Source organism: Pontibacillus sp. HN14, from assembly GCF_021129245.1.
Lineage (GTDB): Bacteria > Bacillota > Bacilli > Bacillales > BH030062 > Pontibacillus.
This window is the reverse complement of the sequence record NZ_JAJOLR010000001.1, coordinates 1,036,667-1,094,337: the sequence shown is the minus strand read 5'-3', so window position 1 is coordinate 1,094,337 and position 57,671 is coordinate 1,036,667. Positions and strand designations below refer to the sequence as shown.

The window sequence follows — 57,671 nt, the reverse complement described above, 5'->3', positions numbered from 1 at the left end:
TGGAGGTGGTAAAGGGGGATCACACCTCAGAAGAAACAGCCCAAACTGCGATGGAAGTTAGTGAGCAAATGAACCGGACAGCCGTCCTTCTTCAAAAAGAGATTTCAGGATTTATTGCCAATCGAATCCTTTTCGCGATCCAAAAAGAAGCTATGAGTCTCTATGAAAATGGCTACGCTGATTTCAAAGACATTGATACGATTACAAGGAAAGCCTTAAGTCATCCACTAGGTCCTTTTGAATTGCTTGATCTATCAGGTATTGACGTTGGGTATTATGTGATGCAACAGCAATACAACGAGTCAGGGAATCCTCTGGATCAGCCTCCAAAAACCATTGTGGATAAAGTAGATGCAGGAGAACTTGGACGAAAGACCGGCAAAGGATTCTATGAATATAACGAAAATGGAAAAGTGCGTTCATAAAGGTGAGGTGGCGATATGCACCAGCATAAAGTAATCGTCCGTTTTTGTGAAACGGACTTACTTGGTCATGTGAATAACAGTAACTATTTCGTTTATTTTGAAGATGCTAGAATTCAGTTTTTTTATGATGCAGCTATCTTCAATAACGATCAGAATTATGTACTTGCTTCAGCGAAGTGTGATTTTATAAAACAAGCTTATTTTAGACAGGTTCTTGTAATTGAGACGAAGATTACGAGGATCGGTAATAGCAGTTTTACTGCCCAACAAGAAATCTATGATGACGAAACAAAAGAATTGATAGCAAGAGGGGAGACTGTCATCGTTTCTTTTAATGTCGAAACAGAGAAGAGCCATCCCCTTTCTAATTCAATTCGGGAGAAGTTAGCTCATTATATCGTCAACGATTAAGAAAGGAGGAGAACAATGCAAGAGACCCAGCCAGTAAGGAGTGGAGAAGAGCTAGAAGTGAAGAAATTGGAAGCATTTTTGAAAGAACATGTACCATCTTTCCCTCAAAGGGGATTAGAAGTTCGTCAGTTTGGTGCGGGGCATTCAAATTTAACTTATGAATTAAAAGCAGGAGAGTGGGAAGCTGTCCTGAGGCGCCCTCCTTTAGGGCCAGTAGCTCCGAAAGCTCATGATATGCATCGTGAATACACAATTTTGAAAGCGCTTAATAAAAAGTTTGATCTTGCTCCTAAACCGTTCGTTTACGGAGATGAATCTGTATTCGGGGCTCCTTTTTTCATAATGGAAAGAAAAAGGGGGATTGTTCTTGATACAGAATGGCCAGATGGGATAGAAGGTTCTCCTGAACTCGGTCAAACGATTTCAAAAGAAATGGTTGATCGTCTTGTAGAACTTCACAATCTTGACTATAAGGGTACAGAACTCGAAACAATGGGGAAGCCTGAAGGGTTCATGGAACGTCAGGTGCATGGGTGGATCAAACGGTATGACAATTCTATAACAGATGATGTGAAATCTGGGGAACGGATTAAGAAGTGGTTGGTTGAACATATACCCTCTTCTTCTGAAGCATCCGTGATTCATTACGATTACAAATTGAATAATGCCATGTTTGCTAGTCATGATTACAGCCGTATGGTAGGGCTTTTTGATTGGGAAATGACGACAGTCGGTGATCCAATGGCAGATCTCGGGGTAGCCTTAGGCTATTGGATTGAAAAAGATGACCCGGAGTCTTTAAGAAAAGGGCTCGGTAAGCCTCCTCTTACAACTGAGGATGGATTCTTCACTCGTGACGAATTTATACAGCGTTATGCTGAGAAGAGTGGACGGGATGTAACAAATGTTAACCTTTACCTCACCTTTGCTTACTTTAAATTGGCCGGCATTGTGCAGCAAATTTATTACCGTTATAAAATGGGGCAAACCGATGATCCTCGATTTGCTCACATGAATCACTTTGTTAATCACCTTATTGAACTAGCTGAAGATACAGCGAGGGTGTAAATGTGGGGCGCATACATGTGGTAATGAAGAAAGAAGATATTGATCCGTCTCGCTGGAAGGCAGACTCAGTCGCGGTTGTGTTTGACGTACTACTTGCTACTTCTACTATCACCTCAAGCTTAGCGCACGGAGCACTTGAGGTTATTCCGGTGTTAAATGAAGAGGAAGCTAAAAGGGTAGCCGAGGAAATGAAACGTGAGAATCCTATAGTAGCAGGAGAATATGGAGGAATTACGATTGATGGATTTCATCCGCCAAACCCTTTGGCGCTTAATTCTGTCGTAAAGGATCGCCCCCTTATTTTGTCTACAACGAATGGGACCGTCGCTACCCGTCGATCAGAAGGAGCTTCTTTTGTCTATTTGTGTTCTCTTTTAAATGTAGGAGCCGTAGCTGAACACCTCTACCACAATCATCAACATGGAGATCTTGTGCTTGTATGTTCAGGCTCTGCTAACGCATTTTGCCTTGAGGATTATTACGGGGCAGGGGGGCTTATTCAAGCTTTAATGAAGCTTGGAGAATGGTCTCTTTCCGATGCGGCTCGGGGTGCTTTAATGATTTATAGGAACGAAACGTATAGGGCAAAGGAAGTCTTAGCGGAGACCCGGGTGGGTGAAATGATGGCAGCTTACGGGTTGGCTAGGGACATAGAGTTTGTGGCGAATGAAGATTATTTCAAAGTCGTCCCTGTATTCTCTAAGCAGTCAGGGTCGATTAAGGAGGTAGGACAATATGAATCCAGTCGATAAGATGGTAAAAGGCGGTCAATTTCTAACAGAGAGGATCTCGCTTGAAGAAATGTTTACCCCTGAGGATTTGACGGATGAGCATAAAATGATTCAAGAAACAGCACGTAAATTCCTAAAGGGAGAAGTTTATCCTCATAGAGAAACGATCGAAAGCGGAGATTATGATCTGGTCGCTTCGCTTATGAAACAAGCAGGAGAACTGGGTTTACTTGGACATAGTATTCCAGAAGCATATGGGGGGTTAGGTCTCGATAAGATCAGCAAAGGAATAGTGGGGGAAGCCCTTGGTAGTGCGAGTGGATATTCCGTAGCTCACAGTAATCACACGTGTATAGCTTCTCTTCCAATTACGTATTTTGGGACTAAGGAACAGAAAGAAACCTACTTACCTAAGCTTGCTTCTGGTGAATTTATAGGAGCGTATTGCCTGACAGAACCAGAGGCAGGGTCAGACGCGTTATCAGCTAGGACTACTGCGGTACTGAATGAAGAAGGTACGCATTACATCCTTAATGGAACGAAGATTTATATTACGAATGCGGCTTTCGCTGATACATTTATTGTTTATGCAAAAGTTGATGGAGAGCATTTCTCAGCGTTTATTGTTGAAAGAGGTTTTTCAGGGGTATCCATCGGTCCAGAGGAACAAAAAATGGGTATTAAAGGTTCATCAACGTGTTCTGTCATCTTTGAAGATTGCCAAGTTCCTGTTAAGAATCTCCTTGGAGACGTAGGGCGTGGGCACGTTATTGCTTTAAATGTATTGAACTTAGGTCGTTTTAACCTTGGTTTTGCAACAACTGGTGCGTCTCGCGCTGTTTTAGATGCTACTTTGGCCCAGGTAACTGAGCGGAAACAGTTTAAGAGGCGCATAGCCGACTTCCCTGCCACTCAGGAGAAACTGGCTACGATGGCAAGTGAGCTGTATGCCGCTGAATCTGTTATGTACCGGACGGCTGGGCTAGTGGAGTCAGCTCTAGGGGGATATGCGGAGTCGTTTGATTATAAATCGATTGCAAAAGCAATGAATGAACATGCATTAGAGTCAGCAATCTGTAAAGTAGTTGGGTCGGAAACACTTGATTATATAGCTGATGAAGGTGTTCAGCTTCACGGGGGAGCAGGCTTTATTAAAGAGTACCCAGTCGAACAAGCATATCGTGACGCGCGAATTAACCGGATTTTTGAAGGCACCAACGAAATAAATCGTTTACTCATACCAGGGGCTTTCTTTAAAAGGGTTGCGAAAGGGGAAGTGGATGCCCGTTCATTAATAGAAAAAGCCCAGGCGAAGCTCGAAAGTGGCGTCCAAAAAGAGGAGGACATTCTCACTTCTCTAAATCAGGCTGTAGAAACGTTCCGTAACATCTTCCTAGTCTGTGCTGGAGCTGCTTATGAAGCCTACGGTGAGGCCATGAAGAATGAGCAAGAAACACTTATGAAGCTTGCCAATATTGCGATCGACCTGTACCGGGCAGAATCTAGCGTGATCAGAGCAGAAAAAGCAAGAGCCAAACAAGATCGCCATTCCACTTTGAAAGAAAAGTTAGCTCAAACATTTGTTGAGGATTGTTTAGCTAGAGTAGAAACGAATGCGAAATATTTAGGAGCTTCGTTACTAAAGGATGAAATACGCTCTCAATTTCTAATGGGGGTTTCTATAAATTTAAATGCCTTTCTTACAGATAATCGGATTGAACGAAATCGTGTTATTGCGTCTCAAATGATCGAAGCGAATATGTTCATTCGCTAATATAAAGGAGGAATTAGAGTGTTTGAAGGAAACGACCATTTATTGATTGAACAAAACGGTCCAGTTTTATCCTGTGTGTTGAATCGTCCAGATCGTTTAAATGCCTTTAGTGAAGAAATGATCCTTGGGCTTACCCAAGCTATCAAAGAAGCCGATCGTTCAGATGCAATTAAGGCGATTACGATTTCTGGTGCAGGCCGCTCTTTCTCTGCTGGTGGAGATGTAAAAGAAATGGGGCACGCCACAGCAACAGATGTATATGACCATTTAGGGTATTTAAATGAACTCATTTTAGCGATGAAGGAATGTTCAAAGCCCATTGTGTCCATCGTTCATGGATTCGCAGCAGGGGCAGGATGGAATCTAGTATTAGCGAGTGATCAAATTCTAGCAGCCAAAGATAGTAAGTTTGTTTTAAGTTTTGCCCAAGTAGGATTAGTTTCAGATGGGGGAGGCAGCTACTTTCTCACCAAAAAGCTAGGGCCTTATAAGGCGAAAGAGCTTTTGTTCCAAGCAGAACCCATATCAGCCGATCAGGCTAGTGACCTTGGACTCGTGAATCGCGTATACGAAGAAAGTGTGCTTGAAGCATCAGCAAAAGAATATGTTGCAAAACTCGCCATGGGGCCAGGACGTGCCATTAGTATGATGAAAAAGCTTGTGAACCAATCTGAAACAAGTGACCTGGCTTCCATACTCGAGCAAGAGCGTATTACACAAACTGTCATGGTGTCGACTGAGGATCACCAAGAAGGCGTTCAAGCATTTGTAGAGAAACGAAAGCCTGCGTTTACAGGCAAATAAGGAGGAAGATCTATGAAAGCTGTTCAATTTGAGTATTATGGGGGACCTGAGGTTTTAGAAATGAAAGACTTCAAGAATCCTAGTCCTGCTGAAGGAGAAGTTCTTCTTAAAGTAGAGGTGATCGGCGTAAACTACGCAGATACAGCTCGTCGTGAGGGCGCCTATGTTGTGCCTACCCCTCTCCCTTTTATTCCTGGAGCTGAAGTAGCTGGAGTTGTGGAAGAAGTTGGTGAGGGTGTACAGAATGTGACTAAAGGAGACCGTGTTGTGACGCTTATTGAAAAAGGAGGCTATGCTGAATTTGCGGTAGCAAACGCTCAGACTTTAATTCCTATTCCGAATGGCGTATCACCTGAAACAGCTGTGGCTCTCCCTCTTCAAGGGCTCACCGCTTACCATATTCTAAAGACTATGGGCCAACTCGAAGAAGGAGAAACGGTACTTGTTCATGCTGCAGCTGGAGGAGTTGGTTCCCTTGCGGTGCAATTAGCGAAGACGTTCGGAGCCGGCAAAGTCATTGCAACAGCTAGTACCAAAGAAAAGTTAGAGTTTGCCAAATCATTAGGGGCAGATGCTGCGATCAACTACACAGAAGAGAATTGGCGTGAGCAAGTAATAGAAGCAAATGGAGGCAAAGGAGTTGACGTTGCGTTAGAAATGGCTGGAGGCGAAATTTTTCATGAAACAGTGAAATGTATGCGCTCATTTGGACGAGTGGTAGTCTACGGAGTTGCGAGTGGAAATCCAGCACAAATGTACCCGTCTGGTTTAATGAATCGTAACCTATCTGTAATTGGCTTTTTCTTACCGCAAATTATGAAAAAGCCTAAACTATTCAGTTCAAGCTTACAAGAGCTCCTTGGGCTTGTTGAGAGAGATGAATTGAAGCTTACCATTGGTGGTGTTTACCCGTTAGCTGAGGCAGCCAATGTACATGAACTACTTCAGAGCCGTAAGACAAAAGGGAAATTGGTACTTGTTCCATAAAGGAAAGTAATGAATTTGTTTAAAGTGGAAAGGGGAATGACGAAATGTTAACGAATCATTATGACTATTATCCGAATCGTGTAACGAAAAGTCTGTCTGTACCACAAACGACGCTTTACCATAACTTAGAGGTAGCGGCTGCTCGTTTTCCTGAACATCCTGCCATATCTTATTATGGAAGCGAGATCTCTTATCGAACTTTTAAGGACGAAGCAAAAGCTCTTGCAGGGTATCTTCAGCATAAGCTTAACGTTGAAAAAGGAGAGCCAGTTTTAATCTTTATGCAAAACTCTCCTCAATACGCGGTAAGCTTTTACGGCATTAATCGCGCTGATGCCTTAGTCGTTCCAATTAACCCCATGCTTACGTCAGAGGAATTAGCCTTTTTTATACAAGATAGTGAAATCAAACACGCAATCGTTGGACAGGAGCTGTATGAACGGGTGCAGCCCCTTATGAAATCAACAACGCTTGAATCCATTGTTGTGGCCTCTTATCATGATTATCTGCCTGCTCAACCGATGGATGGGCTACCGCCAGAAGTACTCACCCCGCCACAGTCATTCCACCATGCGGGCACGTATTACTGGAAAGATGCTTTAGCAGCCGGGTTTGAACCTAAGCCGGCCGAGGCAGGACCTGATGATTTATGTGTGATGCCTTATACATCCGGAACCACAGGAAAACCGAAAGGATGCATGCATACCAATTCGACGGTACAAGCAAATGCGGTTTCTGCGTATAACTGGGTAAGCATAACAATGGATAGTGTCCATTTAACGACGTTGCCACTTTTCCATGTGACGGGTATGCTTCACAGTCTTCATGCACCTGTTTATGGTGGTTGTACGATGGTGATCTTGACTCGTTGGGACCGTGAGATGGCAGCGAGAATGATCGAGGAAAAGCAAGTCACTCACTGGGTAATGATCAGTACCATGCTGATTGATTTCCTTTCAAATCCGAACCTTTCTTCATACAACATCTCTACCCTTCAAGTATTAGCAGGTGGAGGAGCAGCTCTACCGGAAGCTGTTGGGAATAAGCTATACGAAATGACAGGTCTTAAGTTTATAGAAGGATATGGATTGTCTGAGACTATTTCACATACGCACTTTAATCCACCTGATCGTCCGAAGCTTCAGTGCCTTGGTGTGCCATCCTTTGATGTTGATGCGCGCATTATTGATCCTGCCACCCAACAAGAATTAGGAGTCAATGAGACAGGAGAAATCGTCGTAAACGGTCCTCAAGTTTTCGTTGGATACTATAATGAAGCGGACAATGAAGGAGCTTTCCTTGAACTGGAAGGTAAGACGTTCTTCAGGACCGGGGATATTGGACGTGTCGATGAAGAGGGGTATTTCTTTATTGTGGACCGTGTTAAACGCATGATAAATGCTTCAGGATATAAGGTATGGCCCACAGAGGTGGAATCCCTACTTTATAACCACCCCGCTATTCAGCAGGCCTGTGTCGTAGGGGTGCCTGATCCCCGTCGTGGAGAAACCGTGAAAGCTTTCGTGATCTTAAATGAAGATGCGGTGGGGCAGGTTACAGAGGATGAAATTATTGAGTGGTCAAAAGAACACATGGCTGCTTATAAATATCCGAGGTTGATAGAATTCAGAGACTCTCTTCCGACAACGAGCTCAGGTAAAATTCTTTGGAGACAACTGCAAGAAGAAGAGAAGAGTCGCGTTTAAATTTGTAAGAATAAGGGTGACGAGGGGCAAAGTCTAACAGACTTTGCCCTTTTTTTGTTGGGAGGGAGGTTCCATGGGGACGGTAACAGAAAAGGGATAATAGGATAAGCCACTCCTACATACTTATAAACTATGGATCTTTCCATTCACTCTAACACCAGGAGATTCTTTATACACAAAATGTGAGGTGAAAGTATGCCGAGAGTAAAATATACAGATTCAGATATTGCCCTAATGGCTAGGATGATGAGAGCGGAAGCGGTGGGTGAAGGCAAGCAGGGAATGCTTTATGTGGGGAATGTGATTGTAAATCGGGCGGCAGCCAATTGTTTGGACTTTAAAGATTTGAGGACGATCTCTGATGTTATTTACCAAGTTCAAGGAGGGAACTACTCGTTTGAAGCGGTCCAAAAAGGAAACCTTTTTTATAATAGGGCCAGGTCTACAGAGAAGCGATTGGCTGAAAAGAATCTAAAATTCTGGAGACAATTTCCGGCTAAGTATTCACTTTGGTATTTCAACCCTTCAGGTTCTTGTCCACCTACATGGTATGGTCAACCGTTTGCAGGTCAGTATAAAGAACATTGTTATTATGAACCGCAAGCTAACACATGTGCGAGCGTATATCGATAAAAAAGTTGAATAGATTTATTGAAAAAAGATTGACGATAAACTAATTTTGGAATATAGTAGTAAAAAATAACAAAAGCTATGAAAAGGACATGAGGATTCTGAACGGTTTTAAGAGAGGGAAGGGTGCTGAGACTTCCTAACGCAGCAGAGTGTCTTACCCCCTTCGAGCTGTATAGGTGAACTTGTATGTAATCTATACCGTAGCCGCTACGATACAGCGTTTTTTGAGTCATTACAGATGTAATGAGAACTTGGGTGGAACCACGAGCAACACACTCGTCCCTATTTAGGGATGGGTGTGTTTTTTGTTATTCGTTTTGGCAGGATCGGTTAATGAGTGTTTGGAGAGCAGTGGATCTAACTTACAATGAAGATTTTTTTCATAGTTATTTAGCGTTGAACAGGACATGAGCGATTATGACCGATTTACAGAGAGGGAGGGGTGCTGAGATCTTCCTAATGCAGGTGAATCGTCTTACCCCCTGGGAGCTTGCGTGGCTGAACTTTTAGTAAGCTTGCGCCGTAGATGCTACGATACAGCGGTCACGAAGCCGGTTTGTTTACCGGGAAGTGGGGTGGAACCACGAGTATACGCGCTCGTCCCTTTTCATAGGGATGTTGCGCGTTTTTTTAATTTTTATTGAGGAGTGAATAAAGATGAACGAAAGTATGATCTATATGATTTTTCCAGATGGAAAGGAAAAAGAGTACCCAAAAGGAAGTACGTTAGAAGATATTGCTGTCTCTATTAGCCAAAGCTTGAAAAAGAGATCAGTTGGAGGACGAGTAAATGGGGAATTGTATGATTTCAAGCGTCCTATTGAAGAAGATGCACGCATTTCGTTAGTCTCTTTAGATTCTAATGATGGATTAGAGTTAATGCGCCACACAAGTGCACATGTATTAGCACAAGCCGTTAAACGAATTTATGGGGAGGCTAGGTTTGGAGTAGGACCGGTTATTGAAAATGGGTTCTACTATGACATAAAAGTAGACCATTCCATACAGAAAGAAGATCTTCTAAAAATTGAAAAAGAAATGAAGAAGATCATAAGTGAAAACTTGGAAATAAAGAGAGAAGCTTTATCACGAGAAGAGGCGGAACGTCTCTTCTTCCATGATCCTTATAAGATGGAGCTACTACAAGCTATTCCAAGTCACGAACCTGTAACTGTTTATCGACAAGGGGAATTTGTCGACCTTTGCAGAGGTCCACATGTTCCGTCTACAAAGTGGATCAAATCCTTTTCTCTTACGAGTGTAGCGGGAGCATATTGGAGAGGTGACAGCAGCCAGGATGTGATGCAGCGTGTGTATGGAATTGCTTTTGCTTCTGCAGAAGATAAACAAGCGTACGAAAATTTCTTAGAAGAAGCAGAGAAGCGGAACCACCGTAAGTTAGGAAAAGAGCTTGATTTATTTATGTTCTCTGAAGAAGCTCCGGGCATGCCGTTTTACTTACGGAAGGGTCAAACAATAAGGAATGAATTAGAAAGATTCCTCAGAGACTTGCAGCATTCATTTGATTATGAAGAAGTCAGAACTCCAATGATGATGAATCAGCGGCTTTGGGAACAATCGGGTCACTGGGACCATTATAAAGAGAATATGTATTTCTCAGAAGTAGATGATCAGCGCTTTGCTCTAAAGCCGATGAACTGTCCGGGGCATATGTTGATCTACAAGGATCAGCTTCATTCATACAGGGATCTTCCGATTCGAATGGCGGAATTTGGTCAGGTCCACCGCCATGAATTTAGCGGAGCGCTAAATGGGATGCTTCGGGTGAGAACATTTTGTCAGGATGACGCTCATATCTTCGTAACACCGGAACAAATTGAAGATGAAATTCGTTCCTGTTTAAATTTAATTGATTATGTGTATCAGACATTTGGTTTCGATTATTCGATTGAGCTTTCAACAAGACCAGAAGATTCAATGGGAGACGATAGTCTATGGAATCAGGCCGAAAATGCATTAGAGACAGTCCTTCAGTCACTTGGATATAACTACACTGTGAATGAAGGGGACGGTGCTTTTTACGGACCGAAGATTGATGTTCATATTAAAGATGCTCTAAACAGAAGTCATCAATGCGCTACAGTCCAGCTTGATTTCCAAATGCCTGAGAAATTTGACCTTTCTTATGTAGATAAGGACGGGCAGAAGACACGACCTGTGGTTCTCCATAGGGCGGTATTTGGTTCGATAGACAGATTCTTAGGCATTTTGATTGAACACTTTGGAGGAGCTTTCCCAGACTGGCTTGCACCTGTTCAAGTAAAGGTAATTCCAGTATCGAACCAGGTTCACGGGCAGTATGCGGAGGAGCTGAGAGACCGTTTAAAACATAATGGGGTTCGGGCGGAAACCGATTTTCGGGAAGAGAAACTAGGATATAAAGTTCGTGACGTTCAGATGAAAAAAATTCCATATCTACTCGTGGTAGGTGATGATGAAGAACAGCATGGAGCGGTTCAGGTGAGGCAATATGGTCAAGAAGGGACTTATAAGAAGTCACTTGAGGAATTTGAATCAGATCTGCTGGATAGGATATCTGAAAGAGTGTTATAAATTAGAATAAATGATTTAGGCGGTTGTGTTTCTGCATCCGTCTATTTTCTGTAAGTGATTTTAGTATTATTTTCCTTAAAAAGGTTGAAAATATAATTTAATCAGCTAAACTGATAATATAATAAACTGATTATTTAGGAGGGAACACGTTGCAGATACAAGATTCTTATGGTTTTTTACTGGCTAAAGTAGAAGAGGAAATGGAAGCGTTATTTACGGAGTACTTAAGAAAATTACATATAACCGCCCCGCAGTTTGGGGTATTACAACACATTGAACAGTATCCGAATGCATCTCAAATCCAAGTTTCCGAAGCGCTATTCATTGATCGAACGACGATGGTAGCTCATGTAGATCATTTAGAAAAGATTGATTTGATTAAAAGAGTGAGAAATCCAAATGATCGACGTTCTTTTGGATTAACGGTTACGGAGTATGGAGTATCCGCGCTAAAAAAGGGAAGAAAACAATTGAATAAAACAGAAAATTCTGTTTTATCGGTGTTAGATCAAGATGAAAAAGGTCATCTTAAATCCATTTTGAAAAAGGTTTGGAATTCTATTCAAGAGGGGGAGCATGATGGAAAGAATTGATTACTTTAAGGCCAAGTTAGATGCAACCATTAGTCCTATGGGGTATCAATCGCTAGTGAACGAAACGCCTGAAAGCGTAATTCTTGTCGATGTTCGAATCGGTGCGAAAGCTCAAGAAGAGCGTATCCCAGGGTCATGGGAGATCCCGCTTAATCAATTAGAGGAAAGAATAAATGAGTTCCCGAAGGACAAAACGATTGTCCTCTATTGTTGGGATACGTGGTGTACCCTGGCTGCTAAAGCAGCAATCCCGTTATTGCATAAGGGGTATGATGCGAAGGAATTATATGGGGGTATAGCTGCCTGGAAGAAGATTGGCTTCTCTGTTCAAAAAGAAGAAGGTAATGGTGGAATGAACTGTTATTGTTAGAACTAATTTTCTAAATATATAAGTCCAAGCAGGTAGCTGAAAAAGCAACGCTTATTCTTTAAGAATAAGTGTTGCTTTTGTTTATGTTTTATACATAGATCTAATCAAGTGATAAGCAATTGTTATCTCTTACTATAGAATAGTTGTATTATTCTTACTACAACAGCTCCGATATAATTAAAGCAGAAAGGGAGGCATGTCATGATCGACTTTCACGATGAAAGCAACATGTATACGTATACTGACAGAAATGCTCACGATCAATGGTTACAACAAATGGAGGGCATTATTGACGGAAGAGTTGTTGATAAAGCTGCTGATATCGGCTGTGGTGGAGGGATTTATTCAGAAGCCTTACTAAAGTTAGGTGTGGGTAGCGTGACGGGAATAGACTATTCACATTCAATGATCAAAGGCGCTTCAGAAAAGGGAAACTATAACGAGCAGGCTTTACAATTTGTTCAGGGAAAGGCGACAGAGACCGGAGAAAATACAAATTCGTTTGACCTTGTCATAGAGAGAGCGCTGATTCACCATTTAGAAAACTTAGTCCCGGCATTCCATGAAGCCAATCGAATTCTTAAAGATGAGGGTTTGTTTGTCGTTCAGGACCGTACGCTCGATGACTGCTTCTTACAAGGGAATCAACATCATTTGCGAGGATTTTTATTTACGCTGTTTCCTCGACTTAAATCCATTGAAGAAAACAGACGTTATGAAAGTGAGTTTGTAAAGAAAGCTTTAATGCGTGCTGGATTTCACTCAATACAAGAAACAACATTGTGGGAGCAAAGAAAACGCTATGAAACGAAAGAAGAATTCTACGGTGAAGTTCGATTAAGAAAGGGTCGTTCCATCTTGTATGAACTAAGTGACGAGGAAATTGAGCAGTATATTTCCTATATAGACAAAAGGATAGACAAAGAAGCCTATATAGTAGATCAAGACCGCTGGACAATCTGGTGGGCAATAAAAAAGGGGGAGGGGGCATAGTGGAAATAAATAAAGTTGTTTTAAAAACAAAAGCGCTCCAAGGTATGAAACGCTTTTATAAGGATGTATTAGAGATGGAAGTTATAAACGAAGGTGGCCATTGCTTTGAAGTTCGTGTCGGGGAGAGCGTATTAGTGTTTACTTCAAAGAATGTAGCAGGTGCCCCTTACTATCACTTTGCTTTTAACGTTCCTTCTAATCAATTTAATGACGCGAAGCAGTGGGTTCAGTCGAGAGTTCAATTGAACACAGAAGAAGGAGAAGATGAAGCAGATTTCTCAAATCTTCCTGCTCATTCCCTCTATTTCTATGATCCGGCTGGAAATATTGTTGAATTCATTGCTAGACATTCCATATCAGAAGACAGGGAGGAACCATTCTCAGCAAAAAACCTATTAAACATTAGCGAAATAAGCCTAACGGTTCAAGATGCGCTATGGGCAGGGGAAAAGTTGAAGAGTATTGGAATACATGAACGAGATCAGGAAGCTATTAGTGGCTCATCCCTCAACTTTATGGGAAATAGAGAAGATGGGAATTCTCTCTTGCTAATTGAACCAGGCAGGCGGTGGATCTTTTCAAATAAAGAAGCAGAAATTCATCCTTTAGAAATTTTGCTGAAAACGGGTGAACGGATTATGGTTAATGACCAACATGAATTAGAAGTTAAATAAAAAGGCGTACCCAGTTGAGGGTGCGCCTTTTTGCGAATTTTTATTGAATTCAGCTAATTAATTTGGAATAATGTGTACTATGTCATTTATTGTAAACTTCCTTGAAGTTTGTTTTTGTTATTTTAGTAACTTTTCAACAATAAGAAAGGATGAATGAAGGCATCAGTTTAGGAGGGGTTGGATGAGAATTCGCAAGGCAAAAATGGGAGATGGGAGAAACGTTGCAAAAGTGCAGGTGGATACGTGGAAAACTACTTATAAAGGTGTTGTACCTGATCAGGTTCTAGAAAAGATGACTTATGATAGTCGTGAAAAACAATGGAAAGGAATTATCGAAACTCAATCCATATATGTTGCAGAAACTGCAGAAGGAGAAATAGTGGGGTTCTCAAATGGTGGGAAGGAGAGAAGTGGAAAGTATGAAGGGTATGAAGGGGAATTATATGCGATCTATATACGAGATGAGCACCAAAACAAAGGGCTTGGTAGAAAGTTGGTTCGTCCAGTGGTGGAGGATCTCTTAAAAGAAGGAATCTCTTCTATGGTGGTGCTCGTGTTAAGAGAAAATCCTGCCTGCCGCTTTTACGAATCACTTGGAGCTGTGGAGATCGCTTCAGTGCCTATCAAAGTGGGGAGCGAAGCTCTCGAAGAATTGGTTTATGGATGGAAGGAGATTGGAGATCTTCACTGAAGAGTCCATTTATATAAGGATGGTTGAAAGAAATGGGGGAAATCGTGAGTGGGATACATAAAAGAATTGAGGAAAACGGTAGGGACAAGACCTCTTCTAATGCCGGGTTCATGTGTGTTGTTATTGAATAAGGAAGGTCAGCTATTGTTGCAGTTAAGGAAAGACAATAAGTGTTGGGGACTGCCAGGAGGCTCCATGGAACTAGGTGAGACTTTAGAAGAAGTGGCTTTTAGAGAATTAAAAGAAGAAACGGGGTTACATGCCTTAAAGTGGACATTACTTAACGTGTTCTCAGGCGAAGATTTCTATTACAAACTGCCTCACGGGGATGAAGTTTATAACGTGACTGCTGCTTATATATGTTTTGAGTATAGCGGAACGTTACAAAAACAAGAAGAGGAAGTAGATGACTTGCAGTTCTTTCCGTTCACCAGCCTTCCATCTGAGCTGAATCCACCAGATATCCCGGTTATAAGGGCAGCTAAAGAAAAACTCGAAGAAGTGTAATTATCGAATCTATATTGAGAAGGTCAGGAGGATCATGACATGTAAACAAGAGATGCTACCTTTTATATAAATAAAAAGTGGAAGGTGATCATCTTGCTTCATTACTATACTATAAATAAGAATTTCTTAAAGATGTGGTCCTCTAATTTAAGTTCTGTTCTTGGACAAAGATTTAGAGAACTTGTCATTCCCATTATTGTGTTAACGTTAACCGCCTCACCGCTTATCACAGCCCTTGTTGCGCTCTCTCAACAAGCGGGTGGACTCCTATTCGCCATTCCAGCTGGAACATGGATTGAAAGTAAAGATAAAAGAAACGTCATGATCTACTCGAAAGCTATAAGCTCTGTTCTACTCCTTATCTTATCTTTTTTATTATTTCAAGGAGAGTTTACGAGTTTACTGATTGCTGTCGTGTTATTTCTTTTAGGTATTGTAGGGTTATTAAGTAGAACCGCGTTTAATTCACTTATTCCGAAAGTGTCGGGGAGAGAAAATCTTGTTAATGCTCATACAAGTTTAGAAGCAGCTGATGCGATTTCGACTTTAATAGGACCGATTGTGGCAGGATTCTTCTTAGCTCAATTTGGATCAGCGGCTACTATTTTAGTGTGTGGAGGGCTTATGCTAATTTCAATGCTCTTCATTCTGAGCGTGCAGGTAACGGGTGAAACTATAGATAACCACACCAACAAAGTGGGGAATAAAGAGAAGCTTAAAAAGTTCTGGCAGCAAGCGGTTGAGGGGTTTACTATTCTTTTTACCAACACTTCGCAAGTTGTCTGCACGATTGTTATCTGTCTGCTTAGTTTTTCTACGACATTTGTCGTGTTAACGGTCGTGATTCACGGTAAAACAGCCATGGATTTGGAGCCTGACCGTATTGGCCTGTTACTTTCTTGTGCCGGAGTAGGGAACATAGCAGGAGTGGTGTTGTTAAGGTGGGTGAAAAAGCTCAGCTGGATCCCTCTTCTTAGTATCATGCTTATCGTTTCTGGTATGGGAACGCTCCTCATTGGGATGGGTACAAACTTTTATGTAGCTTGTTTTGGTATGTTTTTATTTGACGGGGCCTTGTCGATGGCATTTGTTATACAAGCTTCTATTCATCAGGGTATTACTCCAGATCATATGCTTTCTAGAGTAAAAAGTTCAACCTATGTAATGGGAGGCATATCCGGTATACTTGGAACGTTTTTGTCAGGAGCGATTCCTGAAGCGGTCAACTCATATATTGCTTTATGGACAGGAGCTTCTGTTTTAATCGTTCCTTCTGTTCTATTACTGTTTTTAACAAGTCATAGCACCAGAGTGGATAAAGTGGAGCCACTACAAATGTAGTGAATTCTCTTGGGCTAGATATTGTATTTCATATATAAGGAGGAATCTATGGAAGATCTTGATCAACTATATAATTTCGATGAGTACGATAACCCCACTCTTTATGATAAGGAACATAGCAATTATCAACGAGATCTCCCGCTTCTTATGAAATGGGCAAAGAGGCAAGGGGGGCCTGTGATGGACCTGGCATGTGGAACTGGGCGTGCTACGATTCCTTTGGCGCGTGAGGGCTATCCTATCACTGGAGTAGATGTGCATCAGGGTATGCTGGATGTAGCAAAACAAAAGACCACTTCAGAAGATAAAATTACCTGGATTCTTGGAGATTGTTCAAAATTAAACCTTTCTATCAAAGTGGACTTTATCTTTACAGTGGGAAATTCTTTTCAGCACTTTCTCACAAATGGTGCTCAGGATGGATTGCTAGACTCCGTTCGCCGTCATCTAAATGAAGGTGGTGTGTTTATCTTTGGAACCCGTTTCCCAAATGCCTACGAGCTATTGAATGAACCAGAAGAGGAATTTGAGTATTCATACGAAAATGAAGCAAGTGGGCAGATGGTTGATGTGTATCACTTGAGCAGGTATGACGCATTAGAGCAGGTCCAATACAACACCACCAAGAGGAAATATAGAAATCAACAGGGTAAGATTGTGAAGGAAGATCATGCTCACATAACACTACGATTTGTCTTTCCAAGAGAAATGAAGAGACTGCTTGAGCGTCATGGACTTACTATCCTTCATACGTACGGGAATTGGGAAGAAGATCCTCTAACTGCTACTAGTCATGAGATGATTTATGTGTGTCAAAAGTAAGATACTAGAGAGGGAACGAGGCTATGAATCTATCAGAGCATAACCAGAAAGCGTGGGACAAAAAAGTAGAAGACGGATCAAGATATACATTAGCAGCAGACGCGTAAACGGTTCAAAAGAGCAGAGATGGGCGTTTGGAGATCTGTGTCAAATATGAAACATAAGATGTCTCTCGGAGATTATGTCTTCTGAGGGGCATCTTTTTTTCGGATTTTGTTGAGGGTTAATAAGCAGATTCTATAGATGTAGTTCTGTATTGAAATATTTTACATTTTTAAAACGACCAGTATTATAATTCTTTTTCTGTTGGGATAAACGCTTTTAAACCTAAACCTAAATGGTTAGATGGTTTACCGCTGCATTAATAAATATTTTAGCGAAGTCATGAAATAAGTGTTTTGTAAGCGATGACAAACATATACATGTACCATTGAAAGGGGGAAAGACATTATGAGAAGTGCGTCCAAGTATCTGATTCTTTCATTAGTATTAGCTTTCGTTAGTATGGTAGGGGCTTATTTTGTACAGACATCTGGAAACGATGTTGAAGTAAAAGATTTACGCTTTGAAACCCCATCCGGACATTTATTGAGTGCTCTTTTATTTAAACCTAAAGGTGTGTCTGAAGAGGACAAAGCGCCTGGAATTGTAACAAGTCACGGCTGGTACAATAATCGTGAAATGCAAGACTTGAACAATGTGGAACTTGCGAGACGTGGCTATGTTGTGATTTCTATTGATATGTATGGGCATGGCAACTCGGATCCTGTTGAGCCTTCAGAATGGCAAAAACGAGGTACAGGAATGTATGATGCCGTAGAATTATTGGCTGATCTTCCTTATGTAGACCATGAGAGGATTGGGGTGACAGGCCACTCAAATGGCGCAAGAGCTGCGAACTGGTCTGTTCTTGAGGACAATAAAAAGCCTGAGGAAGAGCGTTTAATTTCATCTGTCCTTCTTGTTGCGAACGATGCCATGTATACAAATGATCCTGGGGAACCTCTTTATTGGTCCATGCGTAATGGTGATCAAGAATATGCAAATATGTATGGGACCCGAGATGTTGGAATCGTTGCTGCAAAATATGATGAATTCTTTTTCCGTAGCTTAACAGAAAACGGAACAGTTACTCCGCCAAGAGATTACATCGATACAGATTATGCTCAGTCTTTCCTTCACTTTGGGGTGGACCCAAGCGAGATTAAGGAGGACCGGGAGAGCTATAAAATTTATAAGGAGGGCGTAAACGGAGAAGAAGCGATGAGGGTTATTTATAATCCGAATCAAATCCATCCTTGGAATCATTTCTCAAGTAGTGTCGTAACAAGTCTACTAGACTATTTTGACGAATCGATTGGGGCCCCTGAATCAATTGATTCATCAAATCAGATTTGGCAGTGGAAAGTACTCTTTAACTTCCTCGGATTAGTCGCTTTCTTCATATTTGTTGTAAGCTTTACAAAAGTTCTGCTGAATACAAGTACGTTTTCATCCTTGAAGGCAACGGAGTCAGCTGTAGCTAGCGCAGCGCCAAGAGGGGTAGGTAAAGCATGGTTCTGGGGTGGACTCCTTGTCAGTGCTATTGTATCTGGATGGTCTTACTTAGCATTGTTTACCTGGAGCGCAACAAATCGTCCGGACTTTTTCCCCCAAGCTCCTGTTTACTATATTGGCGTTTGGTCAGCTGTAATGGGCGTGGTCACGATTGTAATATTGTTCCTATCTTATATGTTTTTCTCTAAGAAAGAAGGCCTTGATCTTCGGGCGACAGGAGTTTGGATCAGCTTAAGAAGCTTGTGGAAGACAATCCTACTTGCTCTTCTAGTAACGGTAAGTGCTTTTGGATTAGTCTTTGTAGCGGATTACTTCTTTACAACGGATTTTCGGATTTGGGTTCTTACCATTAAGGCTTTTACGCCAGATAAATTATTAATAGCACTAAAGTACTTGCCATTCTTCTTGCTTTTCTATGTGGCTAATTCAATTTCAGTTAACTGCTTTAACTACGTAGCAACCGGGAAGAAAGAGTGGATCAACACAGCTTTGATGGCGCTTTTCAACGGATTGAGTGCGATTGTTATAGTAGCCATTCAGTACACTCATTTCTTTATAGAAGGTGACGTATTCTTTACGAACATCTCAAACATCGCGGGGATCTGGTTGTTCCCAATTATTGTCGTCATCCCGTTGGCTGCAATCATCACACGCAAACTATACAGGGTGACCAAAAACCCTTATCTTGGAGGGATTATTTACGCAATAATCGTCACGGTTATGATGGTTTCCAACACATTGACTCAATTATAAGTGTTATCAAACGCGTACCAGAGGGATTGACCTTTGGTGCGCCTTTTTTAGTTTTATTAATATCGTTAGTGGAATTAGGTACATAGATTAGAAAGGAGTGGAAATTATGGATAGATCTATACCAATGATTACACTAAATGATGGGCTAAAAGTGCCAGCTATTGGATTTGGTACGTATAAATTGAATGGAAATACAGGTGTTCGTGCGATTCAAAGCGCCATCGAAACAGGATACCGGCTTATTGATACTGCTTATAATTACGAAAATGAAGGGACAGTAGGAGAAGCGATTCGCCGTAGTTCTGTTCCAAGGGAAGACCTGATTGTGACCTCTAAGTTACCAGGACGCTATCATAATTATGATCAAGCTGTTACAGCCATTCAGGAATCATTATATCGGGCCGGGCTGGAGTATTACGACTTATACTTAATTCATTGGCCGAATCCGAGTCAAGATGAGTATGTGGAGGCTTGGAGGGCGTTATTGGATGCGCAAAAATGGGGATTAATCCGATCAATTGGTGTTTGTAACTTCCTTCCTGAACATTTAGACAGACTAGAGAATGAAACAGGCGTAAAGCCAAGTATTAACCAAGTAGAGCTTCATCCGTTTTTCAATCAAGAGACTCAGCGTACGTACGATCATGAAAAAGGAATTCAAACTCAGTCTTGGAGTCCGTTAGCAAGAGCGAGTGAAGTGCTGCAGGATGAGGAATTGCAGCAGATTGCATCTGCCTATAATAAAAGTGTGTCACAGGTCATTTTACGTTGGCACTATCAGATCGGTTCAATTCCAATTCCGAAATCATCTTCTTATAAGCGCCAGCTTGAGAATATCTCTATCTTTGACTTTACATTACATGAAACTGAAGTAGACAAGATCAATGCGCTTCATCAAGACCATGGGCGATTAAACGATCAAGATCCAGCGACTTATGAGGAATATTAACAAAAAAAGGACAGGGGCTCCCTGTCCTTTTTGTTTATTCTTTTTTTAACATTTCGGGTATTTCTGTCAGATCGATCCCCCAAGCAATAGGTAGCCAGAAGTAAACAGCAAGGGTTACAAGTACAATGCCTGTTAAATTAAGGGCGAATCCTGCCTTAGCCATATCTGGAATCCTTAAATAATTAGACCCAAATACAACCGCATTCGGTGGGGTCGCTACAGGAAGCATAAAGGCTGATGAAGAAGCAACACCTGCTGCAATCATAACTGCATAAGGGTGCACTCCGAGTGCCACAGAAAGAGAAGCCATAATCGGATACATCATATTGGCAGTAGCTGTGTTAGACGTAATTTCTGTTAGGAATATAACCATGGCGGAAACGACCAGCAGGACGACGAAAATATGGATGCCTTGTAACACGGTGAGTCGATTACCGATCCATTCTGATAAGCCTGACTCCGTAAATCCTGTTGCGATGGCAAGTCCTCCACCAAACAGCAAAAGGATTCCCCATGGTAATTTTACAGCTGTGTCCCAGTCAAGAAGTCGATCCCCTTTTGTCGTTCTTGAAGGAATCACAAATAGGATAAAGGAGGCCGTTAAAGCGATCATGGCGTCTCCGATATTCTCATTGACATAGGGTTGAAGTAGGAATGAGCGAGTGACCCAAGAGAAAGCTGCAAGGGTGAAGATAATTAAAATTATTTTCTCCTCGAAAGAAGCGTTTCCAAGGTCGTCTTTCTCGTTCTTGATTACTTCACGTCCACCAGGTAGTTGACTGATTTTAGGAGGATAAGCTACTTTCACCAGGTAGAACCAAGCGATAAAGATAAAGATCCATGCAATGGGTACGCCAAACAACATCCAACGGGCAAAGGAAATTTCTATTCCATATAAGTTGCTAATTGCCCCTGCAAAAGCTGTATTTGGTGGTGTGCCAATGAGTGTGGAAATCCCTCCAATTGAGGCCGAATAGGCTATTCCAAGCATGAGAGCTTTCCCGAATTCAAAGTTTTCCTTTGAGGTATCGATCGAGTCGTCGTCTTTCAGTTGTTCAGAAACTTGATAAATAATAGCAAGACCAATTGGAACCATCATCATCGCTGTCGCTGTATTAGAAATCCACATCGATAAGAATCCAGTTGCTACCATAAACCCGAGTATGATGCGTCTTGTATTTGTTCCAATGGCTAAGATAATCGTCAGTGCTATGCGTTTATGTAAGTTCCACTTCTCCATAGCAAGGGCGATCATAAATCCTCCCATAAATAAAAAGATGGTGTCATCACCATAAGAGGATGCGGTTTGATCCATATCAAGACCACCTGTTAAAGGAAATAAAACGATAGGGATCAGGGAAGTGACAGGGATCGGGACCGCTTCTGTCATCCACCAAATAGCCACCCATAATGTACTGGCTAAAACAGCTTTCCCTTCATAGGATAACCCTTCAGGTTGAAAAAAGATAAGAGTTAGGGCAAAGAGTAAAGGGCCTATTATAAGTCCAATTAATTGAGCTTTCTTATAACTTCTTTTTCCACCGCCACCGCCCGATGATTGTTCTTTTTGGTTCGATTGATTCCTCTCAGTGGCAGTGCTCTCGTTCGGCTTAGTGAAGAAACGAAGCAAATCCTTTGCTTGATCATGCTTTTCCCAAAGCCATGTCCATCCTTGTGTCATCATGGAATCTCTCCTCAAAACATAATGTTCGTAAGTGAATTCCCTTTCAACGTTTTTCCAAAACTAAGAAATTTGATTATTCGCAAACATTGGATGGTTAGGGGGGAGATGTAAACAGGGAGGTTTAGATTCGACAATGTCGCTTGGTTCGTATAAAGTTAGTAGCACAGAGTGGAATGATTTTACATTAAGGGAGTGTTCGAATTGAAATTAGCTTTCCTATGTCATCCTACGAAAGATATGAATCAATCTCTATCCTATTACAAAGAGGTACTTGGTTTAGAGGAAGCCTGGCGGGAAGGAGATCATACAGTAGCATTAAGGTTCACGGAGAATGAAGAAGTTCAGCTTATGGTTGAAGATGATGAAGGTTTGGTTCCTTCAGGTGGGGTATTCGTTATTGAAGATGTAAACCAGTTCTATGAAGAAAATCAGCATAAGCTTAGCTTTATCAAGGAGCCATGTGATATTCCACCAGGAAGATATGCAATCTTCCAGGACCCAGATGGGAACCCATTTCGCATTATAGACATGACAAAGAATAAGAATATCTCAGGGAATTTGGTGTAAACCAAGGAGATAAATTAAAATGAAACGTTCAACTTTGACTTAAGAGGTCAAAGTTCTTTTTTTGTTTCGATGGAGCTATTCTCTAAGTTATACGATTTTCGCATATAGATTGTAAGAGCAATCCTTTTCATATCGTCTAATGTATATTGGAGGCAAGAAAACTCCTTTTCTAAAGGTTTGGTCATATGTGTTAAAATGGATTTGTTGTATTTTTCTGTTAATTACATTTGCGTTACATAGAAAAGATTCAAAACCAAAGGATGGAGGAATTACATGACCATTGGGGAAGCATATCTACGAATCGCAGAGGACCGATTTCGGCGTGTGAAAGGATTAGGTGACGGAACCTTTCGTCAATTGTCAGAACGTGATTTCTATGAAAGGACAAGCCAGCATGGAAATAGTATTGCAATCATTGTTCAGCATCTTAGTGGGAATATGGTGTCAAGGTGGACAGATGTAATGACTAGCGATGGAGAGAAATCTTTCCGGAATCGTGATCAGGAATTTGAACCGGCTGACCTACCGATGGATTTAATACTCGAGCAATGGGAGAAGGGCTGGGAGACATTATTTAATGCTTTAAGAAACCTAACAGAAGAAGATTTACTAAAGACCATCTATATTAGAAGTGAAGGCCATATGGTACTTGAGGCGATTGAACGACAAATGGCTCACTATGCTTATCATGTGGGACAAATCGTTTACTTGGGAAAGGAAATTAAAGGGGGGCGATGGGAGAGTTTGAGTATACCCAAAGGAAGTTCAGATCAATATGCTGAAGAAATGAAAAGAATTCATGGAAAAAACGGCGGTTAGCTTATAAGGAGGCAGACAATGAACTGGGCAGTATTAAAAGACGGGAAGACGAACACTGGTTTTCTGGCGAGCATCATATTAGGGGTGATTGCCGTGATTCTGGCCTCTAGGGATATGGAATGGTGGGTATTATTTATGATTCTAGGTCAAATGATGACAGTTTTAACAGTCGCTAGAGCGGATCGCTTAACCAGAATGTTGATTCAAGATTAGATTTGCTTTTGCTACTCAGTCACGAAAATTGATACAGAGAGAGGAAAATGGAGGATGAATAACGTTCTGATGGATGAAGGAAGCGGGGGGGATTCTCACATTCGGTTGGCAAACGTGACAGATGCTTTAAGTCTTTCGGAGGTAAGATTTAAAATTGACGGAGAGACAGAATTCCTAGATCGTGTTCAGGGAGAGGATCATCTGGGTGAGAAGGATTTTAAGCATTTGATTCAATCGGATAAGTTAAACCCTGTTAATCTGTTCTTGGTAGCTGAACTCGAAGAAGAAATTGTAGGTTTTTCAAGATGCGAAGGTCACTCTCTTTTAAGGAAGAAGCATCAAGTGGAATTCGGAGTGGCGGTATTAAAGCGTCATTGGGGATGTGGAATCGGAAAGGCATTATTGAAAGAATCTGTCCGATGGGCTGATCATAATGGCATTTTAAAAATGACCCTTCAGGTTGTAGCAAGCACTGAAAAAGCTATTCATTTGTATAAACAACAAGGCTTTGAAATAGAAGGTGTATTAAAGAAGGATAAATATCTTTCGGATGGATTGTTTTATGATACGGTTCTAATGGGGCGTCTGAAGAAGGACGAATGCGAGATATGATCCTTATTTACTTAGTGATCTTTGTTCTTGTGTGCTATGGGTTTATCTTTTCACTAATTCGCGTAATCAAAGAGGATGAAAGCCATCATCAATATACATTACATAAACACTTGACTGTTCTTTACTTCATCGTCTGGTCAGCTCTGATCATGTTCGTGAATTAATATCTGGTTGAATGATTGCAAGGTAAACTATTAGAAGTGGTGCAACAATTGGATGCTCCCGAGTGAACCATTTATAAGTGATGGCGTAAGGAATGCCAAATAGACCTTCCTAATGATTTGGGAAGGTCTATTTTTTATATAGACATGGCTAAGCTTAAACAAACCTTGTGAGTATAGTTATTCTCCTGAACGTTTTTGAAAAGAAAGTCTTCTTCTTTTCTTCCCTTGTTCCATTTCTTTTTTGTATTGATCTGTAAGGATGAGTAACCCTTCTTGGTTTATTAGAGTAACCCCGCAACGCTCGGCTGTTTTAATAGCTTTAGGGGAGAACCTACGATTCGTGAGCACCACTTTCCGGTCGATATCCCAATCCTTCACATCCCGCAGCATCTCATTAATTGTTTCAACTTTAACCCTCTCGTTACTGTAGGCTAACTTTAGGCGGATTGCAGTCTTCACTTTTTTCTTCTTAATAAGAACATAGGAAGCGCCCTCCCTTTTTGAAGGTGGAATCTGTGTAGAATAGCCAAGACCTTCATAGAGTTTAACGATAAAGGTCATAAATTCCTCTTCAGTCATTTGATCTATTTCATTATTGGCGAGCATTTTGTGGTTACTGTTTAGGTTTTTAAAGGAGAGCAGGCTACTATATTTATGAACCATAACCAAACCTAAAGCTAAAGTAAAGACTCCATATACTTCAAAAGATTCACTTGCCCCGATGGTAATGAGAGTCACGAATAGATAAATCCCTAGCCTTAGTTTCTCCATAAGAGACCAGGTTCGAATTCGTTTTGATCGTTTGTAGGTGAGATGAAGCGTTAAGGCTTTAGCTATGTACATATTCATACCGAGAAGCAAGCCACTTAACACCCACCTCGTTTGTACATCTTCTTGACTAATACTCACACTTAGCAATAGAGCTATGAAGGTAAAGCAACTAATGATAAGTCTGGATTGGATTGCTGGACTTAAAACCGATCCTTTCGATGAACGTTCTCTCATTTAATCACCCTTATACACGTTATAAGGCTATCTTTTCCATTTATAGGTGAGTTATAAGGGGATATTAGCCAAATTTATTACAATCCTCTATCATTATTTTACGGTTATATGAATTTGTAGTTGGTGTGGGTTATATCCATTATGATGGGGGAACGAGGAGAGAGTACTTTCTAAGAATGTGAGGGGATCCATCATGAGCTTGTTTGGTTACATTAAGAAATATGGTTCCATGTCAAGAAGACAGCGAAAAACAGAATTAAACTCTACTCTTTGGTTTATGCCGCTATGGTATATTGCAGGCGCAATATTATTATCGATTTTTACTTTCTACCTGGATTATATATTGGATGTTGGTTCTTATTTGCCAGTAGGGCTCGGTTTTAGTGGGACAACTCTTCAAGTACTTTTGAGTGCACTTGTTGGTGGTGTCTTAACACTAAGTGCTTTTACAATTAACTCTTTGCTCGTTGCTTTAACAACATTTAGCGGCCAGTTCTCATCCAAGATGCTAGTTAACTTTGTTAGTGACAAGATGACTCAACATGTATTAGGGATTTTTAATGGAAGTTTTATTTATGTACTCCTTAACTTCTTGTATGTCACGCATGAGAAAGAAGAATATATATTTGCAACGCCCATTTTATCTATTTTGACGGCTGTGATTGCAGCGTTAACCTTCGTTTACTTTATTAATCACACGACCACTTGGATGCAGGTTCATAATATTAGTTTTAATATGAATGCGAAATCAAAATCCGTGCAAGACTCTCTTATTCGGGAGGAAGAACCGTTTATACTCGAATATGAGAAAGGTCTTGTACAAAAGTTACCAGACGAACAAGGACAGGTTCAACTCGCTCCAAAAACCGGTTACGTTCAATTAGCTGATATTAAGAGAATTGTGCAAGAAGCTGAGAAAGATGGAGTGACGGTTAAGCTTGAAGCTGGAATAGGGGAGTTTGTACTTAGTGAAGCTCCCTTATTAACAATTTGGGCAAATGGGAACCCTGTTGATGGAATGAAATATTTAGATCTAATTGAAATCGGAGAGAAGCAAACAGAAATTCAAGATCTTGAATACGGTGTGAATAAACTTGCTGAAGTTGCCATTAAAGCGATTGGAAATAATGATCCATTAACAGTTTCCAACACACTCCATCAGATTACGGACTTATTAAAAAGCATAGGGAAGCGATCAAATTTTTCCCCTTATCTTGGAGATGGGGAAGGGAAACTTCGTTTTATACTGGATCAAAAAGACTTTAGTTTTTATCTTCATAAGGGATTTGCACACGTACGTGAATACGCGAATAACAATACAACCATACTGGCAGAGATTTTACGTATGACAGCTCTTCTAGCCAAGGTGCTTCCTGAGAAACTTCACAAAGACTTGTGGGAATTTTCTTATGAAACGGTATTAGGCCTGAATGATTGTCAATTGCATAGGCAAGATTGTTATACCCTTCTTGATCCATTGTATAAGATTGCCAGAGACACAAAGGAAGTCGATGCTTTCCAGAGTGTGAAAGAAAACCTCTTGTGCACCATTCGTGTAGACCCACAATTTGGATAGTCGAGAAAAGACTCTTATTCCTATAAGGAATAAGAGTCTTTTTGTGGTTCTAAAAGAACTTCATCCATATTTATGGTAAAATGAGCCATAGCTTTTGCGTGCGTTTTTTGTTAAAAACCTTGTTTTATCAAGAAAATCCATAATTACATACATTACACATTGTAAGAGAAAGGTATGAGTTTTTGAGGAAATACATAGGAGCATTATCACTAGTACTTTTATTAGGGTGTCAAAGAGAAGCCGCTACACTTAATACGGAGCATTTAACGGTTTATGAGAATGGAATACAGTCAGATGAAGAGCAACCAACGATGTATAAAGCAAACTCTGTTGAAGAGGCATTGAAGGCTCTGCCGTTTACGTTAACGGTTCCAGATGATCTACCAGAAGCATACGGATCGTTTAGCGAGCCCCTAATTAGTGATTTCAATGACCCTGAAGATCAGAAAGATATTGGAATCTCTATTACTGCTTCTACAAATGATCGGAATGAGAAAACATTATCGTTGTTCTCTTCAGACTTTGAACTTGTGGATTTTAACCATTTGATAAAACAAGCTGAAGAAGTGAAGCTTTCCGGTGGTGATACGGTTTATTATAGTCCGTCTGCCTTTCCTGATGAGGCCTTTCAAACCTCTAGTATTTACTGGATGAAAGAGGGGGTTCTGCATGAACTATCTCATACAGGTCACGGGGATTCCCCAGAACAAATTAAAGAACTGCTCCTAGATTTAGTCACGCAAATGCAAGAAGGTGGGGAAAGCGAATGATCTTAAAGTGGATTGAGTGTATCGTTCCGTTTCAAAAAAGAAATGCTTTCTCACAAGCACAGGCTAAGTGGGGACAACTTAAACGGATAGACGGATTCATTGGGCAAATTGGCGGTTGGGAGAAAACGGATGCTCGGAAAGCGTTTATTCTTGCTTTTTGGACAGATCTTGCTTCCTATCAATCGTTTATGAATAACGAACATGAACGCTTTGTTCAAGAGAATCAGCAGGAATCTACCTATGATTTCATCTCCGTATCTCTATATTCAAATGAAGACCAAGTGAATGTCAGGCCTTTCTTAGAAAGAGGGGAGATGGTTTGTTACAGTGGAGAATATATGGATAAAGCTTTGAAATTTAATTCTTTACTCGCCCATGATTCAAGCATATATATAAGCGCTGTAGAAGAGTGCAATAAATGTAAAGATATAATCGAATTAGAGAAGGAATGGAGAGTCACACAAAGTCAGAAGGAGGGCTGATATAGTGAGTAGAATATGGAAAGGTGTAGGGATAAGCATCTCGATCATGGTTATTGCTTACTTCTCGGTGACCTTGTTTGTTCAATCCAAACTACAAACGGTAAAAGCGGAGGTCTTAGAGGAAAACCCGGAAATCACCTCCGTTGAAAGTATTAACCGTCTGGGTCACTGGGGAGAATTCTTCACAGAATATGTACTGGTAGTAAACAAAGAGGGAGATAAGCAGTACAGGGTCTGGACATTCGGCGATGGTGAAATTAAAGATGAAATCGAAATCAATGATTGAGAGAGGAAGAAAAAAGATGACTGAAGAGGGAGGACCCTGTGGATCAGAGCATCCCCCGCAAAAAAAATTTTAAGGAACCAGATCAAAGGTTGCTGCAACACGAACGGTTTTGAATCGATCATGATCTTTATCCTCTTGATCAAAAGATTTCACAACCCTATAGGTCCCTTCTGTTAATGTATAATCGAGACCAGTTAAATGAACTTCCTCTTCATACGTATTACCTGGGCTAATCGAAAGGCCAATATCGTTAAAAGCTCCATTATCAAATGGAACCTCATACCATGTACCGTCTATTTTTTTCTGAATGGTGTAATGGGTACCGAATAAGAGTGGAACATCCCCTGTATTTCTGACTGTCAGCTTAACGATTTCTGTGGTGATAGGGTATTGAAACTTCTCGGCAGTCATCCCTACTGTAATTTCATCTTCGCTCACTTGTTCTGAGATCTCTTGTTCATTTGCTTTCTTAGTAAGTTCATTCTGCTCTTCATCGATTGTAATGGAAAGCATATCTCCGAATTTATTATAGAGTTGTGCCTGCTCATCCTCTGTTAGATGATCGATCACTAGGTTAATTTGATTATTCGAGATGTCTGATGCAACATGGAAATTATTCCTTTTATCTTTTGCGAATTCTTTTACATCATCATAAACAACGGACATTTTACTGTGCAAGGTGTTAGTCGTATACGAGACCGTTTCAAAACGAATCCATTTATCTTCTATGGTATCTTTTAAAGCTTCTCTAAACTCTTGGGCTTTTGCGCTGTCTTCAAGTAGTCCAACCACATATTGTTCTTTCTCCCGGTCGAGATAGAAAGTGCCATAATCATTTCGGTTCTCCTCTTCTCCAAATACGTCATTCTCCACTTGCTTGATTCTTTTTGACACATCCGTTTGGAGGGTTTTTAAGGTATCATTTTCAAAATAATCATCTTGGATGGTGGAGTTCGATTGTGAAGAGTCGGTATCCTTGGTTTCTGTCTCTGTTACCTTTTCCCCGATTCCGCAACCGCTCATGGTTCCTATAAAGATGGAAGCGATGAACAGGAATTGTTTTACGTTCATTCAAATGTCTCCTTTTTTAGGTCTTACCTCATTTGTCGACAACAATCATTGGAAGTTACAAAAAATATAGTCATAATTATTAGGCGTTTATCATCCATTTAATAGGGGAACGAAACTAGATAAACAGAGGTGATGATATGAATAATCTTGTTAGAAATGATGCCAACCTCCAATGGGAAGATGTTGAAGTAATTAATAACTATCTGGCCAATCTTTTTGTTGTAAGAGGGAAGCTCGATACGTTTACTTCTAGTGATCATATGGGGGATCATTATGAAGAATTAAAAGATTATGTATCAGATGAAATGGAGTTGTTAACAGAAAGGTTAAAGCGAAACGGCGGGGATCCTGTAGGTACTTCAGAAACGGTATTCCAACGTTCAACGATTGATGTAAATGCCTCACAGCTATGGGAAGATATACGTACACTCGCTAATGATCTTAGGGCCAAGAAGCTAGATCTATTAAGTGATGCCATTAGCGTCTATGACTCTTATAGTGAACGATTGCGAACTTTAGAAGCATAAGAAAAATCCCACAAGAAATGTGGGATTTTTCTTTTGCTTTATTTTTCTTGTAAATGAAAACCAATATATTCAAGCGCACCTTCAAGGTTATGCACGGTCTTGGCTTTAAGGTCTTGAATGTGTTGACTACTAATATTATGTAGGGCCGCTTCAGGTGTTATGCCCGTAATAATTGTTTCTGCTCCAATTAACTGAAGAGATTGGACAAGCTTAACTAGTAAATTTGGAAACAGATCGTCTATAATGACCAGTCCTGATAGATCAATAATAATGTAATCAATTTGCTTCTCGGAAGTGTGCTGGAGGACACTTTCCATAATTTTATTTGCTCGTTGGTCATCGATTACGCCCTGTAGCGTCAGAATTGATACCCCATTTGTAATAGGGAGGATCGGAACACTTAAGAAACCCATGTTAAACTTGGTCTTATCAAGCTCAATGATATGGGAGAGAAGATCAGCCATAGATTTTAGGTATTCTACATCTTCTTCACTAAATTCCCTTTCTTCACGGTCCATCACACAAAGTGTTCCAAAGATCGTACCTTCCGTATCCGTAAGGGTAACACCTAAATATCCCTTAATACCAAGCTCTGGTGTAACGTCTAGATTACGAGTTATCTCATAATGGTTTACATCCGCGGTATGCATCTCATTGTTTACATTGTTAAATATATGTCTGCAATAACTCCCACCGTATTCAACTGAGTATCCCTCTGGAATAATTTCTTCGTCTTTGTTCAGGGAACTAAGAACAGTCATTTCTTTCTCCCCGCGCTTCGCTACATAAGCTGTATTCACGTTTAAGCGGGTCACGATCATATCGAACATCTTCTTAGAGGCGGTTTTCAAAGATTGGAAGTCCGTTGAATTCAAGTTGTATTCATTTGCCATTTGTTGGCGTCCTCCTCTGTGTGATCAAAAATCGAATCACCTATCTTCTAATTGTAAGGGTTTCAGTTATGGAAAGTAAAATGAAGAATGCTGGTCTGTAAAAACAATTTGCGGTGGATAATAATTATCCATTCCTTAAAATTTTGAAGCGCCCAAGCCAAATGCCTGATTAAAGGAGGATGTTGCTCACAACTAGGAAATAGAAGAATATGAGGTAGGGATATATTTTAACCGTTTTTGATTTAAAAGCAGAAGGGTGAAGGCCGTCATACAAAAACTTGAGGGAATGATACTCCAACCTGGGCCTATCGTATCTAAAGCCAGACCATAAATAATCATTCCAAGAGGAGATAACCCTTGTGCCATCATCTCCAAAATGCCAAATACTCTTCCCTTCACCTCATCTTCTATAACATTCTGCAATAGAACGCCTAGGGGTGTATTCACAAAAGTGAGCGTTATGCCATATATGAGACCGATGACCATGTAAAAGCTCACATTTCCTCCATAACTCAAAGGTATGAAAAGTGGTAATGTAGTCATAACCATGATAAAGCTCGCTACTACAATCCCCCACTTCGTTAGGAGCAAAGGAGACCGAAATGATTTACGAATTGAAAAGTAAATAGAAGTGACTAACATCCCCGCTGCAAACGTCCCTTCGATTATTCCAAAATGTGCAGATTGAATCCTAAGTTTTTCGACAGCAATAAATGGAAGTCCTACCACCAAAGACACGGCAAAAAAATTAACGACTAAACCAGTACAGAATAACCTTAAGAGATTCTCGTTACTCTTTACATATCGCAAACCCTCTAACAGCGACTGACGAAATGGAGAAGGCTTGGAGAAAGGTTGTTTTCTGTAAAGAGTAAAATTCATTGTAGCCTCTAGCAGAATCGCGATGATATAGCTTGAAATGTGGATCAGCAGGAAGACTTTCATAGAGAAGAGTCCAAACAATGCACCACCTACAATTGGTCCTCCTATTGTAGATAAGGAAATAGAAGCCTGTTGAAAGGCCATGGCTTTTTGAAGTTTTTCCTGGTTAAATAGTTGAGTAATTGAAGAAGTAAGCGTGATACTTGTGAAGGTAGAGCAGATCGATAATAGAGCTGTAGTGGTGTAAATAGCAGAGACATAGAGTTCCTGAATAAAGGAAAAGCCCAGTAAACTAAGGACAATAACAGAGGCTCCTCCTTGAGAGATAAGAACAATTTTCTTCTTCGATTTGCGATCTGCAAGAGTTCCGGCAAAGGGTGCAAGAATCGCTCGCGGGAGAGTATTACAGAGTAAATTGATCGCAAATCCCGTAGCTGAACCTGTAACGTTTAGAATATACAAGCTCATTCCAAAGCCATACACACTGCTTCCAAATGAAGAAATGAGCTTACTCATTGCAAACGTCCATAAATGGTATGTAGCTTTCCTGTGCTTATCCAAAATTGAAACCTCCTTCAAAAGTTTAATCAAATTAAACAAATCGTAACATGGTAAGCACTTCCATACAAGCGTTAAGTTTAATATAATTAAACAATAAGGGGAGGGGATATAGATGACTTCACTGGGAGCTCGAATTAAAACACTTAGAAAAAAGAAAAAGTTAACTTTGCAAGGGCTGTCTGGAGATTACATGACGAAAGGAATGCTAAGCTTAATTGAGAATGATAAAGCAAAGCCTTCGATGCAAAGTCTTCATTATATTGCAGACCAATTAGATGTATCCGTGAATGAACTACTTGAACAAGTTAGTGTAACGGAAGTTCGTGAGCTTTTAATTACTATTGAAACGCTTATTAAAGATGGTGAGAATGAGGAAATTATTGAAAAAATGTCTCCTCTGAAGACGGAGCAACTACCAATCTCATATGAGTCCGCAAAAGTGTTGGAAATCTACGGTAAGAGTTTATATGCAGTAGGAGAACAAGGTTGGGAAGTGACTTTACACCAGGCGGATCATTTGTATATAACACTAACTCTTTTTAAAGAATCGGTTCAGGTTACACTTTTTGAGGCGTGGAGCAAAATAGAACTACAACAGTATGAGGAAGCACTGCATTTAATAAGAGAAAAGCGATCAGTCATACAATCGAAAGGAGCAGAACTTGAAACGTTAACATCGCTTAAGTACCTTACGTTTGAAACCATCTTACTTTTTGCTATTGGTCACAATGAAGAAGCCTTGCACGTATTGCATAGGGCGATCGCCCATTCAAGAAAAAGCAAGACGTTTTATCAAGTTGAAGAGTTATACCGACTGGCTTGTTATTATTCGATTATGACGCGAGATGAAGGTGCTGTCACATTTTATTTGGATAAGCTCGATTTGTATAGCAAGTTTGTAGACAGTAATGAAACCAAAGCCTTGGTATTGCTGCTACAAGCTCATTATTATAATGAGGTAAAAGGAGATTATAAAGAAGCAGTGCGATCCACGGAGACCTTTAAACTGCTATCTGGTGGTGAAGTGGATTCGTATTATGCAATGGAAAAAGGGAAAGCTCTATATCATATGGGAGATATAAAAGGTGCATGGCAACTACTGAATCAATTCAACATTATTCCTGAATGGGTGCACCCCTTTGATCGTTCTCTGATTTACCATGTCAAAGCATATCAAGCTCGTTGTTTGATGGAATTAGGAGAATGGGAAAAGGGAAAGGTGTATGCAAAAGATGCATATGAAGGAATACGAGGGCTCCCGGAAACACCTTATCAACAATTTGTGTACGAAACTTTTAAACAGTCCCAATAAAAAATGGTCAATAAATCTGTTATGTGGTTAAATAGAAACGAGGAAACAGAAGGAGGATCCACCTTGAAGAAAAAATTAGTCACGACTATTATAGTCAGCATCATCGTGATTACAGGATTATCGTTTTATCTGAATACGAAAATCGCTCATCACGAAACGTTGCATGATGTGAAAGTTATCGAGAAGCATGACCTGGAAAAGGAAAAATCCCATGAGTACATAATAAAGGTTGAGGGCATGGATAAAGAATTAAGATTTGAAGATAAAATGACCTGGAACCTTGTAGAAGTTGGCCAAACTTATGATATTGAATATGAATATTCAAAGGCCCACCCACCAGCAGTAACAGCCATCGGAGATCTTGAAGGTCATGGTGGAGGGCACTAAGGTTTTTATTTCAGTTATGGAAGAGAAAGTTGTACCTCTTTCATAACTGAATTTTTTTGTCATTTTTTAACTGAATAATTTGAATATTTATGGTACAATAGCATGAATTGAAGCGAATGCATGTTCGTAAAAAGGAGTAGTCTATAGTGCTAAAAAAATGGATTGTCATCTATGTATTGCTGACGAATGGTGTGTTTTTCCTTAGTATTTGGAGTAATTTATCAAATTGGATTGCTTCCATCCTCCTTGTTGTTCTAACCATTAGTTTTATTATATTAGTTGAAATAGCTAGCAAAAAAGGAAAGCTCAACGATATTGAATGATTAAAGGAGTGGAATGAGAGTGGATTTTTGTATAAAGAGGGATATTTTCATAAAAGCAATAGATGATGCTAATAAAGTCATTCGTTCCAACACTTTAAATCCTTTGTTATCTGGGATTAAGCTTGAAGCAAACGAAAAGGAATTAACGTTAACAGGTAGTAACGGGGAAATCTATATTATGCGCAAGGTCTCAACACAAATTGAAGAAGAGCTCACTATTATGCAGGGAGGGAGTGTCGTTGTATCGGCAAAATCGCTTCATCAATTAATAAAAAAACTCCCTTTAGAAATACATATTCAGGTTGATCAAAACAATCGAATCACGATCAGATCAGGGGAGGTTAAAAGCCATATAAGCGGATTTGACTCTTCTTTGTTTCCGAGCATTCCTGCTGAAATTGCGCAAGAAGCCATCACTTTGGAAGGTAAAGATTTGCTCCAAATGGTAAAACAGACAACTTTTGCAGCTTCTAATCATGAGAATCGCCCTGTCTTGACTTCAGTCCATTTATCTTTTCAAAAAGAAAGCATCCGGGCGGTCGCTACCGATTCCCATCGTTTAGCCCTTAGAGAGTTTTCATACAAGAATCATTTGCAATGTTCTTGTAATGTTCCAAAAACAGCTTTTTCCCTCCTAGCTAAGGTACTGAGCCATGAAACTTCCCCAGTAAAAATCTCCATACATGATCGCTCAATTGTATTTGAAGCAGGTGACTTGTTGGTCTATTCAAAGTTAATTGAAGGACATTATCCAAATGTAGATCAGTTCATCCCTAAAAATGCACCTACTATACTCTCTGTTAATAAGCTTCAACTTCAGGAAGGGATTGAGAGGGCATGTCTATTTGCGAATGAATGGAAGAACCACAACATTCACCTTGAAGTCAGAAAAGGGGATCTTCATATATCCTCATCATCTTCTGATTTAGGAGGGATCGAAGAAAAACAAACTCTCCTGAGCGTAGATGGGGAAAAGGAATGTTCCGTAACTCTTGATGGAACTTTCTTAATAGAGGCGTTAAAAGCAGTTGAAGAAGAAAAAATTCGAATAGGAATCTCTGGGTCAATGCGTCCTATTTTTATACGTCCTCTTGATCATGAACAAGTTTGTCACGTTCTATCTCCAGTGCGGTCTCACTGAGATAAGAGGAGACCTGTACTTTTAGATTTTTAAAAGAAAGGTAATAACATCCTTTTTAACTAACAGAAAGGAGAAGGAGACCATAAATGGTCTCCTTCTCCTTAAGAAACTTAGGATTTATCCTTCTTTAACCGAGCTGTATAGGACATGGCTCTGTGGAGAGGAGCTTCTTCATTAAATTCTCCTGTGGTATAATCCATTGCCCCGCCTGGTATAGAATGATCCAAGAAGAGTGTACTCTCCTTTAGCAGAAGTTCAAGGTCAGCTGGAGAATAACATCGGAGAGACTGGGTCACCGCTTGGCTTTCGTCTCGACTTGACCACCACGTATCAATCATCCTGCAGTGATACGGATCGAAATCGTATAGCCTCATAATCTCATCAAAGCTCATTTCTATTCCAGCTGTGTTTGCCCAGTACCAGGGTGTATAGCAGTCGATCAGTGCTTGGCCATCCTCGTTTAACCAAATCCCAATAAGCTGGAGGAGTTTGGTTTGATCGGTATCTGTTCCGATTCCGAATCCGTCCCAGTAACAAATGCAATCGAATGTCTCTTTAATTGTAGTTTCATAGAAGTCCCCTTCATAAATGTGAAGTGTATCCTCCACATTATGATCTCTTGCCAGGGTCCTCATTTTTTCTATTGCTTTCGGCGCTAGTTCAATAACCGTAACCTCATACCCTCGTTTAGCGGCAGCGACTGCAAACTGTCCTGTGCCTGCTCCGAGCTCCAGGATCTTTTCAGGTTTGGATTCTATTAATTCTTCCATTTTATCAACCAAATCATCCCTAAGCGTCAGAATCATAGGGTTATTGGTTAAGAGTTCATATTGCTTATTGTAAAATTCTTTAACCCATTCCATGTGTAAGCCCTCCCTTTATGTCGTTTCCTCATTACTTGAGAACTTCACAAAGATCAATAGTAAAAGAGCACAGTCATCCTCCTAATTATCCGACAATTCTATTTCTATTGTAGGGTAAGATTTGATTGTTCACAACAAAAATTTCCAAACGTATTCTACATGAACCTGAAGGACAAGCATAGGATGAAAGAAAGAGTTCCTTTAAAGAGGAGGAGCATATATATGTCTACCAAACTGGCTGCCTCTTTCTACGCAACTTTATCCATCACATTTTGGGGTATATCTTTTGTCTCAACTAAAGCAGTTTTAGATAAGCTTGATCCTTATACCGTACTCGTCATTCGATTTGGATTCGGGGCTTTGTTTTTATTAAGCGTACTTGTATTCATGAGATATCCAATGAAATTAGCCCTTATTCACGTTCCAGCCCTGATTGTACTTGGAATACTTGGAGTCTTTGTCCATCAAATTATTCAGGCAACAGCACTTTTAACCATTGATGCGTCTCATGCGGGATGGATTATATCGTTTTCCCCTGTGTTTACCGTTTTCTTGTCGATGATCTTTCTTCATGAAAAAGTGACGCTCTCAAGGGCTATAGGTATAGGGGTGGCTATAGCTGGTGTCATCTTAATTACGACCTCGAGAAGTGGCCAGGGGATCTCATTTGCTATGAACATAGGCTATCTTCTTATGCTCCTTAGCACCCTGAATTGGGCGGTTTATGGAATTCTTTTAAAACGATTACACATTCCGTTGCCTTCGATTGTCATTACTTTTTATATGAGTGCGCTCTCTTTCATCCTCACCGTCCCTATCCTCATAAAGGGGCGAGGATGGGAGGATTTAGCGCTGTTAAGTCCGGGGGAATGGGGTCACCTCATATTCCTTGGTGTGTTTGTTTCGGGTATCGCCTACTGGTACTGGGGGAAGGCGCACGAAGTATTAGAGGCTTCTCAGGCAAGTGCTTTTATGTACTTAGAGCCACTGGCTACATTAATTGCTGCAGTTTTACTGCTTAACGAGAGAATCTTCCTTCAAAGTATCGCCGGAGGAATCATTATTATTGTGGGAGTCATTTTCGTAAATGGACAGGTTTGGAACCTTAGGAACATTCTAAAGAAAAGGAGGGTGTAATATGGAGTGGAAAGAACGAATGGAAACTCTTCTTAAACCGTTAACTTCTCCGTCTAAAGAAGAGTTAAGGAGGGTGCTTCAGGAATTGAACACAACAGTAAAAGACGTAGAAGCAGAACTTGGCGATCCTGATGGGAAACCCTATTATAGGAAGCTTTTGTTTCATAATAAAGAGGTGGAACTTCTTGTTATGAATTGGTCTGATTTAGAATGTTCTCCTCATAATCATGGAAATTCTTATGGGTGGATTCATGTCCTTAATGGAAAAACAGAACATACGGTTTATGAGGTGCAGGACGGGAAGGTCCCACGGGCTATATTTGAAGAACAAAGGGGGGCAGGGGAATTTTTGTATGCTCCTGTTAAAGGAGTTCATAGAATGAAAGATGATCAAAAGAGTGGTTTAATTACCTTACATCTCTATGCTCCTCCTATTAAGGATATGGTGGTGTATGATCTTAAGGCTTGCGCAGCATGTGTGGTCTCAGAAGATTGTGGCGCTTGGTGGCCAGAGGAAACTCGGCAACGTGTGAAAGAGTTAAAGCTCAAGGCTTGAGGATTTTTTCCTCAAGCCTTTTTGTATGGGTCTCTATGGTTATCCTGTACAGATCATAATGATGTTTTCATCAGCATCTTTAATGGTAAAGAAGGAGATATCTTCAAAGCGTTGGATATCTGAATGGACACTGTATTCAAGCTCTTTTACAAATTGGAAGGATGAGTCAATATCCTCAGTATGAAAGTTAAATAAGGGGTGAGCTGAAGGCTTAACTGTTTGCTTTTTTCCTGGAGGTCCTGCATCAAGTAGGACACCCGTTGTGTGGTTGATCTTCATGTTATAGACGGGTTCTTTTACTTCCTCAGGATTATACTCCTGGCCTAGTAAATGACAGTACCATTTGGCTGCGGCCTGTAGATCACTTACTGGTATAAAAATAGTGTTCACTCTATTATGAATAGGGCTTTTTGTGATTTTCATTTTTACTCTCCTTTTATTTTTGCTTGCTTTACTGTTTTCTGGAAAATGGAAAGAATTCCTTTGTGAATTTTACAGTGAGCTCTCGTATGAGGTGATTGAAGGAAAGATGGATTTGATTGAAGAAAGAATATGGAGGTATGAAGAATAGAGTGGTCTAATTGAAGAAAGAGCTCTCAGACTGTATAAAAAGAGGTTAGAATGCAGAAACCAAGTATAGGTATGTAGGAAAGATGTATCTATATGTATAAAATGTCCTGGCAACTGTAGAAAAAGCCACCGAACTGCACAATTGAAAGAAGAAATGAAGAAAGAGAAACCCGCAACTACATTCCTCCGTTCATCAAAAAAGAACTGAGCTAAAAGCTCAGTTCTTCTCACCAAATTCATGAAACAATTCAATTCCAGCAATTGATACACCGGCTACGAAACAAGCAACTGCAATGGTCCAGTGAAAGAAGAAGAAAGAACAGAGCATAGAGAGGAATGTCCAAAGAAACCAAAGGAGCCAAGTTTTATTGCGCATTCACTTCTATGTCTCCTTCATACATTTCACTAAATACTTTAGCAAAAGCTTTTACGGTGTTTCTAATTTCCTCATTGTTGTTTGCGTAACCACCAATCTCTATAAGTAAAGCTTTTTCAGAAAGATCCTGATTGTAAAGACCATTTCCTTGTGCTTTGCTCTTTTGAAATACGCCTCGACTAATGCTTGGATACTCGGTGTTTAGTTTTTTATTTAGCTCTGTAACGTATTGTAAGTTTTCTTCATAGAACTTATTTTCTTTTCCTACGATGAAGAAGAGTCTGGCATATGGCTCTCCGTTTATAGTAGTGGTCGTGATTTCTTTATCAACTGAATCACGGTGGATGTCGAGAATGTATTCTACATTATCGTTTTTTGCAAGGGCAGCTGTAGCAATTTCCCGTGAAGCTTTGTAGGAATCTGGATAAGACCAGTTCTTTTCTTTCAATTCTGTTGCGACATTGTCTTTAACGTGCTGTGTCTGAATATTGTATTTGAGCAACTCTTCTTTTAACATTGTTCCTACATTTACTATATTTTTTGTCTCATCGTGGCTAACCGCCTCGTTAGGTTTCGTTGCTCCGCTTAGGTTGGGAAGAAAGGCTTCCCATGTATGTGTATGATAAATCAAAACGGATGCTTCTTCTGGAACTTTCTCTTCTGCGGGTTTCTCCTTTTTGTCTTCAGCACTTGAGAAAAAATCTTCTGGTGGAGGTGATTCATAAGGAAGTGTAGTGTAATCGGTTCCCTCACCAGCGACTAAGATCTCGGTGTGATAAGCATCTAATCCGGGAATCTCACGCCCGAGAAGACTTCTGGCATCTCCTAAGCGTATATCTGTTAATGCATCAACGACAAATCGTGACGTGGAAAGGTCCGGGACTTCATCTTCATATTCTTGTAATAAGGGTGGCATCTCTCTCCCCATAACGGCCAGTAAAACTTCAGTACTATTAAAGGACTTTAATGCATTTTCAATGGTTTGAGACGATAGAAACGTTTTACTATATGAGGTAGCCGTCATAAGTCCAATTAACATAAATAGAAACCCATAGATTACTAGATATCGACTAATAAATGTTACCTTTGCTCGTATGGAAGCTCTTGAAATTTGTAGCAAACCAGACCCCCTCCCTCACTCTAACTCTATGTAGGAGATGCGAAGAATATTAAATAAAAATATCTTTTCTAGTAAACGAACGAGAAAAATGAGAGAACAAAAACGGATATCATGTATCTTTTCGCTTTAGTGATGTGAAGAGGTAAAGGGTGTCTGACACGCATCTGTTTGGTAGAGTGCTAAAGAAAAAAGTATTGGGGTTTTTATGCTCATAATGAATAAATGTTTACGTAGAATGGAAGATTGGAGGGGGTTAAACTTGCTTTTATTCTAGAGCCTTGTATACCATTAAGATAGCAGATGGGTAGGGAAACAATAGGGGAGTGAGCTTGATGAAGGTACGTTTTATTCCAATGAAGCAAGAAACGTTTGAAGAGTATTACCAGACATCTGTAAGAGAATACGCTAATGAACATGTTGAGGCAGGTAATTGGACTGCTTCAGAAGCCATGATTAATGCACAGGAGCAGTTTGAGAGTCTCTTACCAGATGGCTTGAATACGAGGGATCATGATCTTTTTGCGGTGGTCAATGAGGAAGGGAAAGAGATTGGAATGATCTGGCTTCATCGACAGCACCGGCCAGAAGAAACGCACATTTTTATCTACGATATAAAGCTCCATAATGAAGAACAGGGAAAAGGTTATGGAACAGCTGCAATGAGAGCTTTAGAAAGGTATGCAGAATCCTTAAATATCGTACAAATCGGGCTTCATGTTTTTGCTCATAATAAGCGAGCTTTACATCTTTATAAGAAAATGGGATTTGAAACTACAGATTTAGTGATGAAAAAACGATTGTCTTTCGAATAGCATAGGCTGCTTAAGAAGATTGTACTTCTTAAGCAGCCTTTTCTACGTGATCTTGATTTAGCACGTCTTAAAAAGATAAACGTTCACCATCGTTTGGTATAATGACTTGGCTTGTTAGCTGATTTTCCTCCAGAAAACTGTGTAACGTTTTTCTGGATAATAAGCAATGATTTAGTGATTCCATATGCACGACAATGATGTTTGAGTTGGGTGCAGCTTGATGAGTATTGTAAATATCTTCTGCGGTCATCGTAATGGGTCCGCCTTCAAGGAATTGAGCAGCTCCACTATTTACAATAATTAAATCCGGAGAGTGAGCGGTAAGGGCTTTTTCTACATCCTCACACCACACTGTATCCCCTGCAATGTAGAGAGACTGCTCTTCCTGATGCTTAAAGACCATTCCAGATACTGGGCCAGTCATCTTAGTAATGTCCCCTCTGCCATGTTGACCATTTGTTTGGTTAATCGTTACATCGCCTATGTGAACTTGTTTTTCAAAAGAGTGAACATTTGAAAAGCCCTCTTGTTTTACGGTCTTTAAATCTTCTTGGTTTTGAACAAATATTTTAATGTCTGTTGGCAATATTTCTTTCGCTTTCTCATCGAAATGATCTGGATGAAGATGAGTAATAAATACAGCATCTACCTCTAAGTATTCACTCGCTTTATCTGGTAGTGGTACAAGTGGGTTAGATAATTCCTGATTGGGTGTGTTTGGAAAAGCAGGCATAGAACCCTGGTCAGCGAAGAATGGATCAATTAAAAAGCTATGTCCTCCATACTCTAGTAAAAGGGTTGCATTTCTTATATGATGGATATTCATGTGAATCTCCTCCTTTTTAGGTGTACACGTATAGGATAATATAAATGGAGTCTAGCTTACATAGATGAAATCAAGAATTTTGCGCCATGAACTTGAAATTTGAAAGGAGTGAGAGATGGTGGATGCCACGGATTATAAAATTGTACATGAGCTTAATCAGAATGCTCGGTTAAGTATGAAAGAGCTAGGTGAAAAAGTTCATTTGACAGGGCAGGCTGCTTCTTCACGAGTGTTAAAGTTAGAAGAAGCGGGGATTATTTCAGGTTATCAGGTTTGCGTGAATGAAGAGAAGATGGGGAATCCTGTGCATGTCTTTATAAATATTTACACAAGAGGGCCTTATCATAGATCTTATTTTTCAATTTTGGACCAATATCAGTATTTTGTAAGGAATAATTACAAAATTAGTGGAGATGGATGTTATTTATTAGAATGCCGTTTTCCATCAAACGAAGACCTTGATGAATTTATTACCAATCTTAGTGAGCATGTTGAATACAAACTTTCCATTGTTTTGAAAAATACACTTAAATAGAAGGACGACTTTTTGAAGTCGTCCTTCTATTTATTGTTCTTCTTTTGGCTTTTCATTTGCTTCTGGCATGATTTCATCAGCAAATTCAGCAAACGCAGCACCATTTGGGCGTGAATCTGCACGTTTCATATAATCTTGAATTTTACCAGCATATTTCTTCATTGGTTCATCATGGCTATGGTGCTCATCCTCGCGACCACGTGTAATGCCATAGAAGGCCGCACTCACCATTGTAGCCGCTACGCCCAGAACGGACATGACCATAGGGGTACGACTTTTTTTCTTTTTTCGAAACATGCCCATCCACATGGGTTGTTTTTTTGTATTGAACATGGACAACCATCGATTGTTTCTCATTAAAACATCCTCTCTGAAGAGTGTCTTCGTTCTTAGTGTCTCTAGAAATAGGTCGTTTATGAGAAGAATAACAACGTCGCCATCGACAAAATCTACCTATAACTATGTTATAGTTGCAATCACAATGGAAGTGAGGTGTGCATTATGCAAAATAAGTCATTACATAATAAAGCGAATCGTTTAAACCATGAAAAATCCCCCTACCTTCTTCAACATGCTTATAACCCTGTTGATTGGTATCCTTGGGGCGAGGAAGCCTTTCAGAAAGCAAAGAGGGAAGGAAAGCCGATATTTCTTTCCATTGGATATTCAACTTGTCATTGGTGTCATGTAATGGAAAGGGAATCCTTTGAAGATCAAGAAGTGGCCCAAATGATAAATGAGCGGTTTGTAGCCATTAAAGTGGACCGGGAGGAGCGTCCTGATCTCGATTCCGTTTATATGACCATTTGCCATATGATGAACGGCATGGGGGGATGGCCGCTAAGTGTGTTTATGACCCCTGAACAAGTTCCTTTTTATTCAGGGACGTATTTCCCGAAAGAAAGTCGGTATGGAATGCCGGGCTTGAAAGATGTCATCATTCAACTTTATCAAAACTTTAAGCAGCAACCTGATAAAGTGAAAAATATTGAAAAGAATGTTCAACATGCCCTTGATCAGGCCTTTCATATAACACCTTCAACAGAACTTTCTGAAGAGGTGCTCGATCACACTTATAGCACCTTATTTAAGCAATTTGATCGCACTTATGGCGGTTTTGGAAACGCCCCTAAATTCCCAAGACCCCATACACTTACATTTTTACTTAGGTATTATGATTACTCTGGTCAAGAAGAAGCGCTAAATATGGTCACTAAAACACTCGATGGGCTTGCTGCTGGGGGGATTTACGATCATGTAGGATTTGGCTTTTCACGGTATAGCGTGGATGAGAAATATCTTGTTCCTCATTTTGAGAAAATGTTATATGACCAGGCTTTACTTGGGATTGCTTATACAGAAGCATACCAGGTGACGAAGGAACCTCGTTTTAAGAAAACAGCTGATGAAATAATGTCTTATGTATTAAGGGACCTGACCCATCCTGAAGGAGGGTTTTACTCTGCCGAAGATGCTGATTCTGAAGGGGAGGAAGGCAAATTTTATGTATGGACCCCGGATGAGATTAAGGGAGTGCTCGGGAATTCATTAGGAGAACAGTTCTGTGAGATCTACAATATTACCGATCATGGAAATTTTGAAGGGAAGAGTATTCCGAACGTAATCGGTATTGATTTACAACAATATGCCTCCTCTTACAATAGTACTGAAAAAGAACTTGCTGAAGCCCTCGATCATTCTAGAGCAAAATTGTTTGAAGCGCGAAAGAAACGTATTCATCCCTTTAAGGATGATAAAGTGATTACATCTTGGAATGGGATGATGATTGCCGCATTAGCTAAAGCTTCTCGGGTATTTGAGAATGATACGTATATAAACGCGGCGAAACATGGACTTGAGTTTATCGAAACCCATCTGATCGTAGATGATCGGCTTATGGTCCGCTACAGAGACGGGGAGGTCAAACACCTTGGTTTAATTGATGATTATGCCTACATGTTGTGGGCTTACCTTGAAATGTATGAAGCTACTTACGATCTTGAGTATATCCAAAAGGCTAATCACCTGAGTGAGAACATGTTTAAGCTGTTTCTTGATGAAGAAGGTGGAGGGTTTTATTTATACGGCCACGATCATGAACAATTGATCGCCAGACCTAAAGAAGCAGCAGATGGCGCCGTTCCATCTGGTAATAGCGTGGCTGCTCTCCAGCTTTTACGATTGGCCCGCTTAACGGGAGATCATCAGAAAGAAGAGGTGGTAGAGAAAATGCTTCATGCTTTCTCAGACGACCTAGCTAAGTATTCGGACGGCCATGTTTACTTGATGCAAACGTACTTACTTACAAAAAGTAACATGAAAGAAGTTGTGATCTTACAAGGAATGAATAACGGAATGAAACCATTACTGGACTCTTTAAGAAATGACTTCTATCCGTCTAATACCACACTTGTTGCAGTAAGTCCTGAAGAACTTAAAGAGGTTGCCCCTTTTGCAGGTGACTACACATATTTGAATAATCAATCGACTGCGTATATTTGTGAGAATTTCAGCTGCCATACCCCAACGACAAGGGTGGATAAAGCATTTCGATATTTAAAGGTGTGAGGAGAACATCACACCTTTATCTCTGTTGGAAAAACTGAAACCCAAAGAACCGTTCATTCGTCTATATTGAATAAGAGGTGAGTTATTTGGGATTTTTATTGTTTATTATTGTTGTCCTAGCTATGGTAACCTCCAGTTTCCGAACGAAAAATCGAGACACGTATGGGGACAGTGATGCGAGTGGCGGAGACTCTTCTGGCTTTGGTTTGTTTGGAGATGGTGGTGACGGTGGAGGAGGCGGTGAGTAACGCTTCTTTCACAACGAGAGTACCTATAAAAGAAAAGAGCATTTGGCTATAGAAGCCAAATGCTCTTTTTGTGTCTCTTAGCTTATAAAAACATACCTGCTCCAGCAAGTAGTGATGTTAGCAACATCGTTACGATCATTAAATAGACTACAACTTTCTGGCGTTTTTCCCTCTTAGATGGTTTACGCTTTTGAGGCGCTTCTGTTTGTTTATTTTGAGCTGTTTTAGATGCCATCGTATTGACCTCCTTCATCCCCGATACTAGTCCTATTTTAACCCGAATCCGTGAATGGAACAAGTCTCCTTTTTTATAATACCAAAGCCCTTCTCTTCGTATTGTTGAACATTACTCTTATAGTGAATAATGATTCATTTTATAACCAGTTTCATGATACAATAAAATTGTCGAAAAATTGAAAGGGTTTTCTTGTTCTTTATCGAATACGTTCAAAATGATGCGTATTTTATCTAAAAGGGGGAGTTCGGATGGGGTCAACCTATAATGAGCAAAAACAAAAATGGGAGGAACAATCCAAGAAAGCAATCGAACGATTTCCAGAGAGGAAGGAACCGTTCGAAACGAGTTCCCATATTGAAATTGATCGTCTTTATTCACCAAATGAAATCAATGAAGATTATATTAATGATATAGGGTTTCCCGGGCAATATCCATTTACACGGGGGATCCAACCTACAATGTATCGAAGTAGATACTGGACCATGCGTCAATATGCAGGCTTTGGTTCCGCGGAGGAAACAAATAAACGGTTCCGTTATTTGCTCGATCAAGGGCAAACGGGACTTTCTGTAGCTTTCGATCTACCAACGCAAATTGGATATGACTCTGATGATCCTATGGCCGAAGGAGAAGTCGGGAAGGTCGGGGTAGCCATTGATAGTCTAGCTGATATGGAAACGTTGTTTAACGAGATTCCTCTTGAGCAAGTAAGCACATCCATGACCATTAACGCCCCTGCTTCTGTATTACTTTGTATGTATATCGCTGTTGGGGAAAAACAAGGTGTACCGAAGGAGAAATTAACAGGTACGATTCAGAACGATATTTTAAAAGAGTATATTGCGAGAGGAACGTACATTTTTCCTCCTAAGCCATCTATGAGAATCATTACGGACATCTTTGGTTATTGTCATGAGCATGTCCCTAAGTTCAATACGATTAGTATATCGGGCTATCATATCAGAGAAGCAGGATCTACTGCCGTACAGGAAGTGGCATTCACTCTTGCAAATGGATTGGCTTATGTAGATGCAGCCATTGAATCAGGTCTTAAAGTCGATCAATTCGCACCACGTCTAGCCTTCTTTTTTAACGCACATAATCAATTTTTTGAAGAAGCGGCTAAATTCAGGGCGGCTCGCAGAGTGTGGGCAAAAATTATGAAAGAACATTATAAAGCGGAAGATCCAAAAAGTTGGAAGCTTAGGTTCCACACCCAAACAGGGGGGTCTACTCTTACAGCACAGCAGCCTGATAACAATATTGTCCGTGTAGCGTTGCAAGCTTTATCAGCTGTAATGGGCGGGACGCAAAGTTTACACACAAACTCTCGCGATGAAGCTTTGGCACTACCGACCGAAGAGTCTGCACGCATAGCCCTAAGAACCCAACAAATTATTGCGAATGAAAGTGGCGTTGCAGATACTGTTGATCCTTTAGCTGGTTCTTATTATGTTGAGAAGTTAACGGATCAAATTGAAGAACAAGTCAATCAATACCTGGATCAGATTCGTGAGATCGGTGGAGCTGTTCAAGCTGTCGAAGAGGGCTACATGCAACGGGAAATTCACCACGCTGCTTATGAAACACAGAAGAGAATTGAAAGTGGAGAAGATGTGATCGTCGGGATGAATCAGTATAAGATTGACGAAGAAGTTAATCCAGAGTTATTAAAAGTTGACGAATATTTAGAGAAAGCTCAGGTACAGAAGACAGGTAACATTCGTATTCATCGAGACCAGGAACGTGTCGAGCAAGCGCTCAATCGGATTAAGCAAGCAGCCCAAGATCAAAACGATAATTTAATGCCGCATATTCTTGAAGCCGTAAAAGCATACGCTACTGTTGGTGAGATTTGTCACACCCTTCGAAGAGAATTCGGAGAATATGTTGCGCGCTAATTAGAAGAGGGGGAACGGTTATGGATAGAAAAATACGTGTACTTATAGCGAAACCAGGACTTGATGGGCATGATCGTGGAGCGCTTGTCATTTCGCAAGCTCTTCGTGACCATGGTATGGAGGTCATTTATACTGGGCTGCGCCAATCGCCTGATCAGATTGCTCAAGCAGCTATTCAAGAAGATGTCGATATTGTGGGATTATCCTCATTATCAGGCGCGCACCGGTCACTGTTTCCAAAAATTGTGGAAACATTAAAAAAATACAATGCAGAGGATATCCCTGTTTTTGGTGGCGGTGTTATTCCAGCTGAAGATATTCCGTTCTTAGAGGAAAAAGGGATTAAGAAGATCTTTACACCTGGTAGTTCGACAGATGAGGTAGCGAAATACATTCAACGGCTTGTTGATCCTGAACAATCCGCAGAGGTTAAACCGCCAGAGAAGATTGCTCACATTGGAATCGCTGTACAGAACATTGAACAAACTCTTCCGTTTTACACAGATACCCTTGGTCTTACTCTTACACATGTTGAAACAGTTGAGAGTGAAGGCGTTAAAGTTGCCTTCTTACCAATTGGGGAGACTCAAATCGAATTGTTAGAGCCGTTAAGTGATGATTCTTCAATTGCTCAGTTTATTAAGAAGAAAGGAGAAGGAATCCATCATATTGCATTTGAGGTATCGGATATAGGCGATCGGTTAAAACAATATAGGGCTGATGGCGTTCCTTTACTCAATGAGGTGCCAAAGAAAGGGGCACACAATGCTGATGTCGCTTTTTTACACCCGAAAGCATCTAACGGTGTTTTATATGAGTTATGTCAGCATGGAGGTGACCAAACGTAATGGATATTTATAATAAGATTAATGAACTCTATGATAGAAGAAGAACCATAGAAATGGGCGGTGGAGATGAACGTATACAAAAACAACGAGATAAGGGAAAGATGACAGCTAGAGAACGAATTGACTATCTCCTTGATGAAGGAACGTTCGTGGAACTCAACCCATTTATTGAGCACCGGGGCACAGAGTTTGGAATGGCAGGGAAAGAAGCACCTGGTGAAGGGGTCGTTACCGGTTTTGGGAAGATTAAAGGCAATGATGTGTACTTATTTGCCCAGGATTTTACGGTCTTCGGTGGGGCATTAGGTGAAATGCACGCAAAAAAAATTGCTGCGGCCATGGATCTTGCTGTCAAAAATGGTGTCCCCTTTATCGGTTTAAACGACTCAGGTGGCGCTCGAATTCAAGAAGGAGTCACTTCTCTTGATGGTTATGGGCAAGTCTTTTATCGAAATTCGATCTATTCAGGAGTGATTCCACAAATTTCTGTTATTATGGGACCTTGCGCAGGGGGAGCGGTTTATTCTCCTGCGATTACAGATTTCGTTATTATGGTTGAGGAAACGTCCCAAATGTTTATAACAGGACCTAAAGTAATCGAAACCGTAACAGGTGAGCAAATCTCTTCTGAGGACCTAGGTGGAGCGCATGTACATAATAGTAAAAGCGGAAATGCTCATTTGAAAGCAAAGACAGAAGAAGAAGCGTTAGATCAGGTCCGTTCTTTAATTGATTACCTACCTGCTAATAATGAAGAGAAACCTCGTCAAATAGAAATGGATGAGGAGGATCATTACAGACCAGACCTCACAGACTTAATCCCGTTTGATCCCATTCGTCCCTATGATGTAAGGACCATTATTGATCAGGTAACGGATGAAAACTCCTTCTTTGAAATTCATCCAGACTTTGCGAAGAACGTTGTGGTTGGATTCGCTCGCATTAAAGGGAAAACGGTGGGACTCGTTTGCAACCAGCCTAAAGTGATGGCTGGTGGTCTGGATATTGATTCTTCTGATAAAGCTTCCCGTTTTATTCGCTTTTGTGATTCATTTAATATTCCACTCATTACATTTGAAGACGTAACTGGGTTTTTCCCGGGTGTTAAACAAGAGCATGGTGGAATTATCAGACACGGAGCTAAAATCTTATATGCTTATTCAGAAGCGACTGTTCCAAAGATAACAGTCATTACTCGAAAAGCATATGGCGGGGCTTATGTGGCGTTAAATAGTAAATCAATTGGAGCAGACCTTGTCTACGCGTGGCCGAATGCTGAAATTGCGGTGATGGGGCCAGAGGGAGCAGCAAATATTATTTTTGCCAGAGACATAAAGGGGAGTGAAAATCCTGAAGCGACTCGTCAGGAGAAAATCAATGAATACCGTGAAAGATTTGCCAATCCTTATGTAGCTGCAGGTCTTGGTATGGTCGATGATGTTATTGATCCTAGAGAGACAAGAATCTCTCTTATTCAGGCACTAGATATGCTTAAAAATAAAAAAGAAGAACGACCAAAGAAAAAGCACGGAAATATTCCTTTATAAGAAACATCGTTTGACACTTGAGATGGCTTTCGCTAACGTACTAATAGAGAGTCATCTCTTTTTTTACATATTGAAGGAGGCAGCATATATGCTTACTGTAAATCGTGACCGATTAATTGAAGAATTTCTTGAGTTGGTTCAAATTGACTCAGAAACGGGAGACGAAGCAAAGATAAACGAAGTATTGAAAAAGAAATTTACAGACCTTGGTGTCGAGGTTTTTGAAGACAATGCCAAGGAAGTGACAGGGCATGGCGCTGGGAATCTTATCTGTACCCTGAAAGGAAGTAAGGGGGGTGTGGATCCAATTTACTTTACTTCTCATATGGATACAGTTGTACCTGGTAATGGCGTGAAACCTACTATTCAGGATGGCTATGTGGTTACAGATGGCACAACGATCCTTGGGGCGGATGATAAGACTGGATTAGCTGCTATTTTTGAAGCGATCCGTACCCTTCAAGAGAATAATGTAGAGCATGGGGATATTCAGTTTATCATTACAGTTGGTGAAGAATCAGGTTTAGTCGGAGCTAAAGCGCTGAATCCTGAACATTTAACTGCTAAATATGGCTATGCTCTTGATAGTGATGGGAAAGTTGGGAATATCGTAGTGGCAGCACCTACACAAGCTAAGCTGAATGCAGTGGTTAAAGGGAAGACTGCACACGCAGGTGTCGCTCCTGAAAAAGGAATTTCAGCGATTACACTAGCGGCTCGTGCCATCTCAAAAATGCCGCTTGGACGCATTGATGAAGAGACGACGGCAAATATCGGCCGTTTTGAAGGTGGTCAGAAGACGAATATTGTTTGTGATCACGTAGAAATCCTAGCTGAAGCTCGTTCACTTGTTCCGGAAAAAATGGAAGCTCAAGTGGAAAAGATGCGAAAAGCCCTTGAAGAGACTGCTGAAGAAATGGGCGGAAGTGTAGATATTGAAACCCAAGTTATGTACCCAGGCTTCAAACATAGTGAAGGGGAAGAAGTCGTTGAAGTAGCCAGACGTGCTGCGAAGGCGATCGGTCGTTCTACTGATCTTCTTACTAGCGGTGGAGGTAGTGATGCAAATATTATTGCAGGTCACGGAATTCCGACGGTGAACCTTTGTGTAGGATACGAAGAGATCCACACAACGAATGAACGTATGCCTCTTGATGAACTAGAGAAAACAGCTGAACTCGTGGCAGCAATTGTACAAGAAACAGCTCAAAAATAAGTCAAAAGCCTTCCGCCTGTTATGTCAGGTGGAAGGCTTTTTTACATATTTCTTCTGTGGATCGTAGACACTATGGACTGATGGATACAGGAGGGATAAACGTGCAACAACAAAACGATTCAACTACGAATCAAAAGAACATGGCCCCATCGACTAACCATGGAGGTCATGAGCTTTTTGATGCTCACGAAGTTATTGCATCTGTTATAAGTTTAATGGATCAATACCAAATGTATGAACAGCACATACAAGACCAGAAGTTAAAGGATATTTTAAATCGTCAGTACGCTTTTATTGAAACGATGTATAATACGATTGTAGAGAGCTTTAGCACGGGAAATAAACCGTCTGTTTCTACCCAAGTATACAAGATGGAAGAAGATCATACGACCGTTTATGGATTAAATCAGGGAGAGCCAAAAAAGCCCAATCAATCTGTACAAGAACTATCTGATAAAGGGTTATCTGCTTACATGTTAGGACAAACGAAGTCTCTAGCTACGCTGTTTTCGATGACGGCTTTAGAGATGACAAATCCCGTATTAAGACGCGTCATAGCAGATAGCGTTCCAAACTTAATTGAAATGTCGTATGAAATCTTTCTTTATCAGAACAAACATGGGTATTATCAAGTTCCACAATTAAATCCTCAGGACATGAACCAGATGCTTCAAAGTTATGTTCAGACCAATCAAAAGCCTATGCAATAATTTGGAAAAAGAGTCACCTTAAAAGGTGACTCTTTTTTTTGTGTCCCTTATGTTTAAAACAACTTAAAAATATTTAAGCCGTCTAATCCCATGAGTGCTCTTAAAAGTTACAAAAAGGTACCTATACTACATGAAAGTACGTACTTTTTTCTTATATTTTTACGATGCATAATAGCAATTGTTGCAACGGCAGTGAAGGAAACAGACAAGCCGTAAGCAATAGTCTTATGTATGAAACAGCTTATAGTTACTTTTTAGTACCTACCGTACTTTAAAGTGCGTACTTCCGCAAAGATGAAGTACATTGCATAATGTAATGTACGCAAGTTGGATAGGTAATGGCGCCTTATCTATTCAGTGATTATTAACGATAGTTCAAAGGAGGATCTCTTTAATGAGTTCTAACACACAACATTCAAATCAAGCTCAAAATAAAGGAGGCACACTGGCGCTACTTGCGCTAGCGATTAGTGCCTTTGGTATTGGAACAACGGAGTTTGTTCCAGTTGGACTTCTTTCATCGATTGCTGATGATTTATCTATATCGATTACGTTGGCAGGTCTTTTGATTTCTGGATATGCAATTGGAGTATCTATTGGGGCACCGGTTCTTACAGCATTAACATCCAAGATGAATCGAAAAACGCTTCTGATGTCTTTGATGGTTCTGTTTATAGTAGGTAACTCTGTAGCGGCGTTATCAACTAGTTTTACAGTCTTATTTATAGCTCGCTTTATTACGGCGTTCTCACATGGCATATTCTTCTCGATTGGCGCAACAATTGCTGCTGATTTAGTTCCGCAGCATAAGCGTGCCAGTGCAATAGCATTTATGTTTACAGGCTTAACAGTTGCGACCGTAACAGGTGTTCCACTTGGGACATTTATTGGACAAGCCTTTGGTTGGAGAGCAACCTTCTGGGGAGTCGCACTACTAGGTCTTATTGGTGTTATTTCCAGTGCGATATTGGTCCCTAAAGATCTTAAAGAAGCACCACCAGCGAAATTTAGTGAACAGCTTAAGATTTTAACAAATGGTAAATTAATCTTAGCTTTTGTCATTACAGGTCTAGGGTATGGAGGTACGTTCGTAGCCTTTACGTATCTTTCTCCGATATTAGAAGATATTACAGGATTTAGCGCCCGTTGGGTAAGTATTATCTTAGTTGGATATGGTGTGGCCGTTGCGATTGGTAACACCATCGGTGGAAAAGCTTCAAACAAAAATCCACTAAAAGCTCTGTTTTGGATGTTTGTATTCCAAGCTATTATTCTATTTATCTTAACGGTAACAGCGCCATTTAAAGTACTTGGTTTAATTACTATCTTCTTTATGGGTCTGTTTGCATTCATGAACGTTCCTGCTTTGCAAATCCTTGTTGTGAACCTGGCTGAAAAATATGTTCCATCTGCTGTTAACGTAGCATCAGCTTTAAATATTGCAGCTTTTAACGTCGGGATTGCGATTGGATCGTTTGTTGGGGGAATAATTGTAGACTCTATTGGACTTGAGCACACACCTTGGGTAGGTGCTGTCATGGTAGTTGGCGCTATATTATTAACAGCGGTTCTTCGTTCGATGGAACGTAAAGAAGACTAATCTGACTCAGAAAGGGCACTCCGAGTTAGATAACTAGATAAATCACCCGAACGCAGCACCCTGGTTCACCAAAGAACCAGGGTGTATTATATTGCATTCTATTCCATTTTAAGGATAAAATAGGGCGGGGAGGTGAGGATGAATTGGCTCAAGAAGGAACCCGTCTTCCTTTTCGTGACGTCGTTTTATATTTTATTAGTTTAGGGATTTTAATTTGGGTTTTGAACTCACTCACGTTGATGAATGCTTTATGGTTTGGAGTTCCTATCCTTGTAATAAGCTCTATCATTACGTATATCCGTTCTAATAAAGTCCAATCTAATGTACACCGGTATTTGCAGGAAAAAGGGGTAACCAAAGGGATTGTTTTTCCGATAATAATGATCCTCCAGGTCTCATGTTTTCTTGTATCCATCTCGCTAGAAAGTGGCCCCTTTATTGTTAATGGTCAGACAGGTTTCGATGACTACATGGTGAGGGAGTTCAATAGAAGGTTAGCTTTATCACTTATACTATTTTTATTTGGTATTCGAACGGTGATAGCAGGTTGGCTTGAGAAAAGTAAATCTTCTATTTGGATTGGTGTAAGTGTTATCTTCCTTTATTTTGGTATAGTTTACAAGATGGGGATAAGTTATGGAGTATGGTAAGAGTGTTAGAGAGTGCCTTGAAAAGGTGCTCTCTTTTTTGATTTTAGCAACCGTCATCTCCCGTTTAATGCTATAAAACATTAGCTAGAGGTGTCTTTGGAACGAGGAGACCCCGGACTGAACGAAGTAAAGGACAGCATGCCCGCGGAAATTCAGGAATAAATATCTAAAGGAGGGCTAAAGACCATGTCTAATGGTACATGCGTTCGTATTTAAAATAGACTTTTTACCTATTGAAATGTGACAACCTCTAATGCTATAGATTCAATTACGTTAAAAATGATTGAAAATTCTTACAATAATAGTATGATAAGGATAATACTATAGAGAAGGGTGATGATATGGATCAGGTTTATTCACTAGTCGAGCTATGGCACATTTTTAAATTGGCGATTTTAGTAAGCTTGGTGGGGGCATTGATTGGTCATTATAAACGAAATGCGTGTATTTTACTTCCGATTGTAAGTATTGATTTTAAGTTCAAGGGGTTTGAAGAGTGGAGCCAATCTTCTTATCGGGGAACAATGAGAGCGTTGATGCTGATTGTCACGATTGTGAACGCGTTTATTAGTTTCTTATTGTTTTTAATTGGAATCCGGTATGGAGATAACAAGAACACCGATCCGATTTTATTCGAACTTGGCGTCATTGGTGACCTCATTATAGGGGTTGGGGCTGGCATTATAGCCAAAAGCACTGTTACGCTAACGGGTACAGAAAATCAGCTATCTATTATTGTAACATCGTTACTTGCAGGGTATGCTGGGTTATCGTACATTCAAAAGTACCAAAAAGAATCTCTTGAAAATGCCTGTATTGATTATGAAAACAAATTAGCCTGTTCAGAAGAGGACAGAAGTCCGCACTTGTACCATAAGAATAACTCTTCCGATGAAATTGCGGCAACAAAGGAACCATAAATACTCCACGGAAAGAGGTTTGTTATGAAAGTCCGATTAACTCAAGAAGAGAGAGAGCAACTGGAATCATATTTGAATGTGCTGCAAAATCCTTTTGAATCCATTGCAAAGCGCAGGCTTGCGAAAAGTAAGTTTGATATGGTTTATAATCGAGCAGCGGCAAGAACCGCCAACTCCATGGGTTCTTGCATAAATAAAGAAAATCAGACTGCTTGCTCAAACGAAGGGGAAGAAAATCCTTCCAACCTGTAGAGAGATAATCAAACTCCCTATAGTTGGAAGGGTTTTTTTCTGTGTAATGAGCCAGGTCGTGTCAGACACCCTTTACTAAGGTAAAGGGTGTCTGACACGAAAGGGTTTTGAGTTGGACGGGAGGCGTAGGGTTGGTAGATGTGTTACAATAGATTATAGAACGAATGTTCGTTAGTGAGGAGGTGTGTTGATTTGTCGAAGTGGTATCCGAAGAATGGACGTGTGATTTTCCATGTTGATATGAACAGTTTCTATGCTTCTGTTGAGATGGCTTACAATCCAGAATTGAAAGGTAAACCTCTCGCGATTGCGGGAAACCCTGAGGAACGAAAGGGAATAGTTGTAACCGCCAGTTATGAAGCGCGGGCAAAGGGTGTAAAGACCACTATGCCTCTGTGGCAAGCAAGGCGTCTTTGTCCCGATATGATTGTGATGCGTCCTAATTTTGACCGTTATCGAAAGGCTTCTAGAGAGATGTTCTCCATTCTTTCTCAAGTCACACATCTTGTTCAGCCTGTTTCAATTGATGAGGGGTATATGGATATTACCGATTGCGAAGATCAGGGTACTCCTTTAGATATTGCAAATTGGATCCAAAAGACCATTATGGAGCAGCTCGAACTCCCTAGTTCTATAGGGATTGCGCCGAATAAATTTCTTGCTAAGATGGCTTCAGATATGAAAAAGCCAATGGGAATTACGGTACTTAGAAAGCGTGATATACCAACGAAATTGTGGCCGTTGCCTGTTAGAGAAATGTATGGGGTAGGAGAGAAAACCGCTGAGAAATTAATCAATAGCCATATTCATACGATAGAAGATCTTGCAAAAGCAGACGTGTATGCTTTAAAAGGGAAGCTTGGGATTAATGGGGAGCGTCTACAAAATCGTGCAAACGGAATAGACGATCGACTTGTGGATCCTGATGCGGTTAGCGAGTTCAAAAGTATTGGGAATTCCCAGACATTGCCTCATGATACGACCGATGATATCGAAATTACAAAACTCCTTCGTCAATTATCACAGAAAGTTGCCGATCGTATGGAGAATAAAGAGGTTGTTTCAAGAAATATTCAGCTAATGATTCGGTATCACGACCGGAGAACCATTACAAGAAGCAAACAATTACCTGAATATATCAGTAAAGTGGAAGAGATTTATCAATACGCCGTAAAACTTTGGGAAGACCACTGGAACGGGACGCCTATCCGACTTATGGGTGTTACTGCACAGGACCTAAGTGAAAAGCAGGACGCAACGCTACAGCTTGACTTGTTTACGTATGAAAAGGAAGCTAAAAACGAAAAATTGTATTCCGCCATTGGAGAATTAACGGACAAATACGGGTCCAATCCATTTAAGAAATTAAAGGCTAAGCCAAAAGCGACCCCAACCACCAGTTTTCAAAAAGACTTTCTGGACGATTTTAAAAAACACCAATCATCTGATTCGGAAACAAACTAGACAGACGCTAGTTTGTTTTTTTATGACTGTGGAGCACTAAAGCGTGCCAGACACCCTTTACTTTGTTAAAGGGTGTCTGGCACGCTTTAGTGCTTTAGATATATAGAGATCTGGAGTTTTGAATTTATTTTATATATTCGGTTCAAAAAACGTTGTCTTCTTACATATATTGAGGTAAGATGAAGCTAGAAATGAAATGATTTTATAATTATATTTCAAATTATTAAATGGAGATGAGCGTATGAGTATCGTACTATCAAATGTGAACAAGATATATCAAAGCGGTGAAGTGACTGTTCATGCGTTAAAGAATGTTTCTATTGAAATCCCTGATCAAGAAATTGTCGCGATTTTGGGCCCTTCAGGTTCAGGTAAGTCTACACTGCTTAATGTCATTGGAGGGATTGATCGTCATGATGAGGGAGAGATAACGGTTCATCACTATGAATTGTCCAAATTGAAAGATAAGGAATTAACAGAATATAGAAGGCAATCTCTTGGATTTATCTTTCAACAATATAATCTTATGCCGACACTCACCGTTTCTGAAAATGTTGAAGTAGGAAGTGAGTTAAGCCAGAATCCTCTTAACATGAAAGAGATTTTGGAGAAAGTTGGAATGTGGGATAAAAAGGACAAATTCCCTTACCAGTTAAGTGGAGGGGAACAGCAACGTGTTGCCATTGCACGTGCCCTGATCAAAAATCCTCAAGTCTTACTATGTGATGAGCCAACTGGGGCATTAGATGAAGAAACAGGTAAGAAAATCTTATCCCTTTTGAAATATGTAAATGAAACGTATGGTACAACAGTATGTATCATTACACACAATAATGGCATTGGTGAAATGGCCCATAAAGTCATCCGAATGAAAAGCGGTGAAATAATGGAGCATTTTTATAATGAGCAGCCCGTTGATCCAGAGAAGGTGAAGTGGGTATGATCCTCAGAAAAAGTATACTTCGTCAGTTTAAAGAGAAGAAGTTTCAGTTTATAGGCGTAACGATTCTTCTGATTGTGTCCATTATGCTTTATGTTTCTATGTCGATGGGAATCTCGACTTTGGATAATCGGAA

The 57,671-nt window shown here is 40.3% G+C and carries 63 protein-coding genes and 1 other annotated feature (2 of these 64 running past the window's edge); of the genes, 51 read left to right on the top strand and 12 right to left on the bottom strand.

The window, feature by feature from the left end:
• From LQ226_RS05630 to LQ226_RS05535, 20 genes are all read left to right on the top strand, one after another.
• A protein-coding gene (locus LQ226_RS05630) for a 3-hydroxyacyl-CoA dehydrogenase family protein (protein ID WP_231416875.1) crosses the window boundary here: on the top strand, positions 1–425 show its 3' end. The gene continues 454 nt to the left of window position 1, outside the view; 425 of the gene's 879 nt are visible here — the last part of the coding sequence; its start codon lies beyond the left edge, outside the window; the stop codon is at positions 423–425.
• 15 nt (positions 426–440) lie between these two features.
• Positions 441–836 (top strand): acyl-CoA thioesterase, encoded by a 396-nt coding sequence (locus tag LQ226_RS05625; protein WP_231416874.1) that lies wholly within the window; start codon positions 441–443, stop codon positions 834–836.
• A 15-nt stretch (positions 837–851) separates the two neighbouring features.
• Complete coding sequence (locus LQ226_RS05620) at positions 852–1,904, top strand: phosphotransferase family protein (RefSeq protein ID WP_231416873.1); 1,053 nt, start codon at positions 852–854, stop codon at positions 1,902–1,904.
• Between the two features lie 2 nt (positions 1,905–1,906).
• The gene (locus tag LQ226_RS05615; RefSeq protein ID WP_231416872.1) at positions 1,907–2,656 is read left to right on the top strand and encodes a 2-phosphosulfolactate phosphatase; all 750 of its coding nucleotides are present in this window, start codon (positions 1,907–1,909) and stop codon (positions 2,654–2,656) included.
• On the top strand, positions 2,640–4,409 hold the full coding sequence (locus LQ226_RS05610) for an acyl-CoA dehydrogenase family protein (protein WP_231416871.1): 1,770 nt from the start codon (positions 2,640–2,642) through the stop codon (positions 4,407–4,409). Before LQ226_RS05615 ends, LQ226_RS05610 begins: the two co-directional genes overlap by 17 nt.
• A gap of 18 nt (positions 4,410–4,427) precedes the next feature.
• Complete coding sequence (locus LQ226_RS05605) at positions 4,428–5,213, top strand: enoyl-CoA hydratase/isomerase family protein (protein WP_231416870.1); 786 nt, start codon at positions 4,428–4,430, stop codon at positions 5,211–5,213.
• Between the two features lie 12 nt (positions 5,214–5,225).
• Positions 5,226–6,200, top strand: coding sequence for a quinone oxidoreductase family protein (locus LQ226_RS05600; RefSeq protein ID WP_231416869.1), 975 nt, complete (start codon positions 5,226–5,228; stop codon positions 6,198–6,200).
• Between the two features lie 44 nt (positions 6,201–6,244).
• Positions 6,245–7,906, top strand: a complete 1,662-nt coding sequence (locus LQ226_RS05595; RefSeq protein ID WP_231416868.1) for a long-chain fatty acid--CoA ligase — start codon at positions 6,245–6,247, stop codon at positions 7,904–7,906.
• Between the two features lie 195 nt (positions 7,907–8,101).
• The gene (locus LQ226_RS05590; protein ID WP_231416867.1) at positions 8,102–8,539 is read left to right on the top strand and encodes a cell wall hydrolase; all 438 of its coding nucleotides are present in this window, start codon (positions 8,102–8,104) and stop codon (positions 8,537–8,539) included.
• Positions 8,540–8,608: 69 nt separating this feature from the next.
• Positions 8,609–8,826: a binding site (T-box leader), on the top strand.
• Positions 8,827–9,196: 370 nt separating this feature from the next.
• Complete coding sequence (gene thrS / locus LQ226_RS05585) at positions 9,197–11,113, top strand: threonine--tRNA ligase (protein ID WP_231416866.1); 1,917 nt, start codon at positions 9,197–9,199, stop codon at positions 11,111–11,113.
• Between the two features lie 149 nt (positions 11,114–11,262).
• A complete protein-coding gene (locus LQ226_RS05580) occupies positions 11,263–11,706 on the top strand; it encodes a MarR family winged helix-turn-helix transcriptional regulator (protein WP_231416865.1) in 444 nt (147 codons plus the stop codon).
• On the top strand, positions 11,690–12,076 hold the full coding sequence (locus LQ226_RS05575) for a rhodanese-like domain-containing protein (protein ID WP_231416864.1): 387 nt from the start codon (positions 11,690–11,692) through the stop codon (positions 12,074–12,076). The genes LQ226_RS05580 and LQ226_RS05575 overlap by 17 nt, the downstream gene beginning before the upstream one ends.
• A 201-nt stretch (positions 12,077–12,277) precedes the next feature.
• Positions 12,278–13,069 (top strand): class I SAM-dependent methyltransferase, encoded by a 792-nt coding sequence (locus tag LQ226_RS05570; protein WP_231416863.1) that lies wholly within the window; start codon positions 12,278–12,280, stop codon positions 13,067–13,069.
• Entirely contained in the window at positions 13,069–13,743 is a 675-nt protein-coding gene (locus LQ226_RS05565; RefSeq protein ID WP_231416862.1) for a hypothetical protein, read from the top strand. Before LQ226_RS05570 ends, LQ226_RS05565 begins: the two co-directional genes overlap by 1 nt.
• A 181-nt stretch (positions 13,744–13,924) precedes the next feature.
• Positions 13,925–14,434 carry a GNAT family N-acetyltransferase gene (locus tag LQ226_RS05560; protein ID WP_231416861.1) on the top strand — a complete coding sequence of 170 codons (510 nt, stop codon included), beginning with the start codon at positions 13,925–13,927 and terminating at the stop codon, positions 14,432–14,434.
• A 48-nt stretch (positions 14,435–14,482) separates the two neighbouring features.
• Positions 14,483–14,941 carry an NUDIX hydrolase gene (locus LQ226_RS05555; protein ID WP_231416860.1) on the top strand — a complete coding sequence of 153 codons (459 nt, stop codon included), beginning with the start codon at positions 14,483–14,485 and terminating at the stop codon, positions 14,939–14,941.
• A gap of 84 nt (positions 14,942–15,025) precedes the next feature.
• Positions 15,026–16,282 (top strand): MFS transporter, encoded by a 1,257-nt coding sequence (locus LQ226_RS05550; protein WP_231416859.1) that lies wholly within the window; start codon positions 15,026–15,028, stop codon positions 16,280–16,282.
• Between the two features lie 48 nt (positions 16,283–16,330).
• Complete coding sequence (locus LQ226_RS05545) at positions 16,331–17,104, top strand: class I SAM-dependent methyltransferase (protein ID WP_231416858.1); 774 nt, start codon at positions 16,331–16,333, stop codon at positions 17,102–17,104.
• Positions 17,105–17,554: 450 nt separating this feature from the next.
• A complete protein-coding gene (locus LQ226_RS05540; protein ID WP_231416857.1) occupies positions 17,555–19,414 on the top strand; it encodes an alpha/beta hydrolase family protein in 1,860 nt (619 codons plus the stop codon).
• Positions 19,415–19,520: 106 nt separating this feature from the next.
• Positions 19,521–20,363: an aldo/keto reductase gene (locus tag LQ226_RS05535; protein WP_231416856.1), complete on the top strand. Its 843-nt coding sequence runs from the start codon at positions 19,521–19,523 to the stop codon at positions 20,361–20,363.
• 34 nt (positions 20,364–20,397) lie between these two features.
• Here the strand turns inward: LQ226_RS05535 and LQ226_RS05530 are convergent, their stop codons facing one another.
• Entirely contained in the window at positions 20,398–22,047 is a 1,650-nt protein-coding gene (locus tag LQ226_RS05530) for an SLC13 family permease (protein ID WP_231416855.1), read from the bottom strand.
• 201 nt (positions 22,048–22,248) lie between these two features.
• On the opposite strand from LQ226_RS05530, the gene LQ226_RS05525 reads away from it, so the two are divergent.
• The 4 genes from LQ226_RS05525 (at position 22,249) to LQ226_RS05510 (ending at position 24,258) form a co-directional block, all read left to right on the top strand.
• Positions 22,249–22,614, top strand: a complete 366-nt coding sequence (locus LQ226_RS05525) for a VOC family protein (RefSeq protein ID WP_231416854.1) — start codon at positions 22,249–22,251, stop codon at positions 22,612–22,614.
• 273 nt (positions 22,615–22,887) lie between these two features.
• Positions 22,888–23,433 (top strand): DUF1572 family protein, encoded by a 546-nt coding sequence (locus tag LQ226_RS05520; RefSeq protein ID WP_231416853.1) that lies wholly within the window; start codon positions 22,888–22,890, stop codon positions 23,431–23,433.
• An 18-nt stretch (positions 23,434–23,451) separates the two neighbouring features.
• On the top strand, positions 23,452–23,646 hold the full coding sequence (locus LQ226_RS05515) for a hypothetical protein (RefSeq protein ID WP_231416852.1): 195 nt from the start codon (positions 23,452–23,454) through the stop codon (positions 23,644–23,646).
• A gap of 54 nt (positions 23,647–23,700) precedes the next feature.
• Positions 23,701–24,258, top strand: a complete 558-nt coding sequence (locus LQ226_RS05510) for a GNAT family N-acetyltransferase (RefSeq protein WP_370635441.1) — start codon at positions 23,701–23,703, stop codon at positions 24,256–24,258.
• A gap of 341 nt (positions 24,259–24,599) precedes the next feature.
• Here LQ226_RS05510 and LQ226_RS05505 read toward each other — a convergent pair whose 3' ends face one another.
• Positions 24,600–25,427: a restriction endonuclease gene (locus tag LQ226_RS05505; protein WP_231416851.1), complete on the bottom strand. Its 828-nt coding sequence runs from the start codon at positions 25,425–25,427 to the stop codon at positions 24,600–24,602.
• 193 nt (positions 25,428–25,620) lie between these two features.
• Between LQ226_RS05505 and LQ226_RS05500 the strand changes: the two genes are divergently transcribed.
• The 4 genes from LQ226_RS05500 (at position 25,621) to LQ226_RS05485 (ending at position 28,541) form a co-directional block, all read left to right on the top strand.
• Entirely contained in the window at positions 25,621–27,003 is a 1,383-nt protein-coding gene (locus LQ226_RS05500; protein ID WP_231416850.1) for a DUF2254 domain-containing protein, read from the top strand.
• A gap of 182 nt (positions 27,004–27,185) precedes the next feature.
• Positions 27,186–27,773, top strand: coding sequence for a hypothetical protein (locus tag LQ226_RS05495; RefSeq protein WP_231416849.1), 588 nt, complete (start codon positions 27,186–27,188; stop codon positions 27,771–27,773).
• Positions 27,770–28,255, top strand: coding sequence for a YdbC family protein (locus LQ226_RS05490; RefSeq protein WP_231416848.1), 486 nt, complete (start codon positions 27,770–27,772; stop codon positions 28,253–28,255). The genes LQ226_RS05495 and LQ226_RS05490 overlap by 4 nt, the downstream gene beginning before the upstream one ends.
• Before the next feature lie 4 nt (positions 28,256–28,259).
• Positions 28,260–28,541, top strand: a complete 282-nt coding sequence (locus LQ226_RS05485; RefSeq protein WP_231416847.1) for a hypothetical protein — start codon at positions 28,260–28,262, stop codon at positions 28,539–28,541.
• 69 nt (positions 28,542–28,610) lie between these two features.
• Here LQ226_RS05485 and LQ226_RS05480 read toward each other — a convergent pair whose 3' ends face one another.
• A complete protein-coding gene (locus LQ226_RS05480) occupies positions 28,611–29,612 on the bottom strand; it encodes an immunoglobulin-like domain-containing protein (protein WP_231416846.1) in 1,002 nt (333 codons plus the stop codon).
• Positions 29,613–29,749: 137 nt separating this feature from the next.
• Here LQ226_RS05480 and LQ226_RS05475 point away from each other — a divergent pair, with 137 nt between their 5' ends.
• A complete protein-coding gene (locus LQ226_RS05475; protein ID WP_231416845.1) occupies positions 29,750–30,139 on the top strand; it encodes a ferritin family protein in 390 nt (129 codons plus the stop codon).
• A gap of 38 nt (positions 30,140–30,177) precedes the next feature.
• On the opposite strand, the gene LQ226_RS05470 is transcribed toward LQ226_RS05475, so the two are convergent.
• Together LQ226_RS05470 and LQ226_RS05465 are read right to left on the bottom strand one after the other, a co-directional pair.
• Entirely contained in the window at positions 30,178–31,032 is an 855-nt protein-coding gene (locus LQ226_RS05470) for an STAS domain-containing protein (protein WP_231416844.1), read from the bottom strand.
• 192 nt (positions 31,033–31,224) lie between these two features.
• Complete coding sequence (locus LQ226_RS05465; RefSeq protein ID WP_231416843.1) at positions 31,225–32,475, bottom strand: MFS transporter; 1,251 nt, start codon at positions 32,473–32,475, stop codon at positions 31,225–31,227.
• A gap of 112 nt (positions 32,476–32,587) precedes the next feature.
• On the opposite strand from LQ226_RS05465, the gene LQ226_RS05460 reads away from it, so the two are divergent.
• From LQ226_RS05460 to dnaN, 4 genes are all read left to right on the top strand, one after another.
• Positions 32,588–33,787, top strand: coding sequence for a helix-turn-helix domain-containing protein (locus tag LQ226_RS05460; RefSeq protein ID WP_231416842.1), 1,200 nt, complete (start codon positions 32,588–32,590; stop codon positions 33,785–33,787).
• Positions 33,788–33,850: 63 nt separating this feature from the next.
• Complete coding sequence (locus tag LQ226_RS05455; RefSeq protein WP_231416841.1) at positions 33,851–34,174, top strand: hypothetical protein; 324 nt, start codon at positions 33,851–33,853, stop codon at positions 34,172–34,174.
• Positions 34,175–34,320: 146 nt separating this feature from the next.
• On the top strand, positions 34,321–34,497 hold the full coding sequence (locus tag LQ226_RS05450) for a hypothetical protein (protein WP_231416840.1): 177 nt from the start codon (positions 34,321–34,323) through the stop codon (positions 34,495–34,497).
• Between the two features lie 19 nt (positions 34,498–34,516).
• Positions 34,517–35,638, top strand: coding sequence for a DNA polymerase III subunit beta (gene dnaN, locus LQ226_RS05445; RefSeq protein ID WP_231416839.1), 1,122 nt, complete (start codon positions 34,517–34,519; stop codon positions 35,636–35,638).
• A gap of 110 nt (positions 35,639–35,748) precedes the next feature.
• On the opposite strand, the gene LQ226_RS05440 is transcribed toward dnaN, so the two are convergent.
• Positions 35,749–36,501 carry a class I SAM-dependent methyltransferase gene (locus LQ226_RS05440; protein ID WP_231416838.1) on the bottom strand — a complete coding sequence of 251 codons (753 nt, stop codon included), beginning with the start codon at positions 36,499–36,501 and terminating at the stop codon, positions 35,749–35,751.
• A gap of 222 nt (positions 36,502–36,723) precedes the next feature.
• Here LQ226_RS05440 and LQ226_RS05435 point away from each other — a divergent pair, with 222 nt between their 5' ends.
• Both LQ226_RS05435 and LQ226_RS05430 read left to right on the top strand, forming a co-directional pair.
• Positions 36,724–37,638, top strand: coding sequence for a DMT family transporter (locus tag LQ226_RS05435; protein WP_231416837.1), 915 nt, complete (start codon positions 36,724–36,726; stop codon positions 37,636–37,638).
• Between the two features lies 1 nt (position 37,639).
• Positions 37,640–38,194: a cysteine dioxygenase gene (locus LQ226_RS05430; protein ID WP_231416836.1), complete on the top strand. Its 555-nt coding sequence runs from the start codon at positions 37,640–37,642 to the stop codon at positions 38,192–38,194.
• A 39-nt stretch (positions 38,195–38,233) separates the two neighbouring features.
• On the opposite strand, the gene LQ226_RS05425 is transcribed toward LQ226_RS05430, so the two are convergent.
• The 3 genes from LQ226_RS05425 to spoIIP form a co-directional block, all read right to left on the bottom strand.
• Positions 38,234–38,617, bottom strand: a complete 384-nt coding sequence (locus LQ226_RS05425; protein WP_231416835.1) for a VOC family protein — start codon at positions 38,615–38,617, stop codon at positions 38,234–38,236.
• A gap of 364 nt (positions 38,618–38,981) precedes the next feature.
• The gene (locus tag LQ226_RS05420; RefSeq protein WP_231416834.1) at positions 38,982–39,140 is read right to left on the bottom strand and encodes a hypothetical protein; all 159 of its coding nucleotides are present in this window, start codon (positions 39,138–39,140) and stop codon (positions 38,982–38,984) included.
• The gene (spoIIP, locus tag LQ226_RS05415) at positions 39,130–40,260 is read right to left on the bottom strand and encodes a stage II sporulation protein P (RefSeq protein ID WP_231416833.1); all 1,131 of its coding nucleotides are present in this window, start codon (positions 40,258–40,260) and stop codon (positions 39,130–39,132) included. Before spoIIP ends, LQ226_RS05420 begins: the two co-directional genes overlap by 11 nt.
• Before the next feature lie 332 nt (positions 40,261–40,592).
• On the opposite strand from spoIIP, the gene LQ226_RS05410 reads away from it, so the two are divergent.
• On the top strand, positions 40,593–41,072 hold the full coding sequence (locus LQ226_RS05410; protein ID WP_231416832.1) for a GNAT family N-acetyltransferase: 480 nt from the start codon (positions 40,593–40,595) through the stop codon (positions 41,070–41,072).
• A 67-nt stretch (positions 41,073–41,139) separates the two neighbouring features.
• Here LQ226_RS05410 and LQ226_RS05405 read toward each other — a convergent pair whose 3' ends face one another.
• Positions 41,140–41,898, bottom strand: coding sequence for an MBL fold metallo-hydrolase (locus tag LQ226_RS05405; protein WP_231416831.1), 759 nt, complete (start codon positions 41,896–41,898; stop codon positions 41,140–41,142).
• Between the two features lie 115 nt (positions 41,899–42,013).
• On the opposite strand from LQ226_RS05405, the gene LQ226_RS05400 reads away from it, so the two are divergent.
• A complete protein-coding gene (locus LQ226_RS05400; RefSeq protein WP_231416830.1) occupies positions 42,014–42,433 on the top strand; it encodes an Lrp/AsnC family transcriptional regulator in 420 nt (139 codons plus the stop codon).
• A 30-nt stretch (positions 42,434–42,463) separates the two neighbouring features.
• Here LQ226_RS05400 and LQ226_RS05395 read toward each other — a convergent pair whose 3' ends face one another.
• Positions 42,464–42,766: a hypothetical protein gene (locus tag LQ226_RS05395; protein WP_231416829.1), complete on the bottom strand. Its 303-nt coding sequence runs from the start codon at positions 42,764–42,766 to the stop codon at positions 42,464–42,466.
• 168 nt (positions 42,767–42,934) lie between these two features.
• Here LQ226_RS05395 and LQ226_RS05390 point away from each other — a divergent pair, with 168 nt between their 5' ends.
• Complete coding sequence (locus LQ226_RS05390) at positions 42,935–45,001, top strand: thioredoxin domain-containing protein (protein WP_231416828.1); 2,067 nt, start codon at positions 42,935–42,937, stop codon at positions 44,999–45,001.
• 86 nt (positions 45,002–45,087) lie between these two features.
• A complete protein-coding gene (locus tag LQ226_RS05385) occupies positions 45,088–45,249 on the top strand; it encodes a hypothetical protein (protein WP_231416827.1) in 162 nt (53 codons plus the stop codon).
• Positions 45,250–45,331: 82 nt separating this feature from the next.
• Here LQ226_RS05385 and prli42 read toward each other — a convergent pair whose 3' ends face one another.
• Positions 45,332–45,484 (bottom strand): stressosome-associated protein Prli42, encoded by a 153-nt coding sequence (gene prli42 / locus LQ226_RS05380; RefSeq protein ID WP_231416826.1) that lies wholly within the window; start codon positions 45,482–45,484, stop codon positions 45,332–45,334.
• A 251-nt stretch (positions 45,485–45,735) separates the two neighbouring features.
• Between prli42 and LQ226_RS05375 the strand changes: the two genes are divergently transcribed.
• The 12 genes from LQ226_RS05375 to LQ226_RS05320 form a co-directional block, all read left to right on the top strand.
• Positions 45,736–47,388, top strand: a complete 1,653-nt coding sequence (locus tag LQ226_RS05375) for an acyl-CoA mutase large subunit family protein (RefSeq protein WP_231416825.1) — start codon at positions 45,736–45,738, stop codon at positions 47,386–47,388.
• Positions 47,389–47,408: 20 nt separating this feature from the next.
• The gene (gene mce, locus LQ226_RS05370) at positions 47,409–48,236 is read left to right on the top strand and encodes a methylmalonyl-CoA epimerase (protein ID WP_231416824.1); all 828 of its coding nucleotides are present in this window, start codon (positions 47,409–47,411) and stop codon (positions 48,234–48,236) included.
• Complete coding sequence (locus LQ226_RS05365) at positions 48,236–49,783, top strand: acyl-CoA carboxylase subunit beta (RefSeq protein ID WP_231416823.1); 1,548 nt, start codon at positions 48,236–48,238, stop codon at positions 49,781–49,783. The genes mce and LQ226_RS05365 overlap by 1 nt, the downstream gene beginning before the upstream one ends.
• 88 nt (positions 49,784–49,871) lie before the next feature.
• Positions 49,872–50,999, top strand: coding sequence for a M20/M25/M40 family metallo-hydrolase (locus LQ226_RS05360; protein ID WP_231416822.1), 1,128 nt, complete (start codon positions 49,872–49,874; stop codon positions 50,997–50,999).
• 140 nt (positions 51,000–51,139) lie between these two features.
• On the top strand, positions 51,140–51,709 hold the full coding sequence (locus tag LQ226_RS05355) for a spore coat protein (protein ID WP_231417578.1): 570 nt from the start codon (positions 51,140–51,142) through the stop codon (positions 51,707–51,709).
• A 394-nt stretch (positions 51,710–52,103) separates the two neighbouring features.
• On the top strand, positions 52,104–53,309 hold the full coding sequence (locus LQ226_RS05350; protein WP_231416821.1) for an MFS transporter: 1,206 nt from the start codon (positions 52,104–52,106) through the stop codon (positions 53,307–53,309).
• A 143-nt stretch (positions 53,310–53,452) separates the two neighbouring features.
• Entirely contained in the window at positions 53,453–53,959 is a 507-nt protein-coding gene (locus tag LQ226_RS05345) for a hypothetical protein (RefSeq protein ID WP_231416820.1), read from the top strand.
• 341 nt (positions 53,960–54,300) lie between these two features.
• Positions 54,301–54,879 (top strand): hypothetical protein, encoded by a 579-nt coding sequence (locus tag LQ226_RS05340; protein ID WP_231416819.1) that lies wholly within the window; start codon positions 54,301–54,303, stop codon positions 54,877–54,879.
• Positions 54,880–54,903: 24 nt separating this feature from the next.
• Positions 54,904–55,131 (top strand): hypothetical protein, encoded by a 228-nt coding sequence (locus LQ226_RS05335; protein WP_231416818.1) that lies wholly within the window; start codon positions 54,904–54,906, stop codon positions 55,129–55,131.
• A 192-nt stretch (positions 55,132–55,323) separates the two neighbouring features.
• Positions 55,324–56,595 carry a DNA polymerase IV gene (locus LQ226_RS05330; RefSeq protein WP_255687490.1) on the top strand — a complete coding sequence of 424 codons (1,272 nt, stop codon included), beginning with the start codon at positions 55,324–55,326 and terminating at the stop codon, positions 56,593–56,595.
• 241 nt (positions 56,596–56,836) lie between these two features.
• Positions 56,837–57,538, top strand: coding sequence for an ABC transporter ATP-binding protein (locus LQ226_RS05325; protein WP_231416817.1), 702 nt, complete (start codon positions 56,837–56,839; stop codon positions 57,536–57,538).
• Positions 57,535–57,671, top strand: partial view of an ABC transporter permease gene (locus LQ226_RS05320; RefSeq protein WP_231416816.1) — the beginning only. Its footprint extends 2,140 nt past the window's final position; 137 of the gene's 2,277 nt are visible here — the first part of the coding sequence; its start codon is at positions 57,535–57,537; the stop codon falls past the right edge of the window. Before LQ226_RS05325 ends, LQ226_RS05320 begins: the two co-directional genes overlap by 4 nt.

Excerpts from the sequence above, each read along its gene's own strand:
- LQ226_RS05625 (WP_231416874.1), top strand. The coding sequence starts at position 441 with ATGCACCAGCATAAAGTAATCGTCCGTTTTTGTGAAACGGACTTACTT.
- LQ226_RS05620 (WP_231416873.1), top strand. The coding sequence starts at position 852 with ATGCAAGAGACCCAGCCAGTAAGGAGTGGAGAAGAGCTAGAAGTGAAG.
- LQ226_RS05610 (WP_231416871.1), top strand. The coding sequence starts at position 2,640 with ATGAATCCAGTCGATAAGATGGTAAAAGGCGGTCAATTTCTAACAGAG.
- LQ226_RS05600 (WP_231416869.1), top strand. The coding sequence starts at position 5,226 with ATGAAAGCTGTTCAATTTGAGTATTATGGGGGACCTGAGGTTTTAGAA.
- LQ226_RS05595 (WP_231416868.1), top strand. The coding sequence starts at position 6,245 with ATGTTAACGAATCATTATGACTATTATCCGAATCGTGTAACGAAAAGT.
- LQ226_RS05590 (WP_231416867.1), top strand. The coding sequence starts at position 8,102 with ATGCCGAGAGTAAAATATACAGATTCAGATATTGCCCTAATGGCTAGG.
- thrS (WP_231416866.1), top strand. The coding sequence starts at position 9,197 with ATGAACGAAAGTATGATCTATATGATTTTTCCAGATGGAAAGGAAAAA.
- LQ226_RS05575 (WP_231416864.1), top strand. The coding sequence starts at position 11,690 with ATGATGGAAAGAATTGATTACTTTAAGGCCAAGTTAGATGCAACCATT.
- LQ226_RS05570 (WP_231416863.1), top strand. The coding sequence starts at position 12,278 with ATGATCGACTTTCACGATGAAAGCAACATGTATACGTATACTGACAGA.
- LQ226_RS05560 (WP_231416861.1), top strand. The coding sequence starts at position 13,925 with ATGAGAATTCGCAAGGCAAAAATGGGAGATGGGAGAAACGTTGCAAAA.
- LQ226_RS05545 (WP_231416858.1), top strand. The coding sequence starts at position 16,331 with ATGGAAGATCTTGATCAACTATATAATTTCGATGAGTACGATAACCCC.
- LQ226_RS05540 (WP_231416857.1), top strand. The coding sequence starts at position 17,555 with ATGAGAAGTGCGTCCAAGTATCTGATTCTTTCATTAGTATTAGCTTTC.
- LQ226_RS05535 (WP_231416856.1), top strand. The coding sequence starts at position 19,521 with ATGGATAGATCTATACCAATGATTACACTAAATGATGGGCTAAAAGTG.
- LQ226_RS05530 (WP_231416855.1), bottom strand. The coding sequence starts at position 22,047 with ATGATGACACAAGGATGGACATGGCTTTGGGAAAAGCATGATCAAGCA.
- LQ226_RS05520 (WP_231416853.1), top strand. The coding sequence starts at position 22,888 with ATGACCATTGGGGAAGCATATCTACGAATCGCAGAGGACCGATTTCGG.
- LQ226_RS05515 (WP_231416852.1), top strand. The coding sequence starts at position 23,452 with ATGAACTGGGCAGTATTAAAAGACGGGAAGACGAACACTGGTTTTCTG.
- LQ226_RS05510 (WP_370635441.1), top strand. The coding sequence starts at position 23,701 with ATGAATAACGTTCTGATGGATGAAGGAAGCGGGGGGGATTCTCACATT.
- LQ226_RS05505 (WP_231416851.1), bottom strand. The coding sequence starts at position 25,427 with ATGAGAGAACGTTCATCGAAAGGATCGGTTTTAAGTCCAGCAATCCAA.
- LQ226_RS05500 (WP_231416850.1), top strand. The coding sequence starts at position 25,621 with ATGAGCTTGTTTGGTTACATTAAGAAATATGGTTCCATGTCAAGAAGA.
- LQ226_RS05490 (WP_231416848.1), top strand. The coding sequence starts at position 27,770 with ATGATCTTAAAGTGGATTGAGTGTATCGTTCCGTTTCAAAAAAGAAAT.
- LQ226_RS05480 (WP_231416846.1), bottom strand. The coding sequence starts at position 29,612 with ATGAACGTAAAACAATTCCTGTTCATCGCTTCCATCTTTATAGGAACC.
- LQ226_RS05475 (WP_231416845.1), top strand. The coding sequence starts at position 29,750 with ATGAATAATCTTGTTAGAAATGATGCCAACCTCCAATGGGAAGATGTT.
- LQ226_RS05470 (WP_231416844.1), bottom strand. The coding sequence starts at position 31,032 with ATGGCAAATGAATACAACTTGAATTCAACGGACTTCCAATCTTTGAAA.
- LQ226_RS05460 (WP_231416842.1), top strand. The coding sequence starts at position 32,588 with ATGACTTCACTGGGAGCTCGAATTAAAACACTTAGAAAAAAGAAAAAG.
- LQ226_RS05440 (WP_231416838.1), bottom strand. The coding sequence starts at position 36,501 with ATGGAATGGGTTAAAGAATTTTACAATAAGCAATATGAACTCTTAACC.
- LQ226_RS05435 (WP_231416837.1), top strand. The coding sequence starts at position 36,724 with ATGTCTACCAAACTGGCTGCCTCTTTCTACGCAACTTTATCCATCACA.
- LQ226_RS05430 (WP_231416836.1), top strand. The coding sequence starts at position 37,640 with ATGGAGTGGAAAGAACGAATGGAAACTCTTCTTAAACCGTTAACTTCT.
- LQ226_RS05425 (WP_231416835.1), bottom strand. The coding sequence starts at position 38,617 with ATGAAAATCACAAAAAGCCCTATTCATAATAGAGTGAACACTATTTTT.
- LQ226_RS05420 (WP_231416834.1), bottom strand. The coding sequence starts at position 39,140 with ATGCGCAATAAAACTTGGCTCCTTTGGTTTCTTTGGACATTCCTCTCT.
- LQ226_RS05410 (WP_231416832.1), top strand. The coding sequence starts at position 40,593 with ATGAAGGTACGTTTTATTCCAATGAAGCAAGAAACGTTTGAAGAGTAT.
- LQ226_RS05405 (WP_231416831.1), bottom strand. The coding sequence starts at position 41,898 with ATGAATATCCATCATATAAGAAATGCAACCCTTTTACTAGAGTATGGA.
- LQ226_RS05400 (WP_231416830.1), top strand. The coding sequence starts at position 42,014 with ATGGTGGATGCCACGGATTATAAAATTGTACATGAGCTTAATCAGAAT.
- LQ226_RS05395 (WP_231416829.1), bottom strand. The coding sequence starts at position 42,766 with ATGTTCAATACAAAAAAACAACCCATGTGGATGGGCATGTTTCGAAAA.
- LQ226_RS05390 (WP_231416828.1), top strand. The coding sequence starts at position 42,935 with ATGCAAAATAAGTCATTACATAATAAAGCGAATCGTTTAAACCATGAA.
- prli42 (WP_231416826.1), bottom strand. The coding sequence starts at position 45,484 with ATGGCATCTAAAACAGCTCAAAATAAACAAACAGAAGCGCCTCAAAAG.
- LQ226_RS05375 (WP_231416825.1), top strand. The coding sequence starts at position 45,736 with ATGGGGTCAACCTATAATGAGCAAAAACAAAAATGGGAGGAACAATCC.
- mce (WP_231416824.1), top strand. The coding sequence starts at position 47,409 with ATGGATAGAAAAATACGTGTACTTATAGCGAAACCAGGACTTGATGGG.
- LQ226_RS05365 (WP_231416823.1), top strand. The coding sequence starts at position 48,236 with ATGGATATTTATAATAAGATTAATGAACTCTATGATAGAAGAAGAACC.
- LQ226_RS05360 (WP_231416822.1), top strand. The coding sequence starts at position 49,872 with ATGCTTACTGTAAATCGTGACCGATTAATTGAAGAATTTCTTGAGTTG.
- LQ226_RS05355 (WP_231417578.1), top strand. The coding sequence starts at position 51,140 with ATGGCCCCATCGACTAACCATGGAGGTCATGAGCTTTTTGATGCTCAC.
- LQ226_RS05350 (WP_231416821.1), top strand. The coding sequence starts at position 52,104 with ATGAGTTCTAACACACAACATTCAAATCAAGCTCAAAATAAAGGAGGC.
- LQ226_RS05340 (WP_231416819.1), top strand. The coding sequence starts at position 54,301 with ATGGATCAGGTTTATTCACTAGTCGAGCTATGGCACATTTTTAAATTG.
- LQ226_RS05335 (WP_231416818.1), top strand. The coding sequence starts at position 54,904 with ATGAAAGTCCGATTAACTCAAGAAGAGAGAGAGCAACTGGAATCATAT.
- LQ226_RS05325 (WP_231416817.1), top strand. The coding sequence starts at position 56,837 with ATGAGTATCGTACTATCAAATGTGAACAAGATATATCAAAGCGGTGAA.